The organism is Streptomyces sp. MGP-BFMKR1 (assembly GCF_057766585.1).
This window is the reverse complement of sequence record NZ_CM173408.1, coordinates 5414046-5471716: the sequence shown is the minus strand read 5'-3', so window position 1 is coordinate 5471716 and position 57671 is coordinate 5414046. Positions and strand designations below refer to the sequence as shown.

48 protein-coding genes and 1 pseudogene (2 of these 49 cut by a window edge) are annotated in these 57671 nt (G+C 73.3%); 24 read left to right on the top strand and 25 right to left on the bottom strand.

Going from position 1 to position 57671, the window contains the following annotated elements; genetic code table 11:
* From AC3CHW_RS21610 to AC3CHW_RS21590, 5 genes and pseudogenes are all read right to left on the bottom strand, one after another.
* A protein-coding gene (locus tag AC3CHW_RS21610) for a coiled-coil domain-containing protein (RefSeq protein WP_488467556.1) crosses the window boundary here: on the bottom strand, positions 1-1950 show its 5' portion. The gene continues 420 nt to the left of window position 1, outside the view; 1950 of the gene's 2370 nt are visible here — the first part of the coding sequence; it begins with the start codon at positions 1948-1950; its stop codon lies beyond the left edge, outside the window.
* 966 nt (positions 1951-2916) lie between these two features.
* Positions 2917-4044: pseudogene (locus AC3CHW_RS21605) on the bottom strand (GGDEF domain-containing protein); the annotation flags it as partial.
* Positions 4045-4325: 281 nt separating this feature from the next.
* On the bottom strand, positions 4326-5120 hold the full coding sequence (locus AC3CHW_RS21600; RefSeq protein ID WP_488467555.1) for an enoyl-CoA hydratase/isomerase family protein: 795 nt from the start codon (positions 5118-5120) through the stop codon (positions 4326-4328).
* A gap of 343 nt (positions 5121-5463) precedes the next feature.
* Positions 5464-6720 (bottom strand): adenylate/guanylate cyclase domain-containing protein, encoded by a 1257-nt coding sequence (locus tag AC3CHW_RS21595; RefSeq protein WP_488467554.1) that lies wholly within the window; start codon positions 6718-6720, stop codon positions 5464-5466.
* Positions 6721-7096: 376 nt separating this feature from the next.
* Positions 7097-8086, bottom strand: a complete 990-nt coding sequence (locus tag AC3CHW_RS21590) for a biotin--[acetyl-CoA-carboxylase] ligase (RefSeq protein ID WP_398610248.1) — start codon at positions 8084-8086, stop codon at positions 7097-7099.
* A 224-nt stretch (positions 8087-8310) separates the two neighbouring features.
* Here AC3CHW_RS21590 and AC3CHW_RS21585 point away from each other — a divergent pair, with 224 nt between their 5' ends.
* From AC3CHW_RS21585 to AC3CHW_RS21570, 4 genes are all read left to right on the top strand, one after another.
* A complete protein-coding gene (locus tag AC3CHW_RS21585; RefSeq protein WP_187089377.1) occupies positions 8311-9900 on the top strand; it encodes an acyl-CoA carboxylase subunit beta in 1590 nt (529 codons plus the stop codon).
* A gap of 16 nt (positions 9901-9916) precedes the next feature.
* Positions 9917-10123, top strand: a complete 207-nt coding sequence (locus AC3CHW_RS21580) for an acyl-CoA carboxylase epsilon subunit (RefSeq protein WP_176166119.1) — start codon at positions 9917-9919, stop codon at positions 10121-10123.
* Between the two features lie 97 nt (positions 10124-10220).
* Positions 10221-10352, top strand: coding sequence for a morphogenic membrane protein MmpB (gene mmpB / locus AC3CHW_RS21575; protein WP_261801409.1), 132 nt, complete (start codon positions 10221-10223; stop codon positions 10350-10352).
* 127 nt (positions 10353-10479) lie between these two features.
* Complete coding sequence (locus tag AC3CHW_RS21570; RefSeq protein WP_488467553.1) at positions 10480-11115, top strand: Maf family protein; 636 nt, start codon at positions 10480-10482, stop codon at positions 11113-11115.
* A gap of 94 nt (positions 11116-11209) precedes the next feature.
* Here AC3CHW_RS21570 and AC3CHW_RS21565 read toward each other — a convergent pair whose 3' ends face one another.
* Positions 11210-11668, bottom strand: a complete 459-nt coding sequence (locus AC3CHW_RS21565; protein ID WP_488467552.1) for a hypothetical protein — start codon at positions 11666-11668, stop codon at positions 11210-11212.
* 415 nt (positions 11669-12083) lie between these two features.
* On the opposite strand from AC3CHW_RS21565, the gene AC3CHW_RS21560 reads away from it, so the two are divergent.
* Together AC3CHW_RS21560 and AC3CHW_RS21555 are read left to right on the top strand one after the other, a co-directional pair.
* Positions 12084-13865 (top strand): acetyl/propionyl/methylcrotonyl-CoA carboxylase subunit alpha, encoded by a 1782-nt coding sequence (locus tag AC3CHW_RS21560; RefSeq protein WP_488467551.1) that lies wholly within the window; start codon positions 12084-12086, stop codon positions 13863-13865.
* A 474-nt stretch (positions 13866-14339) separates the two neighbouring features.
* On the top strand, positions 14340-14945 hold the full coding sequence (locus tag AC3CHW_RS21555) for a TetR/AcrR family transcriptional regulator (RefSeq protein WP_488467550.1): 606 nt from the start codon (positions 14340-14342) through the stop codon (positions 14943-14945).
* A 165-nt stretch (positions 14946-15110) separates the two neighbouring features.
* On the opposite strand, the gene AC3CHW_RS21550 is transcribed toward AC3CHW_RS21555, so the two are convergent.
* On the bottom strand, positions 15111-16091 hold the full coding sequence (locus tag AC3CHW_RS21550; protein ID WP_398610361.1) for a DeoR/GlpR family DNA-binding transcription regulator: 981 nt from the start codon (positions 16089-16091) through the stop codon (positions 15111-15113).
* 135 nt (positions 16092-16226) lie between these two features.
* Positions 16227-17666 (bottom strand): NAD(P)H-quinone dehydrogenase, encoded by a 1440-nt coding sequence (locus AC3CHW_RS21545; RefSeq protein WP_176162052.1) that lies wholly within the window; start codon positions 17664-17666, stop codon positions 16227-16229.
* 241 nt (positions 17667-17907) lie between these two features.
* Between AC3CHW_RS21545 and AC3CHW_RS21540 the strand changes: the two genes are divergently transcribed.
* The 3 genes from AC3CHW_RS21540 to AC3CHW_RS21530 all read left to right on the top strand — a co-directional run bounded on the left by AC3CHW_RS21540 (position 17908) and on the right by AC3CHW_RS21530 (position 21388).
* Positions 17908-18345 (top strand): gamma-glutamylcyclotransferase family protein, encoded by a 438-nt coding sequence (locus AC3CHW_RS21540; protein WP_176162053.1) that lies wholly within the window; start codon positions 17908-17910, stop codon positions 18343-18345.
* A 128-nt stretch (positions 18346-18473) separates the two neighbouring features.
* Positions 18474-19319, top strand: a complete 846-nt coding sequence (locus AC3CHW_RS21535) for a purine-nucleoside phosphorylase (protein WP_372454717.1) — start codon at positions 18474-18476, stop codon at positions 19317-19319.
* 299 nt (positions 19320-19618) lie between these two features.
* Entirely contained in the window at positions 19619-21388 is a 1770-nt protein-coding gene (locus AC3CHW_RS21530) for a phospho-sugar mutase (protein WP_488467549.1), read from the top strand.
* A gap of 82 nt (positions 21389-21470) precedes the next feature.
* On the opposite strand, the gene AC3CHW_RS21525 is transcribed toward AC3CHW_RS21530, so the two are convergent.
* Positions 21471-22043: a PH domain-containing protein gene (locus AC3CHW_RS21525; protein WP_187088156.1), complete on the bottom strand. Its 573-nt coding sequence runs from the start codon at positions 22041-22043 to the stop codon at positions 21471-21473.
* A 615-nt stretch (positions 22044-22658) separates the two neighbouring features.
* Here AC3CHW_RS21525 and deoC point away from each other — a divergent pair.
* The 4 genes from deoC to AC3CHW_RS21505 all read left to right on the top strand — a co-directional run bounded on the left by deoC (position 22659) and on the right by AC3CHW_RS21505 (position 26976).
* Entirely contained in the window at positions 22659-23651 is a 993-nt protein-coding gene (gene deoC / locus AC3CHW_RS21520) for a deoxyribose-phosphate aldolase (RefSeq protein ID WP_488467548.1), read from the top strand.
* 5 nt (positions 23652-23656) lie between these two features.
* Positions 23657-25138, top strand: coding sequence for an aldehyde dehydrogenase family protein (locus tag AC3CHW_RS21515; protein WP_488467547.1), 1482 nt, complete (start codon positions 23657-23659; stop codon positions 25136-25138).
* The gene (locus tag AC3CHW_RS21510) at positions 25138-26022 is read left to right on the top strand and encodes an aldehyde dehydrogenase family protein (protein WP_488467546.1); all 885 of its coding nucleotides are present in this window, start codon (positions 25138-25140) and stop codon (positions 26020-26022) included. Before AC3CHW_RS21515 ends, AC3CHW_RS21510 begins: the two co-directional genes overlap by 1 nt.
* Before the next feature lie 327 nt (positions 26023-26349).
* Entirely contained in the window at positions 26350-26976 is a 627-nt protein-coding gene (locus AC3CHW_RS21505) for a uridine kinase family protein (RefSeq protein WP_398610257.1), read from the top strand.
* A 307-nt stretch (positions 26977-27283) separates the two neighbouring features.
* Here the strand turns inward: AC3CHW_RS21505 and AC3CHW_RS21500 are convergent, their stop codons facing one another.
* Positions 27284-28075, bottom strand: a complete 792-nt coding sequence (locus AC3CHW_RS21500) for a SigE family RNA polymerase sigma factor (RefSeq protein ID WP_488467545.1) — start codon at positions 28073-28075, stop codon at positions 27284-27286.
* 203 nt (positions 28076-28278) lie between these two features.
* On the opposite strand from AC3CHW_RS21500, the gene afsQ1 reads away from it, so the two are divergent.
* The 5 genes from afsQ1 to AC3CHW_RS21475 all read left to right on the top strand — a co-directional run bounded on the left by afsQ1 (position 28279) and on the right by AC3CHW_RS21475 (position 32472).
* Positions 28279-28956, top strand: coding sequence for a two-component system response regulator AfsQ1 (afsQ1, locus tag AC3CHW_RS21495; protein WP_176166125.1), 678 nt, complete (start codon positions 28279-28281; stop codon positions 28954-28956).
* Positions 28854-30674 (top strand): ATP-binding protein, encoded by a 1821-nt coding sequence (locus AC3CHW_RS21490; protein WP_488467544.1) that lies wholly within the window; start codon positions 28854-28856, stop codon positions 30672-30674. Before afsQ1 ends, AC3CHW_RS21490 begins: the two co-directional genes overlap by 103 nt.
* On the top strand, positions 30671-31372 hold the full coding sequence (locus AC3CHW_RS21485; RefSeq protein WP_488467543.1) for a hypothetical protein: 702 nt from the start codon (positions 30671-30673) through the stop codon (positions 31370-31372). Before AC3CHW_RS21490 ends, AC3CHW_RS21485 begins: the two co-directional genes overlap by 4 nt.
* A 258-nt stretch (positions 31373-31630) precedes the next feature.
* A complete protein-coding gene (locus AC3CHW_RS21480; protein WP_398610260.1) occupies positions 31631-32179 on the top strand; it encodes a VanZ family protein in 549 nt (182 codons plus the stop codon).
* Positions 32180-32265: 86 nt separating this feature from the next.
* The gene (locus tag AC3CHW_RS21475) at positions 32266-32472 is read left to right on the top strand and encodes a PspC domain-containing protein (RefSeq protein ID WP_187059966.1); all 207 of its coding nucleotides are present in this window, start codon (positions 32266-32268) and stop codon (positions 32470-32472) included.
* Positions 32473-32583: 111 nt separating this feature from the next.
* Here AC3CHW_RS21475 and AC3CHW_RS21470 read toward each other — a convergent pair whose 3' ends face one another.
* Together AC3CHW_RS21470 and AC3CHW_RS21465 are read right to left on the bottom strand one after the other, a co-directional pair.
* Entirely contained in the window at positions 32584-32817 is a 234-nt protein-coding gene (locus AC3CHW_RS21470; protein WP_187059968.1) for a hypothetical protein, read from the bottom strand.
* A gap of 173 nt (positions 32818-32990) precedes the next feature.
* The gene (locus AC3CHW_RS21465) at positions 32991-34121 is read right to left on the bottom strand and encodes an adenosine deaminase (protein ID WP_398610262.1); all 1131 of its coding nucleotides are present in this window, start codon (positions 34119-34121) and stop codon (positions 32991-32993) included.
* 115 nt (positions 34122-34236) lie between these two features.
* Between AC3CHW_RS21465 and AC3CHW_RS21460 the strand changes: the two genes are divergently transcribed.
* Together AC3CHW_RS21460 and AC3CHW_RS21455 are read left to right on the top strand one after the other, a co-directional pair.
* Entirely contained in the window at positions 34237-35010 is a 774-nt protein-coding gene (locus tag AC3CHW_RS21460) for an alpha/beta hydrolase (protein ID WP_398610263.1), read from the top strand.
* A gap of 308 nt (positions 35011-35318) precedes the next feature.
* Positions 35319-35945, top strand: coding sequence for a TlpA family protein disulfide reductase (locus AC3CHW_RS21455; RefSeq protein WP_381158080.1), 627 nt, complete (start codon positions 35319-35321; stop codon positions 35943-35945).
* Positions 35946-36021: 76 nt separating this feature from the next.
* Here the strand turns inward: AC3CHW_RS21455 and AC3CHW_RS21450 are convergent, their stop codons facing one another.
* Positions 36022-36891: a LysR family transcriptional regulator gene (locus AC3CHW_RS21450; protein WP_232544082.1), complete on the bottom strand. Its 870-nt coding sequence runs from the start codon at positions 36889-36891 to the stop codon at positions 36022-36024.
* Positions 36892-37629: 738 nt separating this feature from the next.
* Between AC3CHW_RS21450 and AC3CHW_RS21445 the strand changes: the two genes are divergently transcribed.
* Positions 37630-38802 (top strand): MFS transporter, encoded by a 1173-nt coding sequence (locus AC3CHW_RS21445; RefSeq protein ID WP_217198743.1) that lies wholly within the window; start codon positions 37630-37632, stop codon positions 38800-38802.
* A gap of 158 nt (positions 38803-38960) precedes the next feature.
* On the opposite strand, the gene AC3CHW_RS21440 is transcribed toward AC3CHW_RS21445, so the two are convergent.
* From AC3CHW_RS21440 to AC3CHW_RS21385, 12 genes are all read right to left on the bottom strand, one after another.
* Positions 38961-39560 (bottom strand): Uma2 family endonuclease, encoded by a 600-nt coding sequence (locus AC3CHW_RS21440; protein WP_488467542.1) that lies wholly within the window; start codon positions 39558-39560, stop codon positions 38961-38963.
* Between the two features lie 244 nt (positions 39561-39804).
* Complete coding sequence (locus AC3CHW_RS21435; RefSeq protein ID WP_488467541.1) at positions 39805-41082, bottom strand: thymidine phosphorylase; 1278 nt, start codon at positions 41080-41082, stop codon at positions 39805-39807.
* 153 nt (positions 41083-41235) lie between these two features.
* Positions 41236-41748 carry a cytidine deaminase gene (locus AC3CHW_RS21430; RefSeq protein ID WP_488467540.1) on the bottom strand — a complete coding sequence of 171 codons (513 nt, stop codon included), beginning with the start codon at positions 41746-41748 and terminating at the stop codon, positions 41236-41238.
* On the bottom strand, positions 41745-43052 hold the full coding sequence (locus AC3CHW_RS21425) for an ABC transporter permease (protein WP_387592807.1): 1308 nt from the start codon (positions 43050-43052) through the stop codon (positions 41745-41747). Before AC3CHW_RS21425 ends, AC3CHW_RS21430 begins: the two co-directional genes overlap by 4 nt.
* Complete coding sequence (locus tag AC3CHW_RS21420; RefSeq protein WP_359330374.1) at positions 43049-44167, bottom strand: ABC transporter permease; 1119 nt, start codon at positions 44165-44167, stop codon at positions 43049-43051. Before AC3CHW_RS21420 ends, AC3CHW_RS21425 begins: the two co-directional genes overlap by 4 nt.
* On the bottom strand, positions 44164-45765 hold the full coding sequence (locus AC3CHW_RS21415; protein WP_488471129.1) for an ABC transporter ATP-binding protein: 1602 nt from the start codon (positions 45763-45765) through the stop codon (positions 44164-44166). Before AC3CHW_RS21415 ends, AC3CHW_RS21420 begins: the two co-directional genes overlap by 4 nt.
* Before the next feature lie 136 nt (positions 45766-45901).
* On the bottom strand, positions 45902-46936 hold the full coding sequence (locus tag AC3CHW_RS21410; RefSeq protein ID WP_176162071.1) for a BMP family lipoprotein: 1035 nt from the start codon (positions 46934-46936) through the stop codon (positions 45902-45904).
* A 142-nt stretch (positions 46937-47078) separates the two neighbouring features.
* Positions 47079-48434, bottom strand: a complete 1356-nt coding sequence (locus AC3CHW_RS21405; protein WP_488467539.1) for an amidohydrolase — start codon at positions 48432-48434, stop codon at positions 47079-47081.
* Between the two features lie 189 nt (positions 48435-48623).
* Positions 48624-49946 carry a hypothetical protein gene (locus tag AC3CHW_RS21400; protein ID WP_488471128.1) on the bottom strand — a complete coding sequence of 441 codons (1323 nt, stop codon included), beginning with the start codon at positions 49944-49946 and terminating at the stop codon, positions 48624-48626.
* A gap of 205 nt (positions 49947-50151) precedes the next feature.
* Positions 50152-51075: an N-acetylneuraminate synthase family protein gene (locus AC3CHW_RS21395; RefSeq protein ID WP_176162073.1), complete on the bottom strand. Its 924-nt coding sequence runs from the start codon at positions 51073-51075 to the stop codon at positions 50152-50154.
* The gene (locus AC3CHW_RS21390) at positions 51072-52433 is read right to left on the bottom strand and encodes a cytidylyltransferase domain-containing protein (protein ID WP_488467538.1); all 1362 of its coding nucleotides are present in this window, start codon (positions 52431-52433) and stop codon (positions 51072-51074) included. Before AC3CHW_RS21390 ends, AC3CHW_RS21395 begins: the two co-directional genes overlap by 4 nt.
* Before the next feature lie 224 nt (positions 52434-52657).
* On the bottom strand, positions 52658-53998 hold the full coding sequence (locus AC3CHW_RS21385; RefSeq protein WP_187063534.1) for a DUF6716 putative glycosyltransferase: 1341 nt from the start codon (positions 53996-53998) through the stop codon (positions 52658-52660).
* A 187-nt stretch (positions 53999-54185) separates the two neighbouring features.
* Here AC3CHW_RS21385 and AC3CHW_RS21380 point away from each other — a divergent pair, with 187 nt between their 5' ends.
* The 3 genes in view from AC3CHW_RS21380 to AC3CHW_RS21370 are tightly spaced (each overlapping or abutting the next) and all read left to right on the top strand, a layout consistent with a single transcriptional unit that may run on beyond the window.
* Positions 54186-55163 carry a glycosyltransferase family 2 protein gene (locus tag AC3CHW_RS21380; RefSeq protein ID WP_398610271.1) on the top strand — a complete coding sequence of 326 codons (978 nt, stop codon included), beginning with the start codon at positions 54186-54188 and terminating at the stop codon, positions 55161-55163.
* The gene (locus AC3CHW_RS21375; RefSeq protein WP_187063532.1) at positions 55163-56551 is read left to right on the top strand and encodes a polysialyltransferase family glycosyltransferase; all 1389 of its coding nucleotides are present in this window, start codon (positions 55163-55165) and stop codon (positions 56549-56551) included. Before AC3CHW_RS21380 ends, AC3CHW_RS21375 begins: the two co-directional genes overlap by 1 nt.
* Positions 56548-57671: the 5' portion of an acyltransferase family protein gene (locus AC3CHW_RS21370; protein ID WP_488467537.1), read on the top strand. The gene runs 64 nt beyond the window's last position; the window shows 1124 of its 1188 coding nt (coding positions 1-1124); its start codon is at positions 56548-56550; the stop codon falls past the right edge of the window. Before AC3CHW_RS21375 ends, AC3CHW_RS21370 begins: the two co-directional genes overlap by 4 nt.

Genomic DNA, 57671 nt, shown 5'->3' with positions numbered 1-57671 from the left:
CGTGCGCGCGTCCTCGCCATACCCCGCCGCCTCCAGGGCACGGGCCAGCTCCGCGACATCGCCGGCCGTGGCCCCGTGGGCGTAGTCCCGCAACGCGTCGGGGCCCAGCAGCTCACTGCCGCCGTGACGCATGCTGCGCACCAGGTGCACCGCGTGCCCGGCGAAGTGGCTGCGCAGGCCCTTCCAGAAGGCCCGGCTCGCGTGGCCGCGCGCCCCGCACTCGCCCAGCCGCGCGATCAGTACCGCGAGTTCCTCCGGCGTCTGCACCACGCAGGCTTCGGAGAGGATCGTCCAGGCGCCGCCGTCCAGAACGTCGTCGACCACCGCGACCAGCGAGGCCGCCTCGTCCGCGCCGTGCACGCGCAACGCCTGGGTGAGCACGTCGACCGCGTGTTGCCAGTGCCCGGCGGCGTACAGCGCGCCCACCAGCCTCCCGACCTCCGGCACGCTCCAGTCGCCCACCGCGTGGGAGAGCAACCAGGTGGCCCGCTCCTGGAGACTCACCGTGTGCAGCGCCGTGACCAGCGCGACCAGATGCCCGTGCTCGTGCCGCCGGTGGTTGACGCTGTGCCACAGCAGCCGGTCCGCGCCGGAGCGCGCGAACCGGGAGACCATCACGGCCAGGTCCACGACGTCCCGGGCGGGCCGCGTCTCGGCCGCCACCCGCTCCAGGCAGGCCGCCGCCTCGCGGGACGGGCCCACCGCCAGCAGCTCGCACAGCTCGGCCACCTCCTGGACGGAACGCTCCCGCGCGCACACCTCCAGGGCGGCCTCGACCGTCTGCCGGGCGCCCACCCCGTCGAGCAGGACGACCAGGTCCACCACGTCCGTGACGGGTTTGACGGTGGTGGCGGCCCCCAGGTACACCCGCGCGCTGGCCGCCTGCCCGAACCGGACCAGATGCAGTGCCACGTGCGCGATGTCGGACATCGAGTGGATCTCCAGCGAGGTCTTCATGACGGTCGCCGTGGCGGCCTCCAGACCCTCCCCGCCGAAGTGCCGGATGAAGACGGCGACGTCGGCGGCGGGCCGCACCAGCACCAGCGCGGGCAGCGCCGCCTCCGCCTGCCGGTGGTGCCCCGCCCCGTACAGCGCCTCGATCAGGGTGGCGGCCTCCTCCACCGGCCGCGACTGGCCCGCCGACTTCACCAGCTCGGTGGCCATCGCGGTACGCCCCGGCACGCTCAGGTGGGTCACCAGGTCGACCAGTTGGGGGACCGAGGCCGTACGGTCCGTCGTCTCCAGGATCTCCAGCAGGCCCGGGCGCTCGCCGGCCTCCCCGGCCCGCTTCTCGGCCTCGGCGAGCTGCCCCTCCAACTGGGTGCACTGCTCCTCGGCCTCGCTGACCTCCCGCTTGGCGTCGGCCAGCGCGCCCTGGAGGTCGTCCACCTCGCGCAGCAGCCGATCGCGCTCCTCCCGCAGCTCCTGGTAGGTGCCGCGCCAGGCGATCAGGGCCTGGCCGTACGCGTGGCGGTCCTCCGCGCGCTCCTCCTCCAGCCGGTTGATCTTGCGCTGGAGCGTCGCGAGCCGTCGCTCCCGGTCCCGTAGGACCTCGGTCAGCGCCCTGGCCAGCGCCTTGCCCTGGCTCGCCTCCTCGTCGGCGTCGGCGAGCCGGTCCTGGAGCCGCTGGACCTCGGAGGCGGCCGAGCCGGCCCGCCGCGACCTGCCGTGCAACTCCCGCAGCAACTGCTCGACCTCGGCCGTGACCGGCTTGCCCTCGTCAGCGAGGTCGGCCATCAGGTTCGCGATGAACGACCAGGGCGGGGTCCGGCCACCGTTCAGGTAGCGGGAGACCGTGCCCTTGTCGAGGTGCCGGTGGATCGCATAACGCCGGATGCTGAAGTCCAGGCACGCGAACAACTCGCGCAGCGTCTGGGCCAGCGCCCGCTTGTCCTCGGCCAGTCCGGTGTCCAACGGGGCCAGTGCCCCTGCCGTGCTCTCGCCTGCCACGCCCGCCTCTTGACTTCTCGGTCGCGGGCCCGCCGGAGCGTCCCGCCGCTCGCGTCGGCGGGGAGGACCGCCAACTCCCCCACTATCGCGGCTCGGTGTACGGCTGACGACCGGTTCGACCGTTGCCAGTCACATCGGCGACGCCCGTCGCCACCCCCGGCAACAGGCCCCGGGGCGCCGGGCGTTGCCCCGGCTGGCGACGGGTGCGCGGCGTCGCCGATCCCCCGCGCACCCCCCGTCGCCCCTTGCCGCAACTCCCCGCCGCCGGGCGACAGTGAGGCGCACCGGCCAGGACCGCCCCGAGGAGGAGCCATCACCAGCACCCACCCACCCCACCGCCACGACGGCGAAGAGGCGCCGCCACCCGACCGGCCCTCACGCTGGCGGCGGCTGACCCGCCGCCTCGCGCTCCAGGCCCTGGCCGGCGCGGCGAGCGCGGGCGGCTCGGCGCTCGTCACCCTGCTGATCGTCTGGGCCCAACGCCGCTGACCCCGGGGCGACCACCCACCTGGCCCGGCCGCCCCCGCGTCCGGGCCACCCAGTGGACGTACCGACCAGCCGACGCACGGGGACTCGGCCGGCGGCGTACGAACGACGTCGGCGGGCACCCCGCGCGCCGCAACCCCGATCCCCCCGCCAGCCGGGCCAACCGACGCGCGCGGGAGCTGACCCACGGCGTACGAACGACATCGGCGGGCACCCCGCGCCCCGCACCAGCCGGGCCGAGTCGCATCCGGCCCCGCCGCGCGCCGGCGCCCCGCCGCGCGCCCGCGCCCCCGCTCAGCGCCGCCCGCGGCCCCCCGCCAGGCCACCGCCGGGCACGCCACCGCCGCCGGACAGGCCACCGCCGGGGCCGCCGCCCGGGCCGTTGCCGCCGCCCGGGGAGCCGGGGGCGCCGGACGTGCCGCCCGGGGCGCCGCCGGGCTGCGGGGCGGCCTTGCCACGGGAGGCGCCGTTACCGCGGCCCCGGCCACGGATGCGGCGGCGGTCCGCGGTGGGGGCCGGGGCGTCGGCGAGCCGGACCACCGGGTCCTTGGTACCGCCGTCGCGGCCAGCGACCACCGGGCGGTCCGCGTGAGCCGCCTTCGCGCGGTACTGGGCCGCGTCCGCCAGCCGGAACAGCCGGCGCGCCGAGCGCACCGGGCCGATCGGGTCGCCGGTGGACGCCACGCCGCAGGCCACGCCCTCGCCCAGTTCGAGGGCGCCGGCCCGGCGACACAGTTCGCCGGCGACCGCCACCACCGCGTCCGCCGGCGGGCCGACGGCGAGCAGGCAGAACTCGTCGCCGCCGAGCCGGGCCGCCAGCGTCCCCGGCAGCATCGCGCCGCACACCGAGAGCACCGAGCCGAATCGTTCCAGCAGCCGGTCGCCCGTCTCGTGGCCGAGCGAGTCGTTGACCCGCTTGAGCCCGTTGAGGTCGCACACCACCAGGCTCACCACCGCGCCCTGCCGGGTGTGCGCCTCCAGCGCCTCGTCAAGCCGCATGTCCACCGCGCGCCGGTTGGCCAGCCCGGTCAGCGGGTCCGTGAAGGCCAGCCGGTGCGCCTCCTCAAGCCGCTCGCTCTGGGCGATCCCGGCGGCCGTGACCGAGGCCAGCACGGTGGCGAAGTCGGCGTCGGCCCGGTCGAACGCCGGCCGCCCCGGGGGCCGCGCCACGTACAGCTCGCCCCACGCCCGCCCGCGCAACACGATCGGCGCGACCACGCAACAGCCCCGGCCGCGCCGCCGCAGCGCCGTGACCCGCCCGGACCGCGCCCCGCCACGCCGACCACCGCCCGAGCCGGCCGCACCGGCCGCCGGCTCGCCCGGGGCCACCTCGTCCGACGCCGTCTCCACCCAGGCGCGCGGCTCGCCGCCGTTGATCCACCGCTCGTGCAGGAACTCCGTGATCTCCGGGAAGTCGTGCACCGGGTACGCCTCGTCCACGGGGAACTGCTCCTCGCCCGGCGCCAGCTCCCCGACGTTGACCAGCACCCGCAGCCGACCCAGCTCGCGCTCCCACACGCAGATCGCGGCGAACGACCCCTCCAGCGCGGCCAGGGCGCTCAGCGCGGCGGCGCGCATCGACTCCCGTGCCGTATGCGCGGCTGCCATCGCCTGCGCGAGCCCCACCACGGCAGTCAGCCTCGCATCGCCCCGATCCGTCACGCACGCCTCGCATTCCGTCACTGTCCGCACATGCCCGCACCTCAGCGTAAGAATGTTCGGCAATTTTCGCTTGCGGCAGGTTGAGCTGCGCGGCAGGGGCCCACGTGTGCGGCACCCTCCCGCCCCCGGAGTCTCGGTCACCGCGCAAGGACGGTCAACGCTGCTCGCCCGTAACCTCCCGCATCCATACCAACCGGACCCCCGTCGTGCCGCCCGCGCCCGCCCGCTCACTCACCCGGCCACCGCGGCGTCCGCTTCTCGTTGAACGCCGCGACGCCCTCGGCCCGGTCGCCGGAGAAGGCCACCGACCGCCACGCCGCGTCCTCGACCTCAAGCCCGGCCCGCAGGTCGAGGCCCTGGCCCAGGCGCAGCGCGCGCTTGGCCGCCCGCAGCCCCACCGGCGAGTGGGCGGCGATCCGGCCGGCCAGTTCAAGCGCCGCCGTCCGGGCCTCGCCCGCGTCGACGAGCTGGTCGACGAGGCCGAGCTCGCGCGCCTCGTCGGCGGCGACCCGGCGCGCCGAGAACACCAGCTCGGCGGCGCGCGCCGCACCCACCCGGCGCGGCAACAACTGGGTACCCCCGCCGCCGGGAATCACCCCTACCGACACCTCGGGCAGCGCCACCACGGCCGTCCGGTCGGCCACGATCAGGTCGCACGACAGGGCCAGCTCGAACCCGCCGCCCAGCGCGTAACCGTGCACCGCGGCGATGGCCGGGACCGGCAGCTCCAGGACGCCGGTGTACGCGCCGCGCGCCACCGGCCGCTGCCGGCCCAGGTCGGCGTCGCTGAACGAGTTGCGCTCCTTGAGGTCGGCGCCCACGCAGAACGCCCGCTCGTGCGTCGAGGTCAGCACCACGGCCCGGACGTCCCGGTCCGCGCCGAGCGCGGCGCACGCCGCCGCGATGGAGCGGGCCATCTCCGTCGAGACCGCGTTCATGGCCTGCGGCCGGTCGAGCACCAGCTCGGCCACGAAGCCGTCCCGTCGCACGGCCACCCACTCACCGAACCGCTGCTCCGCCATCACGCCACCCTCCCAGTTAACGATCGTGAACCTGCCACCGGATCATCGCAGCCCCACCCGCACCCCCGCTACCTCCCGCCCCCACCGACCGACCACCGGAAGAGCGCGGGGAGAGCGTGAGGAGTGATCGGGGAGAGCGCGCAGCGGAACGCGGGCGCCGTGCGGGTCGCGTACGGGCCGCTCCGCGACGTCGGCGCACGGCAGGGTCCCGCGTACGGCATCGGCGTACGGCACAGCCCCGCGCGGACGCCCCCGGGGAACGGCGCGGCGCCGGTGCCTGGGTGGCAGCGGCGCCGGGCGCGGGGGCGAGGTCGGGGACGTGGCGGTGCGGGGGCGGGGCGGGTCAGGGGCGGCGGGTGAGGAGCCAGGGTTCGACGACGCCGAGTCCACGGACGGCGCGCTGCCACATGGGCTGGAGCGCGAACCGGTACTTCACGGACTCGCCCTCCTTCTCGGCCGCCGCGGCCTCCGCCTCGGAGCGCGGCGCGTCGCCGGTGCGCGACAGCTCGTCCGCGAGCGCGCCGTCCACGAGCACGGCGTCCTTCGGTGCTATCGATGTCAGGCGGCTCGCGAGGTTGACCGTCGTACCGAACACGTCGCCCATCCGCGTCGTCACCGACCCGAAGGCGAGCCCCACCCGCAGCGCCGGCATCGTCTCGTCGTGCGACATGGTCTCGATGAGCCGCAGCCCGATCTCCGCCGCGACGCCCGCGTCGTCGGCCGCGTACAGCACCTCGTCGCCCAGCGTCTTGATGAGCCGCCCGCCGTGCGCCGCCACCAGGTCGGCCGCCGTGGTCTCGAACGCCTCGACCAGCTCGCCCAGCTCCTCCTCCTCAAGGCGCCGGGTCAGCCGCGTGAACCCGACCAGGTCGGCGAAGCCGACGGCCAGCCGGCGGTTGACCATCTCCGCGTCGTCCTGCGCCTGCACCACCCGCCCGGTGGCCGCCGCCAACTGACGTCGCCACACGTAGACGATGAACTCCTCCAACTCCGGCAGGAGGAGTTCGACCAGCGGGTACGCGATCTCGGTCCGGGTCATCCCCGGTTCCTGCGGCTCGGTGAGCCCCTCCAGGAAGGAGTCGATCTGCCAGTCGGCGAGCCGCGCCGTGGTCTGCCCGGTCGAGCGGGCGACCTGCACCGCCATCGGCTCGCTCAGCAGCCCGGCCTCGACCAGGCCCGCGAGCCGGCGCAGCGCCAGCACGTCCGCCTCGGTGAGCGCCTTCGCCTGGCCGATGTCCGCGAACCCCATGGCCCGCCAGAAGCGGGAGGCCAGCTCCATCGAGACGCCGGCGCTGCGGGCCGCCTGGAAGGGCGTGTACCGCCGCTCGGCGCCCAGGATGAGCTGCTCCAGCCTGAGGGCGATCGGGTCGTCCTCGACGGCGGCGGCCCGCTCGGCCGCCGCGTTCCGGTCGTGCCCGGCGCCGGGGTCGGTCGGGGACGGCGGCGCCCCGTCCTCCCCCGCCCCTTCCTCGTCCGTGGCGGCGTCGGCCGCCGGGTCATCGGGGCGCCCGGCGCCCGAGGTGGCCCGCGCCGCGTCCGGAGCGGTGCGCGGAGGGTGTGGGGGAGCCGGTTCACCGGCACCCGAGTCGTCGACGCTCACCGGCGTACCCCTGTCCGTGGCGTGGTCGCCCTGGGCGAGGAGGCCCCAATCCCTGTCCGGTCCCTGCGCACTGCCCTTCCGTTCTTCCGCTCGCCCGTGACGCCCCGCCCGCCCTCGCGCGGAGCGCCCCGCGCACCACCGCGCGCGAACTCGAACGCCACGCGGATACCGCACGCCTGCCTGTCACCGTTGCCACCGATCGTGCCCGGCGCCACCGGCGGCACGCGTCGCCCGGCGCCCCCGGAACACCGGGCGGCGGCAGCGCCCCAGCCCAGCCGCCTCCGCGACCGTGGCCAGCGGGCACCACCCCCGCTCCCGTCCCACCAGCGGGCCAGCCGGACGGACCAGCACAACGATACGACAGGTGTGCCGTAGCTCACTCTCCCGTCGAAGCCGGACGCAGGTGGACGATGTCCCCGGCGGACACCGCCTCCCGGCCCCCGCCCTCGGTCTCGATGACCAGCCGGCCGTACCCGTCGATGGCCACGGCTTGGCCGACGCACTCCCGCTCGCCCGGCAGCACGGCCCGCACGGACCGGCCGAGCGTGGCGCAGCCGGCCGCGTACGCCTCCTGGAGCCGACAGGCCGTCGGGTCGCCGTCGGCCTCCCGCCACGTCCCGTACCACTCCTCGAACGAACGCAGCACGGCCCGCAACAGCGGGTCGCGGTCCACCTCCTTGGCGCCGGCCAGGGTGAGCGAGCCCGCGCCGGGCACGGGCAGCTCGGCGGCGCGCAGCGAGACGTTGAGCCCGACGCCGACCACGACGCCGGCGCCGTCGGCCGCGTCCGCGCCGGCCACGTGCGCCCCGTGCGCGTCGGTCCGCGAGTCGACGCCCGGCTCGGCCCCGGCGCTGTTCGCGCCGGCGGTGCGCGCCGTGGTGCGCTCGGCGAGGATTCCGCCGAGCTTGCGCTCCTCCCCGTGCACCGTGACCAGCAGGTCGTTGGGCCACTTGAGGGCCGTGTCCACGCCGGCGGTGCGGGACAGGGCGCTGGCCGTGGCGACACCGGCCAGCAGCGGCAGCCAGCCCCACCGCTCGGCCGGCACCGACGGGCCGGGCTGGAGCAGCACGGAGAAGAAGAGGCCGGAGCGCGGCGGCGCGCTCCAGCCTCGGTCGAGCCGGCCGCGGCCGGCCGTCTGCTCCTCGGCGATCAGGATCTGCCCCTCGCCGGCACCGGCCGCGGCGCGGGCGACGAGGTCGGTGTTGGTGGAGCCGGTCCGGGGCAGCACGTCGAGCGCGGTCCACAGGCCGCCGGGGCGCAGCAGCGACCGGCGCAGCGCGGACTCGTTGAGGGGCGGCCGGTCGAGGTCGGACCAGCGCTCACCGCCGGAGAAGCGGGGGGTCTGTGGGGCATCAGATGAGGTCATGCGGCCAGCCTAGAAGCGGAAGGCACCTGATCCGTGGACGTCACACCCGGTCGAAACGGTGCGATCCGCGGTCGCCGCCGCGCTCCGCTGGTGTGGCCAACGACGCACCGCCGGAGCGCGGTCACGCCGATACCCTACGACTCGGTAGCCAAGCCGACCCGCGCGGCACGAGCAGGGAGCGCGGGTGGCCCACACCCCCGAGGACGAGCAGGAGCCGCATCCCGATGTCCGAGCCGGAACACGACATCCACACCACCGCGGGGAAGCTCGCGGACTTCCAGCGCCGCGTGCAGGAGGCCACCCACGCGGGCTCCGCCCGGGCGGTGGAGAAGCAGCACGCCAAGGGCAAGCTCACCGCGCGCGAGCGGATCGACCTGCTGCTGGACGAGGGGTCGTTCGCCGAGCTGGACGAGTTCGCGCGGCACCGCTCGACGAACTTCGGCATCGAGAAGAACCGCCCGTACGGCGACGGCGTGGTCACCGGGTACGGCACCGTGGACGGGCGTCCGGTGTGCGTGTACTCGCAGGACTTCACCATCTTCGGCGGCTCGCTGGGCGAGGTCTACGGCGAGAAGATCGTCAAGGTGATGGACTTCGCGCTCAAGAACGGCTGCCCGGTCATCGGCATCAACGACGGCGGCGGCGCTCGCATCCAGGAGGGCGTGGCGGCGCTCGGACTGTTCGCCGAGATCTTCCGCCGCAACGTGCACGGCTCGGGCGTCATCCCGCAGATCAGCCTGATCGTCGGCCCGTGCGCCGGCGGCGCGGTGTACTCGCCCGCGATCACGGACTTCACCGTGATGGTCGACCAGACCTCGCACATGTTCATCACGGGCCCCGACGTGATCAAGACGGTCACCGGCGAGGACGTGGGCTTCGAGGAGCTGGGCGGCGCCCGTACGCACAACACCACCTCGGGCGTGGCGCACCACATGGCGGGCGACGAGAAGGACGCCATCGAGTACGTCAAGGCGCTCCTGTCCTACCTGCCCTCCAACAACCTCTCCGAGCCGCCCGTCTTCCCGGAGGAGGCCGACCTCGAGGTCACGCCGGAGGACCTGGAGCTCGACACGCTGATCCCGGACTCGGCGAACCAGCCGTACGACATGCACCAGGCCATCGAGCACGTCCTCGACGACGCGGAGTTCCTGGAGACGCAGGCGCTGTTCGCGCCCAACATCATCACCGGCTTCGGCCGCGTCGAGGGCCACCCGGTGGGCATCGTGGCCAACCAGCCGCTCCAGTTCGCGGGGTGCCTGGACATCGACGCGTCCGAGAAGGCCGCCCGCTTCGTGCGCACCTGCGACGCCTTCAACGTGCCGGTGCTCACCTTCGTGGACGTGCCGGGCTTCCTGCCCGGCGTGGACCAGGAGTACAGCGGCATCATCCGGCGCGGCGCCAAGCTGATCTACGCGTACGCGGAGGCCACCGTTCCGCTGATCACGGTCATCACCCGCAAGGCGTTCGGCGGGGCGTACGACGTGATGGGCTCCAAGCACCTGGGCGCGGACCTCAACCTGGCCTGGCCCACGGCGCAGATCGCGGTCATGGGCGCGCAGGGCGCGGTCAACATCCTGCACCGGCGCACCATCGCCGCGGCCGAGACCCCCGAGCGCGCCGAGGAGTTGCGCAGGGAACTGATCGCCGATTACGAGGACGCCCTGCTGAATCCGTATGTCGCGGCCGAACGGGGGTATGTGGACGCTGTGATCATGCCGTCGGAGACCCGTCGCCACATCGTCCGCGGCCTGCGCACACTGCGGAACAAGCGCGAGTCCCTGCCGCCGAAGAAGCACGGCAACATCCCGCTGTAGGAGGGCCGTTGACATGGTGATCAAGGTTGTACGGGGTAACCCGACCCCCGAGGAGCTCGCCGCCGCCCTGGCGGTGGTCCGGGCCCGCGCGGCAGCGCGCGGCGCCGCCGCGTCCGACGGCGAGGCCCCGCAGGAGTGGTCCGACCCGGCCCGCACCGTCCCCGGCCGCCGGCTGCCCCACCCGGGGCCGAAGGCGTGGCGCACCACCTTCTGGCCGGCCTGACCCACCCGTAAACCGCCAGAAAACCAGCACGGCACGGTCCGGCGCCTGAGTACCCGTACTCAGGCGCCGGCCGCTTTTGCGGCGCACGATGTTCCGCATGTTGTGGTCCGACCCGCCCGATGAACCACCCGATGAACTCCGGGTGACGGAGTCCATGGTGCGCCGGGCGGGCACCGTCCTCGCGGTCGCCACGGTCGTCCTGATGCTCATCATCACGCTCAGCGCCTGAACCGACCCGCCCGCCCCCACCCCCCCACTCCCCCGCACTCCCCCCCGCCCCCACCCTCCGTACGACCCTCCCCCACCCACTCCGTGCCCCGCCGTGGCCCTCGCGTCGCCCCTCTTACGATGGGCGCATGAACGCCCACCACGCCGACCGCACCGGCCCCCGACGCCTCATCCTCGCCTCGCAGTCGCCCGCCCGCCTCGGCCTGCTCCGCCAGGCGGGGCTGGCCCCCGAGGTGATCGTCAGCGGCGTGGACGAGGACGCGCTCAGCGCCGACTCGCCCGCGCGCCTGGCGCTGGTGCTCGCCGAGGCCAAGGCGCGCGCGGTGGCCGAGCGCCCGGCGGCGGCCGACGCGCTCGTCGTCGGCTGCGACTCGGTCCTCGAACTGGACGGGCAGGCGCTCGGCAAGCCGGCCGACGCCGAGGAGGCCACCGCGCGCTGGAAGGCGATGCGGGGCCGCTCCGGCGTGCTCCAGACCGGCCACTGCGTCATCGACACCGCGACCGGCGCGCACGCCAGCGCCACGGCCTCCACCACCGTCCGCTTCGGGCACCCGGAGGACGCGGAGATCGCGGCGTACGTGGCCAGCGGCGAACCCCTGTACGTGGCGGGCGCGTTCACGCTCGACGGCCGCTCGGCGCCGTTCATCGACGGGGTCGACGGCGACCCGGGCAACGTGATCGGCCTGTCGCTGCCGCTGCTGCGCCGCCTGCTGGCCGAACTGGGCACCGGCATCACCGACTTGTGGCAGCCGCCGACCCGCTGAGGCCGGCCGCCCGCGCGCCGAAGCCCGCGCCCCGGCGCGCGGGCGCGGACGTGCGCTGGCGTACGGGAGCGAGCGGCGGGCTGGCGCCGCGCGGCTACGCGCTCGTGTACGGCGCGGGGCCGACCGGAGGCGCCTCCTCGGCACCCGGACGCGCGCCGTCGCGCTCCTCGTCGTAGCTGAAGAGGCTGAGCACGATCAGGCCGAGTACGACCATCATGAACGCGAAGGCGGGCCAGCCGACCAGGCCGACCGCGAAGGCGCCCAGCAGACCGTGGGTGACCGCGCAGGTGATGAGCAGGACGCGGGCGAAGCGGCCGGGCGGCAGGTCCCGCACGGCCATCCGCAGCAACGCGACGCCACAGCCGATCAGGTAGAGCCCGATGAGCCCGCCCGCGATCCAGGTGGCGATGGTCATCGCGCCGGGGTCCAGGTCGGCGAGGGACATGTCCTGGTGGTCCACGACCAGCCCCAGGATCCAGTTGAGCAGTGCGATGACGACCGCCTCGACCATCAGCACCACAGCCGCCACAGCGGCCACCGTTCTGCGCGCCACTCACGTCACCTCCTCCGTGCCGCCCGGACAGTTACCCCCGGTACACCGTCCCGGGAACGCTACTAACGAGTAAGGCGCCCGGACAAGGGGTCTGCACCGGCCGCGTAGCCGCCGCGCGCCGTAAGCCCCCGCGCCATCAGGCACGGACGACGAGAAGGCAAAGTTTCCGCCCCTCGTTAGTAGATTCCCCACAAAGAATCCCGGCCCCTCACCGGGGCATCCAGGCGAGACCTTGCCCACACGCGGAAGCGCTCCGGTAGGCGCGAAAGTGGGGCGTACCGTGGTGCATCGGGGGATGTGGTCCCTCTGCGGGGACCTGGTGCGTGCACTCTGTGGTCAAGCTCACTCCCGGAGGCTTCTCGGCGCACAGTGTTGCCTGTACCTAAACTCTGCTTGTTTCAAGGAGGGAGCCATCGTGCGCAAGGTGCTCATCGCCAACCGTGGCGAAATCGCTGTCCGTGTTGCCCGTGCTTGTCGGGATGCCGGGATCGGGAGTGTGGCGGTGTACGCGGACCCGGATCGGGACGCGTTGCATGTGCGGGTTGCTGATGAGGCGTACGCGTTGGGTGGTGACACTCCGGCCACCAGTTACCTGGACATGGGCAAGGTGTTGGCCGCGGCGGCCGAGTCCGGCGCGGACGCGGTCCACCCCGGCTATGGCTTCCTGTCGGAGAACGCGGACTTCGCCCAGGCGGTGCTGGACGCGGGCCTGACGTGGATTGGTCCGCCGCCGCAGGCCATCCGGGACCTGGGGGACAAGGTCGCGGCCCGCCACATCGCCCAACGCGCCGGCGCGCCCCTGGTCGCCGGTACTCCCGACCCGGTCTCCGGCGCGGAGGAGGTGGTGGCCTTCGCTCGCGAACACGGCCTGCCGATCGCGATCAAGGCGGCTTTCGGCGGCGGTGGGCGTGGGTTGAAGGTGGCCCGCTCGCTGGAGGAGGTCGCCGAACTCTACGACTCGGCCGTGCGTGAGGCCGTGGCCGCCTTCGGGCGCGGTGAGTGCTTCGTGGAGCGCTACCTGGATCGTCCGCGGCATGTGGAGACCCAGTGCCTGGCCGATCAGCACGGCAACGTGGTCGTGGTCTCCACCCGTGACTGCTCCCTCCAGCGCCGGCACCAAAAGCTCGTCGAGGAGGCCCCGGCACCGTTCTTGTCCGCGGAGCAGAACGCGGAGTTGTATCGGGCGTCGAAGGCGATCTTGCGTGAGGCCGGGTATGTGGGCGCTGGCACGTGTGAGTTCCTGGTGGGTCAGGACGGCACGATCTCCTTCCTTGAGGTCAACACGCGTCTTCAGGTGGAGCATCCGGTGACCGAGGAGGTCACCGGTCTCGACCTGGTCCGGGAGATGTTCCGGATCGCTGATGGTGAGGAGTTGGGGTATGACGATCCGCCGGTGCGGGGGCATTCCTTCGAGTTTCGTATCAATGGTGAGGACCCGGGGCGTGGGTTCTTGCCGGCGCCGGGGACGGTGACGCGGTTCGCGGGGCCCTCGGGTCCTGGGGTGCGGTTGGACGCGGGGGTGGAGTCGGGGTCGGTGATCGGGCCGGCGTGGGACTCGTTGTTGGCGAAGTTGATCGTCACGGGTGCGTCGCGGCGGCAGGCGTTGGAGCGGGCCGCGCGGGCGTTGGAGGAGTTCGAGGTCGAGGGCATGGCCACCGCGCTGCCCTTCCACCGCGCGGTGGTCGCCGACCCCGCGTTCGCCCCCGAGCGCTCGGGTTCGACGGATGCGTTTACGGTGCATACGCGGTGGATCGAGACGGAGTTCGTCAACGACATCAAGCCCTTCGTCCCCGGCGAGAGCGTTGGTGAGGACGGCGAGGGCGAGAGCGCGGGCCGCGAGACCGTGGTGGTCGAGGTCGGCGGCAAGCGCCTTGAGGTCTCCCTCCCCGCCTCACTCGGCTTCGCCCCCACCACCGCCAACGGCGGCCAGGCCAAGAAGCCCAAGCGCAAGGCGACCAAGAAGTCCGGCTCCGCCGCCTCGGGTGACGCGCTGGCCTCCCCGATGCAGGGCACCATCGTCAAGGTCGCCGTCGAGGAGGGCCAGGTCGTCGAGGAGGGCGAACTGGTCGTCGTCCTGGAGGCGATGAAGATGGAGCAGCCGCTCAACGCCCACCGCGCCGGCACCGTCAAGGACCTCACCGCGGAGGTCGGCGGCTCCGTTTCGGCCGGCGCCGTCATCTGCGAGATCAAGGACTGAGCACGGGCTGATGCGCGCTGTCCCCAGCCGTATCAAGCCATATCGAGCAGCGCGGGGCACCGTCCCCCACCGCACGCGGGCGCGGGCCCCGGCCGGGATCACCCTGGCCGGGGCCCGCGCTGTTTTCCCGCCACACCCCCTGCCCGCGTGCAACACTGCGACATCACCCGAACCAGTGGCACGGCGGGCCCGCGGCCGTCCGGCGACCGTCAGGGCGCGCGCCCGACCAGTGCGATGCTGGAGGCAGGGTCATGCCGGGCGGCGCGCCGCTCCGTGGGAGGCGTGGACGGCGCACACCGGCGCGACGCCGCCGACGGGGAGCCGGCGCCGGGAGCACCACGGGGCCACGGCGCGACAGGGCATGACGGGACGCACGGACGGACGGCATCGGCCGCCGCCACCAGGGCGCGCGGTGCGGTCCACGGGAGGGCCATGATGGCGAGCGGAACGGCGGGGGTCACCGAGGGGCGGCCGATGCGCGCCGACGCGCGGCGCAACTACGAGCGGCTGCTGACCGAGGCGCGTACGGCGTTCACCGAGCGCGGCACCGACGCCTCGCTGGAGGAGATCGCGCGGCGGGCCGGCGTCGGCATCGGCACCCTCTACCGCCACTTCCCCCACCGCACGGCGCTGATGAGCGCGATCTTCGAGGACGAGGTGGAGGCGCTGCTGGCGCGCTCCCGCGAACTCCTGGCCGCGCCCCAGCCGTGCGTCGCCCTCCTGGAGTGGCTGCGGGCCATCGTCACGCACGCCAGCACCTACCGTGGCCTGTCCCGGGCGCTGATGGCCGCGCACAGCGACGACGGCTCGGCCATGTCGCGGTGCAGCATGCCGATGCTCGCGGCCGGCAGCGAACTCCTGGACCGGGCCCAGCAGGCCGGCGCCGTACGGGCGGGGGTGGACATCGCGGACCTGATGCAGTTGACCAACGCCATCGCGCTCGCCGTCGAACAGTCCCCCGACGACCCGGAGCTGGCCGACCGGCTACTGACCCTCACCCTCCAGGGGCTGCGCGCCCGGCCGTCCGAACCGGGCCCGGCGCCACGGGGTGACGCCCCCGAGGCCGGCGGCGCCGCGTAACGCGTCCGCGCCCGCCGCGCCCCGTCCGGGCGGCTGCCCACCCGCCGACGGGCCACCGGGGGTCGCGGGCGCGCACGCACCCTCGGGCCGGCGCGCGGGGTGCGTCGGCCCGAGGGCGCGTGCGTGCGGACCCGGGCGGGGCTCCGCGCCCGGCCCGGGGTGTGCTCAGCGTCGGCGGGGTGCCAGGTCCGCCACCCGGCCGCCGAGTTGTTGGTCGGACAGGGACACCGGACCCCGCAGCCCCGGGCCACCGGGTGCCGTGGGGGGATGCGTACGGCGCGGGCCCGGCAGCGGCATGTCGCGCCGCGCCGGCCGCCCCACGGTGGGGCCGCCGTCGGTGCGACCCGGGCCGGCGCCGGGGCCGGTGCCCTGGCCCTGCCCGGGGGCGGGGGCCGGCTGCCCCACGCCGGCGATGGCGATCTGCACCCCCTGGTCGGCGAGGGCCTGGAGTTCGGCGGCCGAGCGCTCGTCCCGGGTCAGCGGCTCGTTCGTCACCAGCCGCGTGATCACGTCCGTGGGGACGGTCTGGAACATGGTGTCGGTGCCCAGCTTCGAGTGGTCCGCGAGGACGACCACCTCGGCCGCCGCCTGCACCAGCGCCCGGTCCACGCTCGCCGAGAGCATGTTGGACGTGGACAGGCCGCGCTCGGCGGTGAGCCCGCTGCCGGAGAGGAAGGCGCGGGAGACCCGCAGCCCCTGCAGGGACTGCTCGGCGCCGCTGCCCACCAGGGCGTAGTTGGAGCCACGGAGGGTGCCACCGGTCATGACGACCTCGACCCGGTTGGCGTGGGCCAGGGCCTGGGCGACGAGCAGGGAGTTGGTGACCACGGTCAGACCGGGGACGCGGGCGAGCCGGCGGGCCAGCTCCTGCGTCGTCGTCCCCGCGCCGACCACCACGGCCTCGCCCTCTTCGACGAGGCCGGCGGCGAGGTCGGCGATGGCCGTCTTCTCCGCGGTTGCTAGATGGGACTTTTGCGGAAAGCCGGACTCCCTGGTGAAACCACCCGGCAATACCGCACCGCCGTGCCGGCGGTCGAGCAGTCCTTCCGCCTCCAGCGCCCGCACGTCCCGCCGTACGGTCACTTCGGAGGTCTGGACGACACGGGCGAGCTCACGGAGCGAGACGGCTCCGTTCGCGCGCACCATTTCAAGGATCAATTGGCGACGTTCTGCAGCGAACACGAAACTGACAGTAACGCCAACGACCGTCTGCTTTCAGCCGGTTCCGCCAATTAGCAGAAGTTGTTCACTGCTGGGCAGCACAGGTGGTATAGGAGTGCGTTAGAGCTCGTTTTGCGTCTTGCGGGTCTGGAGCTGGCGGGCCACCTCGGCGATCGAACCCGACAGCGAGGGGTAGACCGTGAAGGTGTTCGCGATCTGCGCGACCGTCAGGTTGTTGTCCACCGCGACCGAGATCGGGTGGATCAGCTCGCTCGCGCGCGGGGAGACCACCACACCGCCCACCACGATGCCGGTGCCCGGCCGGCAGAACAGCTTGACGAAGCCGTCCCGGATGCCCTGCATCTTGGCCCGCGCGTTGCGCAGCAGTGGCAGCTTGACCACCCGGGCGTCGATCTTCCCGCTGTCCACATCGGCCTGCGTGTAGCCGACGGTGGCGATCTCCGGGTCGGTGAACACGTTGGCGGACACCGCCTTCAGGTTCAGCGGGGCCACCGGCTCGCCGAGGAAGTGGTACATCGCGATGCGCCCCTGCATGGCCGCCACCGAGGCCAGGGCGAAGATGCCGGTGCAGTCGCCGGCCGCGTACACGCCCGGCGCGCTCGTACGGGAGACCTTGTCGGTCCAGATGTGACCGGACTCCTTCAGCCTGACCCCGGCCTCCTCAAGGCCCATCCGCGCGGTGTTGGGGATGGAGCCGACCGCCATCAGGCAGTGCGTGCCGGAGATGACGCGCCCGTCGGCGAGCGTCACCTCGACCCGGTCGCCCACCCGCTTGGCGGACTGCGCGCGCGAGCGGGCCATCACGTTCATCCCGCGGCGGCGGAAGACGTCTTCCAGGACGGCCGCCGCGTCCGGGTCCTCGCCCGGCAGCACCCGGTCGCGCGAGGAGACGAGGGTGACCTTGGAGCCGAGGGCCTGGTACGCGCCGGCGAACTCGGCACCGGTGACGCCGGAGCCGACCACGATCAGCTCGGCGGGCAGTTCGTCGAGGTCGTAGACCTGGGTCCAGTTCAGGATGCGCTCGCCGTCCGGCAGCGCGTCCGGGATCTCCCGAGGGTGGGCGCCGGTGGCGATCAGGACCGCGTCCGCGGCGAGGGTCTCCTCCGTACCGTCGGCCGCCTGCACGGTCACCGTGCGCGAGCCGTCGGGCGCCTGCGCGGGCTCGATACGCCCGCGACCGCGCATGACCCGGGCACCCGCACGGGTGACGGAGGCGGTGATGTCGTGCGACTGGGCCAGCGCCAGTCGCTTGACCCGGCGGTTGACCTTGCCGAGATCGACGCCGACCACCCGGGCGGCCTGCTCCATCGGCGGCGTGTCGTCGGCGACGATGATGCCCAGCTCCTCGTAGGAGGAGTCGAAGGTCGTCATCACCTCTGCCGTCGCGATCAGCGTCTTCGACGGCACGCAGTCGGTCAGCACCGAAGCGCCGCCGAGGCCGTCGCAGTCCACGACGGTCACGTCCGCTCCGAGCTGCGCCGCGACCAGCGCCGCCTCGTAGCCGCCAGGTCCGCCGCCAATGATCACGATCCGGGTCACTGAAGTTCGCCTCGCGTATTCGTCTCGGTCGGCCCGGGATGCCCGACCGCGCCGCGAAGGCGGCCGGTGTCACCGCCGGCCGGTCCGGGGGTCGCCCCCAGGGGGATGAGTTACGTGCCCCATTGTCCCGCACCCAACAAAACACCCGCCTGTCGGGGCCCTCCGGGCCGGCCGCGCGCTTCCGGGCTGCGCGGACGCCGTCACAGACGTCGCCTTGCGGCTCTCCCGTACCCTCAAGGTCATGTCGCTCTACGCCGCGTACGCCGGCAACCTCGACGCGCGGCTGATGTCCCGCCGCGCCCCGCACTCGCCGCTGCGCGGCACCGGCTGGCTCTCCGGCTGGCGACTCACCTTCGGCGGCGAACAGATGGGCTGGGAGGGGGCGCTGCCGACGCTGGTCGAAGTGCCCGGCTCGCAGGTCTTCGTCGCCCTCTACGACATCGCCCCGATGGACGAGGAGTCGCTGGACGGCTGGGAGGGCGTGGGGCTCGACATCTACCGCCGGGCGCGCATGCGGGTGCACACGCTGGACGGCGAGGAGAGCGCCTGGCTGTACGTGCTCAACGGGTACGAGGGCGGGCTGCCGTCGGCCCGCCATCTGGGGGAGATCGCGGACGCCGCGGAGTCGGCGGGCGCACCGCACGACTACGTGATGGAGCTGCGCAAGCGCCCCTGCTGAGCCGAACGGCGTTCACGCAGGTCACGACGGTTTCGTACGGGCCAGTAAGGACCGAACCAGGCCACTGGCCCGCACATCGTCGCAAACGCATCTACGCGCGTAGGGGATTACCGGTTACCCTCGTGCGCGTGAACGCATCAGCTTCTTCGGACATCCAGGGCGGCCCGCTCCACGCCGGCGGCCAGACCCCCTTCGCCGCCGCCGACGGCGCCGCCGCACGCCTGCGCGAGCTCACCGGCGCCGAGACCCACGACGTCGCGCTCGTCATGGGCTCCGGCTGGGTGCCCGCCACCGACGCGCTCGGCACCGCGGACCACGAGTTCCCGGTCACCGAGCTGCCCGGCTTCCCCGCCCCCGCCGTCGCCGGCCACGCTGGCACGGTCCGCTCGTACCGCATCGGCGACAAGCGCGCGCTGGTCTTCCTCGGCCGTACGCACTACTACGAGAACCGGGACGTGGCCGCCGTGGCGCACGGTGTGCGCACCGCCGTCGCCGCGGGCTGCAAGACCGTCGTGCTCACCAACGGCTGCGGCGGGCTGCGGGTCGGGATGCGCGTCGGCCAGCCGGTGCTGATCAGCGACCACATCAACCTCACGGCGACCTCCCCGATCGTCGGCCCCAACTTCGTCGACCTCACCGACCTGTACTCGCCGCGGCTGCGCGCCCTGTGCCAGCAGGTCGACCCCTCCCTTGAGGAGGGCGTGTACGCCCAGTTCCCCGGGCCGCACTACGAGACGCCCGCCGAGATCGCGATGATCCGCACGATGGGCGCCGACCTGGTGGGCATGTCCACCACGCTGGAGGCCATCGCGGCCCGCGAGGCCGGCGCCGAGGTGCTCGGCATCTCGCTGGTGACCAACCTCGCCGCGGGCATGACCGGCGAGCCCCTCAACCACGAGGAGGTCCTCCAGGCGGGCCGCGACTCGGCCGCCCGGATGGGCAGCCTGCTGAGCCAGGTGCTCGGCAAGCTCTGAGCGGACGTCCAGGGCCCGGCCCGGCCGCGTCGGCCCGGCCGACCCTCCCGCGATCCACTCGGCCCGGCTCCACGCGGGTCGACCCGCCCCGGGGTGGCCCCGCTCGGGGCAGCCCTGGTCGGGACGGCCGCCCGGGGCGGGCCGGCGGGCCTGGCTGGCCCGGACCGTAGCGGCGACCCGTACCGGCCGAGGCCGGCTGTTGCTCGTAGGCTCGCCCGCACGCGCCCTGTGGCGCCGCGAACCGGCGCCCGAGCCGGCATTTCGAAGGACGCGACCCCCACGCGAGAGGCGGAACCACCGTGCAGCACGAACTGATCGCCCGAGCCCGGGACTGGCTGTCGGACGACCCCGACCCGGAGACCCGGCAGGAGCTGACGGACCTCATCGAGGCCGGGGCGGGCGACGAGCTGGCCGCGCGCTTCGCGGGCACGCTCCAGTTCGGCACCGCGGGCCTCCGCGCCGAGCTGGGCGCCGGCCCGATGCGGATGAACCGCGCGGTGGTCATCCGGGCCGCCGCCGGCCTGGCCAGCTACCTCAACCGGCAGCACCCGCGGCCCGCTCAGGACGCCCAGCCGGCCGGTGGCCAGCCCGGGCCGGGGCTGGTCGTCATCGGCTACGACGCCCGGCACCGCAGCGCCGACTTCGCCCGCGACACCGCCGCCGTCATGGTCGGCGCCGGGCTGCGCGCCGTGCTGTTGCCGCGCCCGCTGCCCACGCCCGTACTCGCCTTCGCCATCCGGCACCTGGGCGCGGTCGCCGGCGTGGAGGTCACCGCGAGCCACAACCCGCCCCGCGACAACGGCTACAAGGTCTACCTCGGCGACGGCGTCGCCGGCACCGCCTCCCGTGGCGGCTCGCAGATCGTCCCGCCGGCCGACGCGGAGATCGCCGCCGAGATCGCCGCGGTCGCCAGCGTCCACGCGGTGCCCCGGCCCGACGCCGGCTGGGAGATCGCCGGCGAGGACGTCGTCGAGGCGTACCTGGAGCGCGCCGCCAGCGTGCTGACCGAGGGCTCGCCGCGCGCGGTGCGCGTCGTCTACACGCCGCTGCACGGCGTCGGACGCCAGACCCTGACCGCCGCCTTCGCGCGCGCCGGCTTCCCGGCGCCCACCGTCGTCGCCGAGCAGGCCGAACCCGACCCGGACTTCCCGACCGTCGCGTTCCCCAACCCGGAGGAGCCGGGCGCGATGGACCTCGCGTTCGCCACGGCCCGCGCGGCCGAAGCCGACGCCGCCCCCGACCTCGTCATCGCCAACGACCCCGACGCCGACCGCTGCGCCGTGGCCGTCCCCGCGCCCGAGGAGCCCGCCGGCTGGCGGATGCTGCGCGGCGACGAGGTCGGCGCGCTGCTCGCGGCGCACCTGGTGCGCACGGGCCGGGCCGGCCAGGGCGGCCAGAGCGCGACCGACACCACCTTCGCCACCACCATCGTCTCCTCTTCGCTGCTCTCCCGGATCGCGGCCACCGCCGGCGTGCCGTACGCCGAGACGCTCACCGGCTTCAAGTGGCTGGCCCGCGTCGACGGCGTGCGCTACGCGTACGAGGAGGCGCTCGGCTACTGCGTGGACCCGGCCGGCGTGCGCGACAAGGACGGCATCACCGCCGCGCTGCTCGTGGCCGAGTTGGCGGCGGGGCTCAGGGCGGAGGGCCGGACGCTGGTCGAGCTGCTGGACGAGCTGGCGCTCGCGCACGGCCTGCACGCGACCGACCAGCTCTCGGTGCGGGTCGAGGACCTGTCCGTGATCGCGGCGGCCATGGAACGGCTGCGCGCGCAGCCGCCCACCGCCCTCGCCGGGCTGCCGGTGACCTCGGCCCAGGACCTGTCCCAGGGCTCCGAGGCGCTGCCGCCCACCGACGGGCTGCGCTACCACCTGGCCGGCGGCGCGGGCTCCGGCGTCGAGACGGCCCGGGTCATCGTGCGGCCGAGCGGCACCGAACCCAAGCTCAAGTGCTACCTGGAGGTCGTCCTTCCGGTGGCCGCGCCCGACGCGCTCCCCACGGCCCGCGCCCGCGCGCGGGAGGTGCTGGAAGCCGTCAAGCGCGACCTAGCGGCGGCGGCCGGCATCTGACGCCGGGCCGGCGGTACGCCGTGGGGGCCGGCCCGGGTCGTGTGACTCGGGCCGGCCCCCACGCGTGCGCGGACGGCCGCGCTCAGCCCGTGCTGGCCAGGACGATCAGCAGCACGGCGCCCACCGCCGCCGGTGCCAGCACCTCCCACGCCCAGCGCGCGGTCGGCTGGCCCTGGGCGCCGGGCCGGGTAGCGTGCCGCTCGGCCAGCTCGCGGATGTCGTCGATGGCCTGGTCGGAGGGGGCGCGGCCGGAGTCGGCCAGCGTGTCGCCGCGCCGGACGCCCACCGGTGCGCGCCCGCTCACGTCCTCGGCGGCGGCGCGCGCCTGCTGCCGCGAGGCGCGCTTGCGCTGCCGCAGCGAGACCGGGATGGCCCAGAGCTGGTACTTCCTGCCGCCGGCCAGCACCTCGCTGCTGTACCCGGCGCGGGCCCCCTCGACCGACTGCCAGGGCAGCGTGATCGTACGGAACGGGTTGCGCACCAGGAGCCGGTCCGCGCCCGCGAACACCGCCGGGCGCAGGGTGAACGCCACCACCAGCGGCACCACGAGGAGCAGCCCGGACAGAGAGAGCCACGGCGTGCGTCCCTCGCCACGGACCAGCGCGTCGCCGCCGAGCCAGGCGCCGAGCACGAGCAGCAGCACACCGGTGGCCATGGCGCCGGTGGAGCGGTAGACCCGGTCCTCGTACACCTCCGTGTCCGTGTCCGCGTCCCGCGGCGGAGATGCCGAGCGCCCCGCCGGCCGGGCGCGCTGGCCCGATCGGGTGGCGCCTCGGCCCGCGCCGGCCGCCCCGGACCCGGCGGTGGCGCGGGGCGTCTTGGTCAGCCTGGTCCGCGCGGGCGGGTCGGGCTGCCCGGCCTGCTCGGGCTGCCCGGGCTTCGCGGATTGTTCGGCCTGCTCGGGCTCCGCGCGCTGGTCCGGCTTCCCGGCCCGCTCCGGCTTCTCGGGCCGTTCGGCCTGATCAGCTTGGTCGGCCGGGCCGGCCGGGGCGGTGGCCGCCGCGGGGTCCACGGGGCCTGCGGGGTCCGCCCGGCCGGACCGGTCGGCCGTGCCGGCGGGCCGGTCCGCGCCGGTCGGCTCGGGCGGCTCCGGCTGCGCGGGGGCGGAGGGCTCCGGCCGCGCGGGGGAGGAGGAGGGGTCCGGACTCGTCATGCGCCCGATTGTGCCCGACGCTCCGGAATGCGGACGTTGCGTTACCGCATCGAAAAAGTGCGTCGATTCACGGGGGTGACAGGCCGCTACGCGCGTAGATATGCTCGCCTGGTGACCATGCCCACCACAGTTCCCGCATACGGCGACGAAGCCGCGCGGCGCCTGGCGTCGCTGGCGGACGTGACCGCGAGCGACGGCGCGCTGCGCCGCTTCCTGCACGGCCTGCCGGGGGTCGACGCGGTCGGCCTCGACGCCCGCGCCGCGACGCTCGGCACCCGCTCGATCAAGACGTCGGCGAAGGCGTACGCCATCGACCTGGCGATCTCCATGGTCGACCTGACGACACTCGAAGGCGCCGACACCCCCGGCAAGGTGCGGGCCCTCGGCACCAAGGGCGTGCGCCCCGGCGACGGGGCGCCCCCGGTCGCCGCCATCTGCGTCTACCCGGACATGGTGGCCACCGCGCGCCAGGCCGTGGCCGGCTCCGGGGTCAAGGTCGCCTCGGTGGCCACCGCGTTCCCGGCGGGCCGCGTCGCGCTGCCGGTCAAGCTGGCCGACACCCGGGACGCGGTGGCGGCCGGCGCGGACGAGATCGACATGGTGATCGACCGCGGCGCCTTCCTCTCCGGCCGGTACATGGAGGTCTTCGAGGAGATCAGGGCGGTCAAGGAGGCGTGCGCCCGGCCCGACGGCTCCGGCGACGCCGCCCACCTCAAGGTCATCTTCGAGACCGGCGAGCTCCAGACGTACGACAACGTGCGCCGCGCCTCCTGGCTCGCGATGCTCGCGGGCGCCGACTTCATCAAGACCTCGACGGGCAAGGTGGCGGTCAACGCCACGCCGCCGGTGACGCTGCTGATGCTGGAGGCGGTGCGCGACTTCCACGCGACCACCGGCGTGCAGGTCGGCGTCAAGCCGGCCGGCGGCATCCGGACGACCAAGGACGCCGTCAAGTACCTGGTGATGGTGAACGAGACACTGGGCGAGCGCTGGCTGTCGGCCGACTGGTTCCGCTTCGGCGCCTCCAGCCTGCTGAACGACCTGCTGATGCAGCGCCAGAAGCTGAGTACCGGGCGCTACTCCGGTCCCGACTACGTGACGGTGGACTGAGACAGATGGCTTTCGACTACGCACCCGCACCCGAGTCCCGCGCGGTGGTGGACATCGCGCCGTCCTACGGGCTCTTCATCGACGGCGAGTTCCAGGAGGCGGCGGACGGCAGGGTCTTCAAGACCGTGGCGCCCGCCTCCGAGGAGGTGCTCTCCGAGGTCGCCCACGCCAGCGAGGCGGACGTGGACCGGGCGGTCAGGGCGGCCCGCCGGGCGTTCGGCCCGTGGTCGACACTGCCCGGCACCGAGCGCGCCAAGTACCTCTTCCGCATCGCCCGCGTCATCCAGGAGCGCTCGCGCGAGCTGGCCGTCCTGGAGTCGTTGGACAACGGCAAGCCCATCCGCGAGTCCCGGGACACCGACCTGCCGCTGACCGCCGCGCACTTCTTCTACTACGCGGGCTGGGCCGACAAGTTGGCCCACGCGGGCTTCGGCCCGAACCCGCGACCCCTGGGCGTGGCCGGCCAGATCATCCCGTGGAACTTCCCGCTGATGATGCTGGCCTGGAAGATCGCCCCGGCGCTGGCCACCGGCAACACGGTGGTGCTCAAGCCGGCCGAGACCACCCCGCTGTCCGCGCTGTTCTTCGCCGACGTCTGCCGCCAGGCCGGGCTGCCGCGCGGCGTGGTCAACATCCTCACCGGCGACGGCTCCACCGGCGCCGCGCTGGTGGCCCACCCGGACGTCAACAAGGTCGCGTTCACCGGCTCCACCGAGGTCGGCCGGCAGATCGCCCGCACGGTGGCCGGCACGGACAAGAGGCTGACGCTGGAGCTGGGCGGCAAGGCGGCCAACATCGTCTTCGACGACGCCCCCATCGACCAGGCCGTCGAGGGCGTCGTCAACGGCATTTTCTTCAACCAGGGCCACGTGTGCTGCGCGGGCTCGCGGCTGCTGGTGCAGGAGTCGGTGGCCGACGAACTGCTGGACGCGCTCAAGCGGCGCATGGCCACGCTGCGCGTCGGCGACCCGCTCGACAAGAACACCGACGTCGGCGCCATCAACTCCGCCGAGCAGCTCGCCCGGATCACGGCGCTCGCCGAGGCCGGCGAGGCGGAGGGCGCCGAGCGCTGGGCCCCGGCGTGCGACCTGCCGTCCACGGGCTACTGGTTCGCGCCGACCCTGTTCACGGGCGTGACCCAGGCGCACCGCATCGCCCGCGAGGAGATCTTCGGCCCGGTGCTCACGGTGCTCACCTTCCGCACCCCGGCCGAGGCGGTGGAGAAGGCCAACAACACCCCGTACGGCCTCTCGGCGGGCATCTGGACCGAGAAGGGCAGCCGCAGCCTGTGGATGGCGAGCAAGCTGCGCGCGGGCATCGTGTGGTCCAACACCTTCAACAAGTTCGACCCGACGTCGCCGTTCGGCGGCTACAAGGAGTCGGGCTACGGCCGCGAGGGCGGCCGGCACGGCTTGGAGGCGTACCTCGCCCCGGCGGGCCCGCAGGGCGACCGCGCCGGAACGACGAGCCCGGAGGGCGATCGCTGATGTCCACTGTTGACCGCTTGAGCGTGCTCAAGACCTACAAGCTGTTCGTCGGGGGGAAGTTCCCCCGGTCCGAGAGCGGGCGGGTGTACGAGGTGACCGACGCAAAGGGCGCGTGGCTGGCGAACGCCCCGCTCTCCTCCCGCAAGGACGCCCGGGACGCGGTCGTCGCGGCCCGCAAGGCGTTCGGCCCCTGGTCGGGCGCGACGGCGTACAACCGCGGCCAGATCCTCTACCGGGTCGCCGAGATGCTGGAGGGCCGCCGCGAGCAGTTCGCGGCCGAGGTGGCCGCGGCCGACGGCGTGTCGGCCAAGAAGGCCGCGGCGCGGGTGGACGCGGCGATCGACCGGTGGGTCTGGTACGCGGGCTGGTCCGACAAGGTGGCCCAGGTCGCCGGCGCGGCCAACCCCGTCGCCGGCCCGTACTTCAACCTCTCCACGCCCGAGCCGACCGGCGTCGTCGCGGTGCTCGCGCCGACCGACTCCTCCTTCCTCGGCCTGGTGTCGGTGATCGCCCCGGCGATCGTCACGGGCAACACGGTCGTGGTGGTCGCCAGCGAGCGGGCGCCGCTGCCGGCCCTGTCCCTCGGCGAGGTGCTGGCCACCTCCGACCTGCCCGGCGGCGTGGTCAACATCCTCTCGGGCAAGGCCGCCGAGCTGGGCCCGCCGCTCGCCGCCCACCAGGACGTCAACGCGATCGACCTGGCCGGCGTGGCCGGCGAGTTGGCGGTCGAGCTGGAGCGGGCCGCGGCCGACAACCTCAAGCGCGTCCTTCGTCCACAGCCTGGGGACACGGCCAAGGGCGACTACTGGGCCGCCGACCCCGGCACGGAGCGGATGCTCTCCCTGCTGGAGACCAAAACCGTCTGGCACCCGATGGGCGTCTGAGTCTCAGGCCCTGACGGGCAACGCGCGGGCGGGGCCGGGGCACGAGCCCGGGCCCCGCCCGCGCGCTCGCCGGCCCGCCCGCGCGCTCGCCGCGCCGCCCGCCAGGGCCGCGCCGGCCGCCGTGCCGTGACGACCAGCCCCGCGCGCGGCAACGCGCGCCGTGCGAGAGCCCGTTTGTCACCCGTGCGTGAGGCCGTGTGCACCTACCCGTTTCCTGTCGGAAAGCGTCATCGGTCGGACACGTACCGCGGTCGAAGCGGTCGGCGGGCAACGACTCGCCTGCCCAGGGGGTCCCTCGTTCGGCCCCATGCCGCACACTGGTGTCCCGTGACAGCGCCTCCCTCGTATCCTCGCGTGATCTTGCTGGCCGGCCCGTCGGGCTCGGGGAAGTCCTCCCTGGCCGCCCGCAGCGGGTTGCCCGTGCTCAACCTCGACGACTTCTACAAGGAGGCCACGGACCCGTCCCTGCCAGCGCTCCCCGACGGCGGCGGCGCCGACTGGGACTCCCCGCTGTCCTGGGACGCGGACGCGGCGGTCGCCGCCATCGGCACGCTGTGCCGCACGGGCCGCACCGAGGTGCCGCTGTACGACATCCCCACCAGCTCGCGCACCGGCAGCGCCAGCCTCGCCCTCCACGGCGCACCGCTGTGCGTCGCCGAGGGCATCTTCGCGGCGGAGATCATCGACCGGTGCCGGGAGCTGGGCCTGCTGGCCGACGCGCTGTGCCTGACCGGCCGCCCGCTGACCACCTTCCGCCGGCGGCTGGTGCGCGATCTCCGCGAGGGCCGCAAGCCGGTGCCCTACCTGCTACGCCGCGGGCTGCGCCTGCTGCGCGCCGAGCGCGGCATCATCGCCCGCCAGACCGGCCTCGGCGCGCACCCGTGCGACGCGGCGAGCGCCCTGCGCCGGATCGCCACGGCGGCGACCGCCCCCGCCGCGCGCCTGGCCGCCTGACCGCCCGCCCCCGCGCCGTACGTCGCCCCGCGCCCCCGCCCCGTAACGCGTCGCGCCCGCGCACAGCAGTGCGGGGCGGGACCGGCGCACCCCCCGCGCGCCGGTCCCGCCCCGCTGTTTCCCCCGTGTTCCCCCTGGCGTCCCGCCTTCCCCCCGGAAGGCGGCCCCCCATTTCCCCCGTTCTTCCCCCGTGGCGTTCCGCCTTCCCCCCGGAAGACGGTCCGCCGGTTTCCCCCCGTGGTTCCGCCTCTCCCCCGAAAGACGGCCCCCCATTTCCCCCGTGCTCCCCCCGTGTTTCCCCCTGCCTTCAGGCGACGAGCTCGCCGAAGGACTCCTCTTCGTCCCGCCCGAAGGCGAGCGTTTCGTCGCTGCGCAGTCGGCGCAGCGAACGCCAGATGCTGGACTTCACCGTGCCGACGCTGATGTCCAATATGTCGGCGATCTCGGGGTCGGTGCGGCCCTCGTAGTAGCGCAGGACGAGCATCGTGCGCTGCAACTCGGGCAGCCGCGCCAGCGCCTGCCACAACACGGCGCGCAGCTCGGTGCCGCGCATCGCGTCGTGGTCACCGACGGTCTCGGGCAGTTCCTCGGTCGGGTACTCGTTCAACTTGCGACGACGCCAGGCACTGATGTGCAGGTTCGTCATGGTGCGGCGGAGGTATCCGCCGACCGCTGCCTTGTCACTGATACGGTCCCAGGCCCGATACGTGGAGAACAGCGCGCTCTGCAGCAGGTCCTCCGCCTCGAACCGGTCACCAGTCAGGTGGTAGGCGGTGGCGAAGAGGGAGGCGCGGCGCTCCTGGACGTACGCGGTGAACTCCGCCTCGGCCCGGTTGCTGCTTCCCCCGTGCGCCGTGCCCCCGTTTCCCCCGTTGCCTACGGCGACCGCGGCGCCCCCACGGGCCTCCGTGGCCGCGTCAGCCGCCGCCACGTACATGATGGGCGACCGCTGACGTCCGGTGCCGCGAGCGCACCCCCGCCCGCTCACGGCACCGGACTTGTCTCCCCCAGACTCCGTCTGAGGGTTCCCCCAGCTCCAACCGGCGTGTAGGCGCGTCCGAATACCTGCGCTGGTTGTCGTGCCGTGCAAGGTGTTCATGTCGCGCCCCCCGTCGTGGAGCTTGTCTCGGTCTCTTGCCTACCGGGGTGGTTCCGCCCGGTGACCAAAAGACTGGCAAGCCAGTTTCATCGCGTTGTCCGTCGACTGTCACAGCCGTGTCACAGGCCCCGAAACCCGGGCGAGCCGTCGCGCGCTGCCCCGGAGGTCGAACTCCAGCCCACCTGTAGGCCAGAATGACCAACGTGCCTTTCCTGTTGCTGATCGAGGACGACGACGCCATCCGCACGGCCCTCGAACTCTCCCTGTCCCGCCAGGGCCACCGTGTGGCGACGGCGGCCACGGGAGAGGACGGCCTCAAGCTGCTGCGCGAGCAGCGGCCTGACCTGATCGTGTTGGATGTGATGCTGCCCGGTATTGACGGCTTTGAGGTGTGTCGCCGCATCAGGCGCACCGACCAGTTGCCGATCATCTTGCTGACCGCGCGGAGCGACGACATCGACGTCGTGGTGGGCCTTGAGTCCGGCGCGGACGACTACGTGGTCAAGCCGGTGCAGGGGCGGGTGCTCGACGCCCGCATCCGCGCCGTGCTGCGCCGCGGCGAGCGGGAGGCGAACGACTCGGCGTCGTTCGGCTCACTGGTGATCGACCGCTCCGCGATGACCGTCACCAAGAACGGCGAGGATCTCCAGCTCACCCCCACCGAGCTGCGACTCCTGCTGGAGCTGAGCCGCCGCCCGGGGCAGGCGCTGTCCCGACAGCAGTTGCTGCGCCTGGTCTGGGAGCACGACTACCTCGGTGACTCGCGGCTGGTCGACGCGTGCGTGCAGCGGCTGCGCGCGAAGGTCGAGGACGTGCCCTCGTCGCCGACGCTGATCCGCACGGTGCGTGGGGTCGGATACCGACTGGACACCCCCCAGTGACGGACGGGCCCAGTCGAGTACGGGGCTGGGCTGCGGGGATTCTGCGGTGGATGAGCCTGCGGTTGCGGCTGATGCTCGTGTTCGCCGTGGTCGCCCTGGTCGCCGCCGTCTCGGCGTCCGGCATCGCGTACTGGCTGAACCGTGACGCCGTCCTGAACCGGACGCAGAACGCCGCGCTCGACGACTTCCACAAGTCGCTCGAAGACCACACCGGAGCCCTGCCGCTGGAGCCGGACTGCGACGCCCTGGACGCTGCCGCGCAGCACATGGCGGAGAGCTCGCAGAAGTACGAGGTGCTGCTGATCACCCAGCAGAGCGGCCACACCGGCTGCGCCGCCTTCTCCAACGAGCAGGTCTTCGACTGGGAGATGGTGCCGGAGGCGCTGCGCACGGCGGTCAACAAGAAGCGCCCGGTGGACGGCTCGAACGCCTACCCCTACCACCTGTACTGGCAGCGGATCTCGCTGGACGGGGCGCCGTACCTGGTGGGCGGCGCCAAGGTGATCGGCGGCGGCCCCACGGGCTACATGCTCAAGTCGTTGGAGAACGAGCGGCAGGACCTCAACTCACTGGCCTGGTCGCTCGGGATCGCCACCGGGCTCGCGCTGATCGGCTCCGCGCTGCTGGCGCAGGCCGCCGCGGCGACGGTGCTACGCCCCGTACAACGCCTCGCGGACGCCGCGCGCAAGCTCGGCGAGGGCAAGTTGGACACCCGGCTGCGGGTTTCGGGAACGGACGAACTGGCCGATTTGTCCCGTACGTTCAACCGGACGGCCGAGTCGTTGGAGAAGCGGGTCGACGACCTGAGCGCGCGGGAGGCGTCCAGCCGCCGGTTCGTCGCCGACATGTCGCACGAGCTGCGGACTCCGCTGACGGCGATCACCGCCGTGACGGAGGTCCTTGAGGAGGAGGCGGACTCGCTCGATCCGATGATCGCGCCCGCCGTGCAGCTCGTCGTCAGCGAGACCCGGCGGCTGAACGACCTGGTGGAGAACCTGATGGAGGTGACCCGCTTCGACGCGGGCACCGCCCGCCTCGTCCTGGACGGCGTGGACGTCGCCGACCAGGTGACGGCCTGCATCGACGCGCGGGCCTGGTTGGACGCGGTGGAGCTGGACGCGGAGCGCGGCATCGTCGCCCGCCTCGACCCGCGGCGCCTCGACGTCATCCTGGCCAACCTGATCGGCAACGCGCTCAAGCACGGCGGCTCGCCGGTGCGCGTCTCGGTGCGGCCCGCCGCCGACGAGCTGCTGATCGAGGTACGTGACCACGGCCCGGGCATCCCCGAAGAGGTGTTGCCGCACGTCTTCGACCGCTTCTACAAGGCCAGCGCCTCCCGGCCGCGCTCGGAGGGCAGCGGCCTCGGCCTGTCGATCGCCCTGGAGAACGCGCACATCCACGGCGGCGAGATCACCGCGGCCAACTCCCCCGAGGGTGGCGCGATCTTCACGCTGCGGCTGCCGATGGACGCCTCCGAGGTCGTGGCGGACGCGGGCCGGTCGGACCAGGCCGAGCAGAACAAGAAGGCCGGGAAGGCCGGGAAGGCCGACCGATCCGAGAAGTCCGAGAAGGCGGAGAAGGCCGAGAAGGCCGAGAAGTCGGAGAAGCCGGATCGGGCGGACAGGGGCGGCATGGCCGCCGACAAGGCCGCTGACAAGGCCGAGAAGCGGGACGGCACGAAGGACCGGGACCGGAAAGACAAGAGGAGCGAGCGATGAGCCCCCGGACCGCGGACCCGTACGGCACGGAGCGCCCCGGCCCCACCCTGCCGGCGCCACGCCGGGCGCATGGCACCCGGGCGGCGGCGCTCGGGGTCTTCGGGGCGGTCGCCGCGCTGCTGGTCGCCGGGTGCGGCATCCGCTCCACCTCGGTTCCCGTGGACGCTGGCGCGGCGCCCTCGCGCGCCTCGTGCCAGTTGCCCGGTTCCGCGGCCTCCCCCCGGGCCACCGACGGGGTCGCCGTCACCGTGCAGCTCGTGTGCTCCGCGCAGTTGCTGCCCGTGCGGCGGGTGCTCCGGCTGCCGAAGGGCGACCAGGCGCCGCGCCCCGACGAGTTCGCGCGGGCACTGCTCAACCAGCTCCAGCAGCCGGAGTCGGCCGCCGAGGCGAAGGCGGGCTTCACTAGCGAGGTGGGCCCCTGGGTGCGGGTTTCGGGGCCGGCCAAGGGCGACCCGGCGGGGACGCTGCGGCTGAACCGGGAGCCCGACGAGCTGCCGCCGTACGCGCTGGCGCAGCTCGTGTGCACCTTCGCCGAGACCCCGGCGGTGGGCGGCCGGCGCGCGGTGGTGCTCGGCGGGCCGGCCGCGCCCGAGGGGGAGGACACGCTCGGGGTCGGTGGTCTCAAGCGGTACGAGTGCGGCACCGACCTGCGCACCCGGCCCCAGAGCGCACAGAGCTCGGGCACCCTGGTGGAGTAGGCGGCCGGCTGGGCAGCCCGCCGGAGTGGGCGGCCGACCGACCACCGCAGGAGTGGGCGGCGGCCCGGCGACCCGACGGCCCGGCGGGTACGGGTCGCGTCGGGGCGGTGGGACTGGCCGGGCCGGCGGGGCTGGCTGGGCTGATGAGGCGGGGCGGGCCGCGGCGCAGGTCGGGGCGGGATTCGTCGCGCGGAGCGTGAGGCCCGTCACCGTGGGGTCGGCGGAACCGGGACGGCGGCGCCGCGCGTCCTGACTGGCGTGCAGGGTCATGGTCCCGGCCGCACGGCCGACATCCGCTTCCGCCTCGCGGGCATCCTCCTCCTGGTGGCGCAGCTCGCCTTCATCGCCTGGCTCTCCCTGCGCCCGCTGGCCGCCACCTGGGTCACGGCCAGCAATCTGGAGCCGCTGGCCTCCATCCGTGGAGACCTCGACGTCGGGCTCGCCGAGGCCACCCGGCGCATCGCGCGCGAGCTGCTGCTGTACGCGCCGCTCGGGGTGCTGCTACCGCTGGCTGGGGGCCGCGTCGACGCCCACCGGCTGGCGTCGCTGCTGCGTACGGTGCTGGCCAGCGCGTTGATCTCGTGCGCCATCGAACTCGCCCAGTCCACGGTCGCCGGCCAGGTCGTGGACGTGGACACGGTGCTGCTCAACACGGCGGGCGTCGCACTGGCGCACCTGGCGGTGGTGCCTGCCGTACGGGCCCGGCTCCGCCGCCGGGGGCAGGGCCGGGCGCCGGCCGCCCTCCCTCGGGAGGAGGCGGCCTCGGGGGTGACCCCGACGATCTCCAGGGTCGGCATCGCACCGTAGTGCGACGCCCCGTCGGCCGCGGGCACCTAGCGTGGAGCTATCAACAGTTCCTCGGGTGAGACCGCGGACGACGACAGGGAGTCCCCATGAGCACCGCTCTCGTACGCCCTCAGAACACCAAAATGATCGCCGGCGTGTGCGCCGGACTGGCCCAGCGCTTCGGGACGTCCGCGACCACGATGCGGGTGATCTTCGTGGCCTCGTGTCTGCTGCCGGGCCCGCAGTTCCTGCTCTATCTCGCGCTGTGGATACTGCTGCCGGCCGACAACAAGAACCGGGCCGGCGCCTGGTGAGCCACCGGCCCGGGCCGATGCGCCGGGCGCCGGAGCGCGGCGGGCACACGCGGCGGTGGGCCGCCCGCCCGTTGCCGGACGTGCGGCCCACCGTGGCCTGCGCGCGAAGCGTCAGCCCCCGAGCGGCAGCCCGCCGAGCAGGCTCTGCACCGGGTTCGGAGCGGTCTTGGCGTCGGGCTTCGCGAGCTTCTCCGTCTTCTTCGGCAGCGTCTTCACCGCTTCCTTGGCCGGGCCCGTGACCGGCCCGAGCCCGGACGGGGCGGCCGAAGCGGTTCCCGCGGCGGTGGCGGCGAAGGCGATACCCACGGCGGTGACGCCAAGGGTCTTGATCGTTCCCTGCTTCATCAGAAATCTTCCTTGGTACGGGGTTCTTGAGCGGCACTGCAACGTAGCCAGCCGCTCCGATGCCCCGCAAACACCGGAGATGGGCGGGGATGTCGGGAGTGCCGGTGCGTGCCCGCACCGCCACGGCCCTCGCCGCGGCACCCCACCGCACCAGGAAAACCGCTGGTCAGCGCCTATCCGACGGCGGTCTGACGGAACAACCACTCGGCCTTCAGCTCGGCGTATCCGGGCTTGATCACGTCGTTGATCATCGCCAGACGTTCATCGAAAGGGATGAACGCGGACTTCATCGCATTGACGGTGAACCACTGCATGTCGTCCAGCGTGTAGCCGAAGGTCGACACGAGGTGCTCGAACTCGCGGCTCATGCTGGTGCCGCTCATGAGCCGGTTGTCGGTGTTGACCGTGGCCCGGAAGTGCAGCTTGCGCAGCAGCCCGATGGGGTGCTCGACGTAGGAACTCGCGGCGCCGGTCTGCAGGTTGGAGGTGGGGCACAGCTCCAGCGGGATGCGCTTGTCGCGCACGTAGCTGGCGAGCCGGCCGAGCTTGATGCCGCCGTCCTCGGACACGTGGATGTCGTCGATGATCCGCACCCCGTGGCCGAGCCGGTCGGCGCCGCACCACTGGAGCGCCTGCCAGATCGACGGCAGGCCGAACGCCTCGCCCGCGTGGATGGTGAAGTGGTTGTTCTCGCGCTTGAGGTACTCGAACGCGTCCAGGTGCCGGGTGGGCGGGAAGCCCGCCTCGGCGCCCGCGATGTCGAAGCCGACGACGCCCAGGTCGCGGTAGCGGTTGGCCAGTTCGGCGATCTCCAGGGAGCGGGCGGCGTGCCGCATCGCGGTGAGGAGCGCGCCCACGCGGATGCGGTGGCCGGCCGCGCGCGCCCGGCGCTCGCCCTCACGGAAGCCCTCGTTGACCGCCTCGACCACCTGCTCCAGCGTCAGCCCCTGCTCCAGGTGCTGCTCGGGGGCGTAGCGCACCTCGGCGTAGACGACGCCGTCGGCGGCGAGGTCCTCGGCGCACTCGGCCGCTACCCGGCGCAGCGCCTGCGCGGTCTGGAGGACGGCACAGGTGTGCGCGAAGGTCTCCAGGTAGCGTTCGAGCGAACCGGAATCGGCCGCCGCGCGGAACCAGGTGCCGAGCGCGGTGGGGTCGGTCTCGGGCAGCCCCTCGTAGCCGCTCTCCCGGGCCAGTTCGACGATGGTGGCCGGGCGCAGCCCGCCGTCGAGGTGGTCGTGCAGCAGCACCTTGGGGGCACGCCGGATCTGCTCCGGGTTGGGTTGCTGGGTGTTCTCGCTCGTCATCTGCGCACCATAGCCCCTACGCGCGTAGATCGCCTGGGGTAACCGGCTGGATAGATACGGAACAGTGACCAGTCTGCGTAGTGGAGTACACCCTTGCTTCTGCCATCGTTCTGACATGGCTCAGCAAGCGTTGCCGGAACGACCGGATCGAAGCGCCCGGCTGGGGCGGCCCGTGGGGGTGGCGGCGGAGGGGAAGGCCGTGGGTGGGGTGGCGCTGCTGCTGCCCGACGGCGCGCCAACCGGAACCCGACGGCCGTCCGCGCTGTCGGCCGCGGCGATGTGGCCGCTCGCGCGCGGGCTGGCGAAGGCGGGCCGGCCGGAGGGGCTGACGGCACACGTCGTCCGCTATCGATGTCGCGGCTGGAACGGGTCGGCCGCGGACCCCGTGGCGGACGCCGAGTGGGCCGCGGACGAGGTGGTGCGGCGCTACGGGGACGTGCCGATCTGCCTGGTCGGAATGGGCATGGGGGCGCGGGCCGCGCTGCTCGCGGCGGGGCACTCGGCCGTGGGCTCGGTCCTCGCCATCGCCCCCTGGCTACCGAACCCGGAGGCCACGCTGAGCCCGGACCCGGTCAAGCACCTGGCGGGCAGACAGGTGCTCGTCGTGCACGGCAGCAACGACGAGCACACCGACCCCGAACTCTCCTACCGGCTGGTCGAGCGGGCCAAGAAGATCAACAGCACGGTGTGCCGCTTCGAGGTGCACACCGACGGCCACCGCCTCCACCAGCATCGGCAGGAGGTGTACGCGCTCGCCGCCGACTTCGCGCTGGGCTCCCTCTTCGACCAGGACTACGCGCGTCCACTGGCGGACGCGCTGGCCGCCCCGCCCCCGCTCGGCCTGCGGATGCCGCTCGCGGCGGGCTTCGGCTCGTCGCTGCGGCGGTAGCGCGGGCCGGGAGCGGGGCCGGACAGTAGGGGGCGGAGAGCGAGGGGCGAGGGGCGGAGAACGGGGGCGGAGAGCTGAGCGCGCGGGCTCGCACGGGGCGGGGCCCGGAGGAGGCGGGGGCGGCGGGTCTCGCTGGGCGGAGCGGGCGGGTCCACGGGGCGGAACCAGGGCGGCGACGGCTCGGCGGTGGTTCGGCGGCGGTTCGGCGGTGGTCTGGCAGTGGCTCGGCGGCAGTTCGGCGGAGGTTCGGCGGCGTAGGGGGTGGGGCGCACGGGGGTGGGTGCGGGGCGCATGGAAGACTTGTCGGCATGCCTCACCGCCGGCCGGTTTCCCGCACCCGTGTCCGCAGCCGTCGCCCCGCGTTCGCCCGCGCGGCCGGCCTGATGTCCGGCGCGCTCGTCGCCACCGTGGCGCTCACCGGGTGTGGCAGCGGTAGCTCGTCAGGCAAGGCCACCTTCACCCGCAACGGGTCCAGCACCATCGAGACCGTGGCCAAGGCCGACCGTACGGCCGCGCCCGACATCTCCGGGGCCGCGCTGGACGGCGAACGCGTGCGGCTCGCCGACTACCGGGGCAAGGTGGTCGCGATCAACCTGTGGGCCTCCTGGTGCCCGCCGTGTCGCGCCGAGACCCCGAGCCTGGTCAAGGTCGCCGCCGAGACCAAGGGCGACGTGGCGTTCATCGGTCTGAACAGCGACCACGAGAAGGCCCAGGGCCTCAAGTTCGAGAAGGAACTCGGGGTGCGCTACCCGAGCTGGCACGACCCGGCGGGCAAGCTGGCGCTGCACTTCCCGAAGGGCAGCTTCAACCCGCAGGGCATTCCGTCCACCCTCTTCATCGACCGCGACGGCAAGATCGCCGCCCGCGCGCTCAGCCCGGTCGGCGAGGACGACCTGCGCGAGGCCCTCAAGCCGCTGCTGGCCGAGAAGTCCTAGCCGCCGCGCGACGCGGGGCGCCGGCCGGGGCAGCCGTCGGCGGCGCAGCCGTCGGCCGGGCCGGCGTCGGCGACCGTCAGCGGGGCAGGAGCTGGCCACGGCGGCTCAGCAGGAAGCGTTTGAAGGCCGTCACCGGTGGCGTGTCCGGGTGCCCGTCGAGCCAGGCCACGCCGATCTCGCGGACCGCGCGCGGCGCCGTGACCGTCAGCTCCACCACGCCGGGCCGCGGCACCGCGGGCGGCGGTAGCAGCGCCACGCCGAGGCCGGCCGCCACCAGGCCACGGAGCGTCTCGGCCTCCTCCCCCTCGAAGGCGACCTTCGGCGTGAACCCGGCCTCGGCGCACACCGCGTCGGTGATCCGGCGCAGCCCGTAGCCCGGTTCCAGGGTGACGAAGAGCTCGCCGGACGCCTCGGCGAGGCGGACCCGCTTGCGGTGCGCGAGCCGGTGGTCGTCGGGGACGACCAGGCGTAGCTTCTGCTCGTCGAGGCGGCGCGCGACCAGGTCCGGGGCGTCGGGGACGGGCGAGGTCAGGCACAGGTCGAGGTCGCCGGCGCGGAGCCGTTCGAGCATCGCCTCGCCGTAGTTCTGGACGAGTTGGAAGCGCACCCGCGGGTGGTCGGCGCGGAACGCGCGCAGCAGCCCGGGCACGGTCTCGGAGCCCAGCGTGTGCAGGAAGCCGAAGGCGACCTTGCCCGCAGCCGGGTCGGCGTCGGCACGCACCGACTCCGCGGCCCGCTCCACCTCGGCCAGCGCCCGCTGGGTGGAGGCCAGGAAGGTATGGCCGGCCGGCGTGAGCGAGACGGTGCGGCCATGCCGGGCGAACAGGGCGACGCCCAGATCCGCTTCGAGCCGCACCATGGCCCGGCTCAGCGTGGACTGCGGCACGCCGAGTTGCTGCGCGGCACGGGTGACGTGCTCGTACCGCGCCACGGCCGCGAACTGCACGAGCCGCGGCGCGAGGGCCGCCGCCCACGAGGCGGCGTGGGTGCCGGGCGCGGCCGGCGCCGACGGGGACGGGGTCGGGCGCGCGGGCGGGGTCGAGGGCGGGCCAGCGACCGGGGGCGGGGCCGGGGTCGAGGGCGGGGTCGGGCTCCGGGTGGGGGTCACGGTCGACGGCCGCGTGACGGTGGGTGTGTCCGACGTGACTTTTTCCTTTCCCTGGCGTGACACGGAACGGACTGACCTGCGCTCATGCACCATGGGATCGATTATGGCGATGTTGTGCATTGGACGCATGAGAGCGCTCTGCTTACGGTCGTGGACATGCCTCCTGCTGATACCGGGGCGTCCACCGAACTCCGTGTGGGCGCCTCTACCGCGCCGTTCCCCCGTACCACCACGACCGCCGCCGCGCCGCCCGCCACGGCCGCGCCCGAGCGGCAGGCCGCGCCGGCCTCCGAGCCCGCCGCCGACTCCGGTCGCCTCGCGCGCCGTTGCCGCGCCGCCGCCTCCCGCGCGCGCCGGCGTCCGAACCCCTCGGGCCCCCGCCCCTGTCGCCCCGCGCCCGGCAAGGCCGCCCACGAGAGCGGCCCGAACTCCGGGCCCGCCACGGCGCGCACGCCGGAACAGAGCCCCGCGGCCGGTCGGCCCGCGCCCCGCGCGCACGGTGCGGCCGGCGGTGCGGGCGAGGGGGCCGACTCCGACGGCGGCAAGCTGCGCCCTGGCGGACCCGGTTACCGACGCATGAGCTTCGGGCTGCTGGCCGCCGGCATCTCCACCTTCGCGCTGCTCTACTCGACGCAGGCGCTGCTGCCCGCCATCTCCGGTGACCTGGGCGTCTCGCCGGGCCAGGCGAGTTGGACCGTGTCCGCCGCGACCGGAGCCCTCGCGCTCGCCGTGCTGCCGCTGAGCGCGCTCTCCGAGCGGTTCGGTCGGCGCACCCTGATGACCGTCTCGCTGAGCGTCGCCGCGGTCGTCGCCCTGCTGACGCCGTTCGCGCCCAACCTGGGCTGGCTGGTCGCGCTGCGCGCCGTCCAGGGCGCCGCGCTGGCCGGGGTGCCCGCGTCCGCGATGGCGTACCTGGCCGAGGAGGTGCGGGGCAAGGCACTGGTCGGGGCGATCGGCCTGTTCGTCGCGGGCAACAGCATCGGCGGCATGTCCGGCCGCATCCTCACCGGCTGGGTCGCCCAGGCGTGGGGCTGGCGGGCGGCGCTGGCCGCGGTGGGGCTGCTGGCGGCGGTGTGCGCCGTGGTCTTCCGGCTCCTCGTACCGCGGGCCCGGCACTTCACGTCGCGCCCGGTCGGGCCGCGCGCCCTGGCCCGCACCATCGGGGGCCACCTGGCCGACCCGCTGTTGCGCCGGCTGTACGCGATCGGGGCGCTGTTCATGACCGTGTTCGGCGCGGTCTACACCGTCATCGGCTACCGGCTGATCGAGGAGCCGTTCAACCTGCCGCAGGGCGTGGTCGGGTCGATCTTCCTGGTCTACCTGGTCGGCACCCTCTCCTCGGCGGCGGCGGGCCAACTCGTCGCCCGGCTCGGCCGGCGCAGCGCGCTCTACCTCGCGGTGGGCACCACGGCGCTCGGCCTGCTGCTGACGCTGACCTCCACGCTGCTCGCGGTGCTGCTCGGGCTGGTGTTGATCACGGCGGGCTTCTTCGCCGGGCACGCCGTGGCCTCCTCCTCGGTCAGCCGCACCGCCACGACGGGCCGCGCGCAGGCGTCCGCGCTCTACCAGTCGGCGTACTACCTGGGCAGCAGCGCGGGCGGCACGCTCGGCGCCATCGCCTTCCACGCGGCGGGCTGGGAGGGCACCGTCGTGCTCGGCCTCGCGGCGATGGTCGGGGCGGCGAGCATCACGCTCTACGCGACCCGCAAGGCGCTGGCCCAGCGGCGGGCGCTGGCGGCGGCGCGGTAACCAGCGGCACCAGGCCGCCCACCGCGTCGCCGGCCCGCCCGCCGGGCGGCCGTCCCCACGCGTGACCACGGTCTCGGACGCGACCACGGTCCCGGGCGTGGCCACGATCCCGGGCGTGGCCACGATCCCGGGCGTGGCCACGGTCTCGGGCGCGGCCATCACGTCGCCCGAGCGGTGAAGGCGCCGGTTTCGAGGGTCGTCTCGAAGGGCTCGGGGAGGTGGAGGTCCGCCCCGAACCCGACCGTGCCGAGCACCCGATACGCCTCCCCCTCCGGGACCCCGTACAGCGTGACGGATGGGCCGCGCGGGGCCCATCCGTCCACGAGCACGTACAGCGGGACACCGGCCAGCGCGTAGCCGGCGGCCTTGGTGGTGCGGTCGCGGTGGGCGCTGGCCCGCGACGTGATCTCGACCGTCATCCGGGCCGCGGCGGCGGGGGCGTACGCGGACTCGCCGTGCGGCACACCCCGCTTGGGCACCACCGCCAGGTCGGGGACGAAGACGCCCGCGCACGCGGGCACGGCCAGGCCCAGCCGCTGGTAGATCCCCCAGTCCGGCGGGATCGCCGCGTACAACTGCCGCTGGATCTGGTCCAGGACGATGTGGTGGCGGCGGTCGGGCGGGGGCGAGAGGGTGACGGCCCCCTCGATGAGCTCGGCCCGCCATCCCTCGGGGACGTCGGACTCCGCCCATCGGCGGGCGAGATCGGCCCACCCGCCGGCCCCGGCCGGCACCTGCTCGGTACGTCGCGCGCTCATGACGCCCCTCCCCCGGGCACCGCCCCCTGCGGCACCCGTGCGGTCACGTCATCCATCCCAGCACGATCCGCGGCCCCCGAGCCGGTTCGCCTTCCCGCACCACTCGAACGTGTGAGCGCATTCCGAACCCGCGCGCCCCCGGAGCGATCCGCCCACGCCCTGCCCGAGCCAGCGCACCTATGCCCCCGCGCCCTGCCTACGCCAACGCACCCGCGCACCACCCGCCCGGGGCGGCGGCTGCGCGCTATCCGATGCGGTCCAGCACCACCGGCTGCGGCTCGAACCGCGTGTCGGCCGGGGCGATCAGGACGCCGCCGTTGAGGGCCTCAAGGGCGTAGCCGAACTTCTCCGGGGTGTCGGTGTGCAGGGTCAGCAGCGGCTGACCCGCGGTGATCCGGTCGCCCGGCTTGGCGTGCAGTTCGACGCCGGCGCCCGCCTGGACCGGGTCGTCACGGCGGGCGCGGCCGGCGCCGAGCCGCCAGGCGGCGACCCCGACGGCGTAGGCGTCCAGGGTGGTGAGCACGCCGTCGACGGAGGCGTTGACCACGTGCTGTTCGCGCGCGACGGGCAACTCCGCGTCCGGGTCGCCGCCCTGGGCGAGGATCATCCGGCGCCAGTGGTCCATGGCCGAGCCGTCGGCGAGCGCCCGCGCCGGGTCGGCGTCGGGCAGTCCGGCCGCCGTCAGCATCTCGCGGGCCAGCGCCACGGTCAGCTCGACCACGTCGGCCGGGCCGCCGCCGGCCAGCACCTCGACCGACTCGCGCACTTCGAGGGCGTTGCCGGCGGTCAGCCCGAGCGGTGTGGACATGTCGGTCAGCAGCGCGACCGTGCGCACGCCGTGGTCCGTGCCGAGGCCGACCATGGTGGAGGCCAGCTCGCGGGCCGCCTCGATGTCCTTCATGAAGGCGCCGGAGCCGACCTTGACGTCCAGGACCAGCGAACCCGTGCCCTCGGCGATCTTCTTGGACATGATCGAGGACGCGATGAGGGGGATGGACTCGACGGTTCCGGTGACGTCGCGCAGCGCGTACAGCTTCTTGTCGGCGGGGGCCAGGCCGTCGCCGGCCGCGCAGATGACGGAGCCGACGTCGGCCAGTACGCCGAGCATCTCGTCGTTGCTGAGCGCGGCCCGCCAGCCGGGGATGGACTCCAGCTTGTCCAGGGTGCCGCCGGTGTGGCCGAGGCCGCGCCCCGAGAGCTGGGGGACGGCGGCGCCGCAGGCGGCGACGAGCGGGGCGAGCGGCAGCGTGATCTTGTCGCCGACGCCGCCGGTCGAGTGCTTGTCGGTGGTCACCCGGGGCAGCGACGAGAAGTCCATCCGCTCGCCCGAGGCGATCATGGCGGCGGTCCAGCGGGCGATCTCGGCCCGGTCCATGCCGTTCAGGTAGATCGCCATGGCCAGCGCGGACATCTGCTCGTGGGCGACCTCGCCGCGGGTGTACGCGTCGATGATCCAGTCGATCTGGGCGTCGGTGAGACGGCCGCCGTCGCGCTTGGCACGGATGACGGAGATGGCGTCCATGGGCGTGCGGGCCTTTCTGGGCGGGGGTGGCGCGGGGGCGCGCGGGGTGCGCGCGCCCCGGCCGCCGCGCGGTCGGGGGCAGGCGACCGCCCCGGGCCGTCGGTAACGAGGCAGGTGGCACGGCCACTGGCCCGTACAACGTCCGGGGCGGTCCTATCGTTCGAGGTCGGCGTCGCGTTCGGGATCGGCCCCGGATTCGGGGTCGGCGCCGGGTGCGGGGGAAGCGCCGGGCGCGGGGGCGGCGGCGCGTTCGAGGTCGGCGGCGCCGAAGGCGTCCGGGAGGAGTTCGGCCAGCGGGCGGATGCCGCGGGCGGTGTCCACCCGCAGCCGTGGGCCGCCGTGTTCCCACAGCAACTGTCGGCAACGACCGCACGGCATGAGGACCCGGCCCTCGCGGTCGCAGCAGGTGAACGCGGTCAGCCGGCCGCCGCCGCTCGCGAACAACGCGGAGACCAGGCCGCACTCGGCGCACAGCGCGACCCCGTAGGCGGCGTTCTCGACGTTGCAGCCGCTGACGGTGCGGCCGTCGTCCACCAGGGCCGCGGCCCCGACCGGGAAGCCGGAGTAGGGGGCGTAGGCCCGGGACATGGCCTCCCGGGCCCGCTGCCGCAGCTCCCGCCAGGCGCTCTCGGGGAGCGGGGCGAGGGTGTCGCGGGCGTCGGTCATCCGCCCTGGCCCCTTCGGTAGGGCTTGTTGTTGGCCTTGGGCATGCGGAGCCGTTGCGCCGCCAGGGCCATCACCAGCAGGGTGACGATGTACGGCGTGGCGCCGACGAGTTCGTTCGGTACGGAGTCGGTCATCGCGTACCAGACGATCAGCAGCGCGGCGGCCAGGCCGCTCAGCCCCGCCGCGATGTAGTGCTGACGGGTCAGTCGCCATACGGCGAGTGCCAGCAGGCCGAGCGCGACGAGCAGTATCAGGGCGTGCACGGTGGTGCCGCCGCTGCGCAGTTGCAGCGCGTCGGAGTAGCCGAACAGGCCCGCGCCCATGGCCAGGCCGCCGGGGCGCCAGTTGCCGAAGAGCATGGCCGCCAGGCCGATGTAGCCCCGGCCGCCGGTCTGGCCCTCGTTGTAGATGTGCGAGCGGACCAGAGCGAGGAAGACGCCGCCGAGGCCGGCCAGCGCGCCGGAGGTGACGACCGCCGCGTACTTGTAGAAGTAGACGTTGACGCCGAGCGACTCGGCGGCGGTCGGGTTCTCGCCACAGGAACGCAGCCGTAGCCCGAACGAGGTCTTCCACAACACGAGGAAGGTGCCGGCGAACAGGGCGATGGCCAGCACGGTCAGCGCCGAGATGTCGGTGACCAGGCCGCCGAGGATGCCGGCCACGTCGGAGACCAGGAACCAGTGGTGTTTCTCCAGGTCGGCCAGCCAGTCGGCCAGCCCCGGCACGGTGAACTGCTGGATGTCGTCGACCTGCGGCGACTGCTTGGGGCTGCCGCCCTCGTCGGCCAGCGGCTCGAACCAGCGCTTGGCCAGGTACGAGGTGGCGCCCAGGGCCAGGATGTTGATGGCCACGCCGGAGATGATGTGGTCCACGCCGAAGGTGACCGTGGCCACCGCGTGCACCAGGCCGCCGATCGCGCCGCCGAGCACGCCGGCCAGCACGCCGGTCCACGGGCCCCACTGGTAGCCGGCCCAGGCGCCGAAGAACGTGCCGAGGATCATCATGCCCTCGAGCCCGATGTTGACCACGCCGGCCCGCTCGGCCCACAGCCCGCCGAGGCCGGCGAGGCCGATGGGCACGGCCATCGACAGGCCGGCGGCGATCTGGCCGGACGAGGTGATGTTGTTGAACGCGGGCGTCTGGCCCGAGGCGACCTGGTCGATGATCTCGCGGACCACCGACAGCGTGATCAGGGCGCCCGCGATGATCAGCAGCACCTTGGCGAAGGACAGCCGTCCGCCGGCGGCCCGGGAGGCGCCCGGCGGGCCCTTCGGGGTCTTGGTGAGAGTCGGGGCGCCGCTCACTGGGCCACCTCCCGCTTGGTCAGATTGACGGCCTGCTGGGCGAGTTCGGCGCCCACCCGCTGCTGCTGGCGCTTGATGCCGTAGCGGCGCACCAGTTCGTACGCGATGACGACGCACAACACGATCACGCCCTGCATCACGCCGACGATCTCCTTGTCGTACCCCTCGAACTCCAGCCGGTTCGCGCCGCGCTCCAGGAAGCCCCACAAGAGGGCGCCCAGCGCGATGCCGACCGGGTGGTTGCGGCCGAGGAGGGCCACGGCGATGCCGGTGAAGCCGACGCCGAGCGGGAAGTCGGCGGTGAACTGGTGCGTGTCGTTGAGCACGGTCGGCATGCCGACCAGGCCCGCCATCGCGCCGGAGAGCACCATGCTGGTGACGATCATGCGCTTGACGCCCACGCCGCTGGCCTGCGCGGCGGGCTCGGAGCGGCCCACCGAGCGCAGGTCGAAGCCGAACCGGGTGCGGCCGAGGACGAACCAGAACGCGAGCCCGGCGAGCACGGCCACCACGAGGAAGCCCCAGATGGGGTCGAGGTCGCCGCCGGCCGGGATGGTGAAGAAGTGGCTGGACTCGGGGAGCGGCTCGGTCGAGACGATGTTGGTGTCGGGGTCGAGCACGCCGAGCCGGCCGTCCACGAGCAGGTAGCTGATCAGGGCGGTGGCCAGCGAGTTCAGCATGATGGTGCTGATCACCTCGCTGACGCCTCGGTAGACCTTGAGCAGTCCGGCGATCGAGGCCCACATGGCGCCGACCAGCATCGCCACCAGGATGATCAGCGGGATCTGCACCAGGCCCGGCAGGTTCATCGCGCCGCCGGCGGCTGCCGCGATGAAGGCGGAGAGCCGGTACTGGCCGTCCACGCCGATGTTGAACAGGTTCATCCGGAAGCCGATGGCGACGGCGAGGCCGGCGAGGTAGTACGTGGTGGCCTTGTTGAGGATGTAGACCTGGCTGTCGGCCTTGCTGCCGTACTCGAACATCACGCCGAAGGCGTTGAACGGCTCCTTGCCCGTGGCGAGCAGCACCAGGGCGGTCACCGTGAACGCGGCGACCAGGGCGAGGGCGGGCGCGGCGATAGCCAGCAGCACCCGTTCCTTGTCGAACTTCTTCATCGGCCCTCTCCCGGCCCGTCGGTGGGGTGCTCCAGGTGGCCGCTGGCCGCACCGGTCATCGCCGAACCCAGCTCCTCGGGGGTGATCGAGGCGGGGTCGGCGTCGGCCACCAGTCGGCCTCGGTACATCACCCGCAGCGTGTCGGACAGGCCGATCAGCTCGTCCAGGTCGGCCGAGATCAGCAGCACCGCGAGGCCCTCGCCGCGGGCGGCGCGGATCTGGTCCCAGATCTGGGCCTGCGCGCCGACGTCCACGCCGCGCGTGGGGTGGGCGGCGATGAGCAGCTTGGGCAGGTGGCTCATCTCCCGGCCGACGATGAGCTTCTGCTGGTTGCCGCCGGACAGCGAGGCGGCCGTCACCTCGATGCCGGGGGTGCGCACGTCGTACTCGGCGACGATGCGCTCGGTATCGCGCCGCGCGGCCTTCGGGTCGAGCAGCCAGCCACGGCTGTTGGGCGCCTCGGTGACGTGCCCGAGGATGCGGTTCTCCCACAGCGGGGCCTCAAGCAGCAGCGCGTGCCGGTGCCGGTCCTCGGGGATGTAGCCGATGCCGCCCTCGCGCCGGGCGCGGGTGGGGGCGTGCGAGATGTCCCGCCCGTCCAGCGTGATGGTGCCGCCGTCGGGGTCGCGCATGCCCATGATGGCCTCGACGAGTTCGGCCTGCCCGTTGCCCTCGACGCCGGCGATGCCGAGGACCTCGCCCTTGTGGATGGTGAGGTCGATGCCGTCGAGTACGGGGCGGCTCACGCCGTCCGCGTCGACGGCGCTCAGCCGCAGGTCGGCGACGCGCAGCAACTCCACGTCGGTGACGGTCGACTCGCAGGTCTGCGGCGAGGGCAGCTCGCTGCCGACCATCAGCTCCGCGAGTTGCTTGGCGGTGGTCTGGCTCGGCTCCACGGAGGCGACGGTGGTGCCGCGCCGGATGACGGTGATGTCGTCGGCGACCGAGAGCACCTCGCCCAGCTTGTGCGAGATGAAGATGACGGTCAGGCCCTCGGCGGTCAGCTCGCGCAGGTTGTCGAAGAGCGCGTCGACCTCCTGCGGCACCAGCACCGCGGTCGGCTCGTCCAGGATGAGGACGCGGGCGCCGCGGTAGAGCACCTTGAGGATCTCCACCCGCTGCCGGTCGGCGACACCGAGGTCCTCCACCAGCGCGTCGGGCCGCACGCCGAGCCCGTACGCCTCGGAGATCTCGCGCACCCTGGCGCGCGCCCTGGCCCCGATGCCGTGCAGCTTCTCGGCGCCGAGGACGATGTTCTCCAGGACGGTCAGGTAGTCGGCGAGCATGAAGTGCTGGTGCACCATGCCCACGCGGCGCGCGATGGCGTCGGCCGGGGAGTGCAGTTCGACCTGTTCGCCGTGGAGGGCGATGGTGCCCTCGTCGGGCCGCTGCATCCCGTAGAGGATCTTCATCAGGGTCGACTTGCCCGCGCCGTTCTCGCCGACGAGGGCGTGCACGGTGCCGCGGCGGACCGAGATGTCGATGTCGTGGTTGGCGACGACGCCGGGGAACCGCTTGGTGATTCCGCGGAGTTCTACGGCGAAGGGGTGTTCCTCGCCGGCGGGTGACTCGCCCGTGGGGGCGCTGGCGGCTTTGATGGCGACTCCAGAGGGTGGGGTGGTGGCGGCCCCGCGGGGAGCGGGAGGCCGCGCCCCAGGGGAAGGGCCCGGAGAAAGCAGCGGCTACGCGGCTTCCTCCAGGCCCGGTGCAACGGCCTCACGGCCTGTGTGCGGGTCAGCCCGCGTAGGTGGACTTCACCTTGATGTCGCCCGCGATGATCTTCTTCTTGGCCTCTTCGATCTTCGGCTTGATGTCGTCGAGGAAGCCGCCGGAGTACGAGAGGGAGACGCCACCCTGCTTGAGGTCGTACGTCTGAACGCCCGTCATCGCCTTCTTGTCCTTCAGGACGCTGACGATGAAGTCGTAGACGGAGCCGTCCACGTTCTTCACCACCGAGGTGAGGATGGAGTTCTTGTAGTCGGCCAGGCCCTTTTCGTAGTACTGGTCGCCGTCGACGCCGATCGACCAGGTGCCCTTCTTCTTGGCGGTGGCCTCGATGGCACCGGAGCCCGAACCGCCCGCCGCCGAGTAGATGACGTCGATGTTCTTGTCGAGCATGCCCTCGGCCATGTCCTTACCGCGGTCGGGCAGGCCGAAGCCGTCGGTGCTGCCCGGGGTGACCCACTGGACGTCCACCGTCGCCTTCGGGTTGGTCTCCTTGACGCCCTGCACGTACCCCGCGGCGAACTTCTTGATCAGCGCGCTGTTGGTGCCGCCGATGAAGCCGACCTTGCCGGTCTTGCTCTTCAGCGCGGCGGCGACGCCGGCCAGGTAGGAGCCCTCCTGCTCGGCGGAGACCAGGCTGGCCACGTTCTTGGCCTCGACGACCGAGTCGACGATGGCGAAGTCGGTGTCCTTGTACTTCTTGGCCGCCTTGGCGAGCGAGGGGGTGTAGGCGTAGCCGACGCCGATGACCGGGTTGTAGCCGGCCTCGGCGAGGTCGGCGAGCTTCTGGTAGCGGTCGGCCTCGGTGTCGGTGTTCTTGGCGGTCATCTCCTTGCCGCCCACCTTGAGGTCCTTCTTCGCCTTGTCGAAGCCCTTGGCCGCGGAGTCGTTGAAGGAGTGGTCGCCCCGGCCGCCGACGTCATACGCCAGGCCGATGCCCTTGTCCTTGTCCCCTTCTTCCGAACTGCTGCCACACGCGGTGGCGGAGAAGGCGAGAGCCGCGGTAGCGATGCCCGCGACGGCGATCTTGGATGCCCGGCGCACGAGGGTCCCCTTCACTCGAAGCGCCACCTGTGGCGCTGATTTCCGCCGCATCGTAACGCGCGTAGAACCGCAGAAAAGGGGAGTCAGTAAGCCGTTATCGGATCGTCGCGAACCTGCCGCGACGATCCCGTCTACGGCGGCCCTACGGAAGGTTGCGATCGAGCAAAGCGGCGGCCGTGAAGAGTTCCACTCCCACCTCGATGGCCTCCTCGTCCACGTCGAAGTCCCCGGCGTGCAGGTCGCGGCGGGTGGTGTCGCCGACGCGGCGCACCCCGAGCCTGGCCATCGCGCCCGGAACGTGCTCCAGGTACCAGGAGAAGTCCTCGCCGCCCAGGCTCTGCTCGGTGTCCTCGACGGAGTCCGCGCCGCGCCGGGCCGACATCGCGCGCCGCAGCAGCTCGGTCACGTCCGGTACGTTGACGACCGGCGGCACCCCACGGATGTAGTTGATCTCGAACTTCGCCCGGTGCAACGTGGCGACCTCCTCGATCGCGGCGTGCACCAGGTCGGGCGCCGAGCGCCAGCCCGGCAGGTCGAGGCAGCGCACCGTGCCGGACAACTCGGCGTGCTGCGGGATGACGTTGGAGGCGTGGCCCGAGGCGATACGGCCCCAGGTCAGCGCGAGCCCGGAGCGGGTGTCCACGCGGCGGCTGAGCACCGCGGGCACCTCGGTGGCGACCTTGGCCGCGGCGGTGACCATGTCGGTGGTCAGGTGCGGCCGGGCGGTGTGCCCGCCCGCGCCGTCGAGGGCGATCTCCACCCGGTCGCAGGCCGAGGTGATGGGCCCGACGCGCAGCCCGAGCCGCCCGACGTCCACCCGCGGGTCGCAGTGCACGGCGATGATCCGGCCCACCCCGTCCAGCACGCCGTCCTCGATGATGTCGGCGGCCCCGCCGGGCAGTACCTCCTCGGCCGGCTGGAAGATCAGCCGCACCGGGTGCGCCAGCCTGCCCTCGCGGGCCAGCTCGGCCAGGACGAGGCCGGCGCCGAGCACCACGGTGGTGTGCACGTCGTGCCCGCAGGCGTGCGCCCGGTCGGGCACGGTCGAGCGGTACGCGACGTTCTTGGTGTCCGGGATCGGCAGCGCGTCGATGTCGGCGCGCAGCGCGAGGAAGGGCCGGCCGTCGTCCCGCCGGGCGCCCGCGCCGTCGCCCGGGTATCCGCCGCCGTACGCCGAGCGCGCGTCCCCCTCGCCCCGCTCGGACCCGCCGCCGTCGATGAGCCGCGCCGGGTCGATGTCGCACACGAGGCCGGTGCCGGTGGACAGGACGCGCGGCGCGAGGCCGGCCTGCTCCAGTCTGGCCTTGATGGCCGCGGTGGTCCGGAACTCGCGGTTCCCCAGCTCGGGGTGCATGTGCAGGTCCCGGCGGAACGCGGTCAGTTCGGCGCGCAGCGCGGCGGGCAGCCGACCGGGCAGCTCGGCCTCTGCGGTGACACCGGGCAGCTCGGCTTCGACGGTGGCTTCGGGCTCTAGGTCGCGGGGCGTTACGTGGTTCACGCGTGCAGCGTAAGACGCCACGCGGGGCAACTGCGCGGCGATCAACAAAAGTTCAGCCCGTTAGGGGAAGAAAAATCGGGCCGCTGGTCGCATGAGTGGCGACCCGATGGGGTATGAACGCTGTTTGTGCTCGCCCATCGAACGGCGGTCCGCTCACCCAGGGTGAGCGGACCGGAGACTGCGGCGAGGCTACGGCTGGCTCGGCGAAGCCGGCGCGTACGGGAGTCTGTGCACGTCACGGGCGGTGCCCGTGACGCCGGACAGGAACCCCTGGGCGCGCGGCGAGGCGTGCGAGGTCAACCAGGCCGGATCGACGTCACACACGGCGACCTTGATGCCGGTGCCCGCGAGCGCCAGCGGCAGCGTGTGCACGACCGTCGAGGGAAAACTCAAGATCATCCGCCCTATGGGACCGCGCCGGGCGATCAGCTCCAGCGGGAGGTCGGGCCGCACGATCTCCAGGCCCACCTCGACGCTGATCCGGTGCAGCTTGCCGGTGGCCTCCTTGCGGTGCGCGAAGTAGCGCGTGGCCCCGTGCTCACGGGTCAGCGCCGTGACCGCCTCCACGTACCGCTCCAGGTCCACCACGCCGGTTTCCACCAGCGAGGTGCCCACCAGGTCGGTGCCGCCCGTCAGCTTGGGCGGGCCGAACCGGGCCCGGGTCCAGGCGAACGTGTTGGAGGTGACCGTGACGCCGGGCGGCGGGTCCACCGGCATCGAGCTGAACACCTCGACCCGGCGGTGCTGACCCGGCGTCAGCCGGCGCCGCGCGCCCGCCGAGACCGGCGCGAACACCAGGTCGCGCGCGCCGCGGCTGCCGCGCCGGTGCCAGCGCTCGAGGCGTTCCCCGCGCGCCAGTTGGGAGATGAACTCCATGGTGGCCGTGCCGTCGTCCACGACGATCAGGTCGCGGGCCTTGGCCATGGTCAACAGGAGTTGCACGTAGCGCGAGAACGGGTCGCCGATGACGATGCGCCGCGCGGCGCGCACCAGCGAGGCCAGGCCGCTGATGGTGCGGAACGGCGCGGACGCGCCGCCCCGCGCCTCCTCCCAGCGCACCCGCACGCCCTCTTCCCTGGCCAGCTCCGCCATCCGACGGAGCTGGCCACGGGTCATCGGGTCGTGCGGCGACAGCACGATGACGGTCAGGTCCCCCGGTGCCCCAACACCGGTGTCCCCTCCGGCCCTGGCGCCCGCCGGGGCGCCGGAGCCGTCCGCATCGCCGGCCGCCACGCGCGGCGCGTCGGCGCTCTCAGACGCGCGGAGCGCGTCAGTACTTCCCGACGCGCGGAGCGCGTCAGTGCCCTCAGACGCGCGGAGCGCGTCGGCACTTCCCGACGCGCGGAGCGCGTCAGTGCTCTCAGACGCGCGGAGCGCGTCAGTACTTCCCGACGCGCGGAGCGCGTCAGCGTAAGCCCACTCCAGAACATTCAACAATTGCACCGGGCTCTCCACGAAGGCGAGCGTGCTGCCCGGGGCGGCGTCCTGGGGGGACGCGCCGCGCCCGGGCAGCGCCCGGACGCGGCGTTCGGAACCGGCCCCACCCGCGGTGAGGGTCGGTTCCGGAACAGGGCCGAGCGGCCCTGTGGTTGAGCTCACGAGGTCTACCTCACGCTCTCGGCGGCCTCGCCTCGCGACGAGGCCGCACTGCCGACGGGAGTTGCCGGGTGCCTGGCCCGGAAGGCGGCGCGGCGTGCCCACGGCCCGTGGACACGGGTCACACGGCGGCGGGCTCGCGCTCCTCGGACTCGGCGATGACGCCGGTGACGCGGCGCAGCTTCTTCATCGGGCCCAGCTCGCTCTCGTACACCTTCTTGACGCCGTCACCGAGGGACTCCTCGATGGTGCGGATGTCGCGGACCAGGCGCTGCAGGCCCTGCGGCTCCACGGAGGCGGCCTGGTCCGAGCCCCACATGGCGCGGTCGAGGGTGATGTGACGCTCCACGAAGGTGGCGCCGAGCGCGACCGCGGCGAGCGTGGTCTGCAGGCCCGTCTCGTGGCCCGAGTAGCCGATCGGCACGTTGGGGTACTCGGCCTGCAGGGTGTTGATGACCCGCAGGTTCAGCTCCTCGGCCTTGGCCGGGTAGGTGGAGGTGGCGTGGCAGAGCAGGATGTTGTCGCTGCCCAGCACCTCGACCGCGTGCCGGATCTGCTTCGGCGTGGACATGCCCGTCGAGAGGATGATCGTGCGGCCGGTGGCGCGCAGCGCGCGCAGCAGCTCGTCATCGGTCAGCGAGGCGGAGGCCACCTTGTGCGCCGGGAGGTCGAACTTCTCCAGGAAGGCGACGGCCTCGGTGTCCCACGGGGAGGCGAACCAGTCGATGCCGCGCTTCTTGCAGTGCTCGTCGATCTTGCGGTACTCGTCCTCGCCGAACTCGACGCGGTGCCGGTAGTCGATGTACGTCATCCGGCCCCAGGGGGTGTCGCGCTCGATGTCCCACTGGTCGCGCGGGGTGCAGATCTCCGGGGTGCGCTTCTGGAACTTGACCGCGTCACAGCCGGCGTCGGCGGCGACGTCGATCAGCTTGAACGCGTTCTCCAGGTCACCGTTGTGGTTGATGCCGATCTCACCGGTGACGTAGACCGGCTGGCCGGGCCCCGCGGTCTTGGCGCCGAGGGTGCGGAGGCGGGTGGAGCTCATGAAGACAGTTCCTTTCCAAGAATCCACGAGGCGATCTCGCGGATCGCACCGTCTCCTCCGGGGGTGGAGGTGACCGCGCGTGCGGCGCCACGTACGACGTCGTGCGCACCGGCGACCGCCACGGGCCAGCCGACGAGGCCGAAGCACGGGAGGTCGTTGACGTCGTTGCCGACATAGAGCACGCGCTCGGGCGCGATGCCCTGCTCCTCGCACCACTGCTTCAGTGCGAGGTCCTTGCGGTCGATGCCGTGGAGTACGGGAACCCGCAGCTTGCGGGCCCGCGCGGCGACGACCGGGTTCTGCTCCGTGGACAGGATCAGCAGCGGGATGCCGGCTCGGCGCATCGCCGCGATACCGAGCCCGTCGCCGCGGTGTACGGCGACGAGTTCGCGTCCTTCGGAGTCGATCAGCACCCTGTCGTCCGTCTGGGTGCCGTCGAAGTCGATGACCACCGCGTCGACGTCGTCGCGGGTGGGCAGGTGGGTGGGGAGGTAGTCGCCGCGGGCCTTCGGCCCCGGCCCGTCCAGGAGCGGGGCCAGCGCGCGGGCGCGCTCCAGGTCGTGCGGGTCGTCGATCTCCAGGACCCGGGCGGCGTCGGTCCGTACCAGCGCGGTGTGGCCGAAGAAGCGGTGCTTGTGGACGCGGAAGCCGTCGGCGCGCATGCCGTAGGCGGCGCCGGTCTCCAGCAGGTCCTGCGGCCGGTCCTGGCGGCGCGGGCGGAACGACTTGTCGTGGTTGACGCCGAAGCCGCCGCTGGCCTCGCCGGCCACCGCGCCCCGCGCGCCGTCGGCCGGCGCGGCCTGCGCTTCGGCCTCGCCGGCCTCGTCCGCGTCGCGCCAGACGAAGCCGTGGAAGGGGGCGACGGTCAGCGCGGTGTCGGCGCCGCCGTCGAGGATGGCGCCCACGACGCCGTCGATGTCCTCGCGGGTGATGAACGGGCTGGTGCACTGCACGAGCAGCACCACCTGCGTGCTGCCGGGCCCGTCGTGCCCGGCCTCGTGCGCGTCCATGGCGTGCAGTACGGCCGCCTCGCTGGTGGCGGTGTCGCCGGCGATGGCGGTGGGGCGCTGGATGACGTCGGCGCCGGCGCCGCGCGCGGCGGCGGCGATGCCCGGGTCGTCGGTGGAGACGACAACGTCGGTGACCAGCCGGCTGGCGCGGCACTCGCGTACGGCGCGGGCCACCAGCGGCACGCCGCCGACGGCGGCGAGGTTCTTGGCGGGCACGCCTTTGGAGCCGCCGCGCGCGGGAATCACCGCGAGCACCCGGCCGCCCCCGGCCCGTTCGCCGTCGCGGCCCTCGGCCGTCGTGCTTGTGCCCGGCGCGCTGGCGCGTCCTGCGGGCTCCGAGGTGGACATGGCGGCTCCTGACTCGTGGCGCTGCGCGCCTGGTGGTTCGTGGCGCGGTGCGCCGGGGTGGGTGGGGGGCGCCCCCGGTGTGACCTGCCGGTCCCGCGGCGGCCTGGTCGGGTGGGCGTCGGTGGTGGGGTGGCCTTGTTCGGTCGCGGGCGGTTCGGTCGCGGGCGCCGGGCCCGCGGTCGGCTCCTGGGGCCCCGCGGTGGTGCGCTCGCCGGGCGCGGGCGTCACAGCTCCCCCATGCGGCGGATGACGGGGGCGACCCGCTGCACGCCGTGCCGGTAGGCGCCGCGCGCGGCCTCGCGCATCGTGTTGCGGACGACCCGCTTGAGCCCGGAGGCGTCCTGCGGCTCGACGCTGACGCCGGGCCGCGGGCTGCCGTCGGCCTGGAAGCCGTAGCGGCCCAGGATGCGTGGCAGGTAGCCGGGCGCGGTGACGGCCGTGTAGTACGGGGTGACCGGCGGCAGCGGCGGGCCGGTGAGCAGGTCCTCCAGCCGGTTGCGCACCGCGTCGAAGGCGTGCTCGTACGCGCCGTCGGCCGCGGCCACGCCCTGCCGCTCGACCCACTCCGGGTCGGCCTTGGGCCGGTAGCCCGTGTCGAGCTGGTCCCAGGAGGCCAGGCAGCCCGAGCCGAGGAAGTGGTGGTTGCCCAGGCCCTCGCGGATGCCGAGGTCGGTGAGGATGGCGGTGGGGATGTTCCGGTGCAGCGATTCGAGGGCGGCCGTGGAGCTCACCGTCACCAGCAGGTCGGCGCTGTCCAGGACCTCGCCCATGTGCCCGTAGACGAGCCGGAAGTTGCTGGGCAGCGTGCCCGCGTGCCGGTCGGCCAGCTTCTGGTAGGGCAGCTCCTCGATGTGCGTGGTGTGCTCGCCCGGCTTGCTGCGCAGCTTGACCAAGACCTCGCGGTCGGGGTGCTTGCGGGCGTGCTCGACGGCGCGGCGCAGCAGGTAGGCGCGGTCAGCGCGGTTGTCGGGCACGGACGGCTGGACGGCGAAGACGACGGTGCCGCCGGTGTAGGGGCGCCGGGTGCGCGCGGTCTCGTCGTACGGGTCGCCGCCGAGGAAGGGCAGCGCGCACTCGACGACCACGTCGGGGTCGGCGCCGACGCCGCGGTAGACCTCGCGGAAGCGCTCGGCGTCGTAGCGGCTGTTGGCCAGCACGATGTCGGCGCCGTTGCGCAGCAGCAGGCCGTCGGCGAGCTTCTCGTAGACGACGCCCACGTAGCCGGTGATGAGGACCGGGCGGTGGCCGGCGTCGCGCAGGGCGTGCCCGAGGGCGTGCAGCATGGCCTGGACGCCGCCGCCGACGCAGGAGAGCACCACGGCGTCGTAGCGCTCGCGCTCTATCGCGTGGAGGAACTCGATGCCCGTGACCTCACGCATGGCGTCCGCGTGCACTCCGACCTCGGAGAGCTGACGGGCGGTGGGGGTCGCGCGTCCTCGCAGCAGGTATCCGTCGAGACGGTGGTCCGGTGCGACGCGGTGTGCGGTGAGCGCGCCCCACTTCCACCGAGTGTCGGAATCTGCGAGAACGGCCACGCGAGGCTGGGAATTGGTACGGGTGGGCACGTCGCTGACGCTAGGAAGGGTTTGCGAGTCACGGCCCAACACAGACGCAACAAACGGTTAACAGCATGTCGACTGTTGGCGAACCCGGCCGTGAGAGCAGCGGGTTAACCATTCCGCCTTCCTTCGTTCACCTTCTCGTAGGCCATAGGTCAAGACGAATGCCGGGCGGACACCTACCGTCACCCGAGTGGTTAAGCTCTCCGTCATCGTGCCGTTCTACAACGTGCAGACCTACGCACCAGACACACTGAGAAGTCTGCGCGCCAACGCGCGGGAGGACTTCGAATTCATTCTCGTCGACGACTGTTCCAAGGACGGGACCCCCGAACTGTTGGAGCGCGCCGAGCGCGACCTGCCCGGGGCGGTCCTCGTACGGCACGAACAGAACGGCGGGCTCGCCACCGCGCGCAACACGGGTCTGGACGCGGCGCGCGGCGAGTACCTGACCTTCCTCGACGGGGACGACTGGCTCGCCCCCGGGTACTACGAACAACTCCTGGCCGCCATGGAGGAGTTGGGTTGCGACTTCGTGCGCACCGACCACGTGCAGGTGACCAACCGGGCGCGCTCCATCCACCGGGTGCCGGTCGGCCTGCGCAACACGGTGCTCAATCCGCGCGACGTGATCCTGCCGTCCGACCGCTCCACCTCCGTCGACTACGCCTTCGCCTGGGCCGGCATGTACCACCGCCGGCTGCTCGACGACGGGCTGCTGCATTTCCGGGACGGGCTGCGGACCGCCGAGGACCGGCCGTGGATCTGGAAACTGCACCGCGAGGCCAAGTCGTTCGCGGTCCTGGGCATGCTCGGGGTGTTCTACCGGCGCGGGGTCGCCTCGTCGCTGACGCAGATCGGCGACGTCCGGCAGCTCGATTTCATTCGCGCGTTCGACCAGGTGATCGAGGAAACGTCGCGCGATCGGGAAGCCGCGCGTTTTCTTCCGAAGGCCGTGCGCACTTATTGTGCGATCATTTCCCATCACCTTGGTGGCATCGAAAGGTTTGAACCGGCCGTGGCACGTAAGTTGCGCATCATGAGCGCGGCGGCGATGAAGCGGATGCCGCAGCAGGTGCTGAACGAGGCGCTGGACGCGATGGACTACGATCGCGCCGCCCGGCTGCGCAAGCTGCGCCGCCGCCCCGTCGGCCCGGAGGTCGCGGTCTGATGAACGCTCGTAACCGCACCCAGATCTTCTTCGCGTCCACGCTGTACGGCGCCGCCACGCTGGCCGCCGCCATCGACGCGGACTGCTTCGCGGAGGCCGACCGCCGACTGCTGCTGATCAGCAACAACGCGGCCATCCCGGAGACCACCCCGAGCCTGGACGAGATGCCCGGCTTCGAGGTGCTGCGCCCCCGGTTCGACGGCGTGCTGTCCTGGAACGAGACGATCAGCCCGTTCCACCCCGGCGGCTGGTCCCCGCGCGCGGACGACGCGCCGCTGTGGGAACGACACCTGCGGCTGCTGTGGGGCCTGGGCGACGACGACATCGAGATCATCCTCGAATCGATCCAGGTCAACCCGGCCCTTGCGGTGGCCAGGCTGTTCCCCAACGCCCCGCTCGACGTCTACGCGGACGGCCTGATGAGCTACGGGCCGACCCGCAACAAGCTCTCCCCGCTGGTCGGCACGCGGGTGCGCAGGCTGCTCCACCTGGACCTGGTCCCGGGGCTCAAGCCGCTGCTGCTGACCGAGTTCGGCGTCCCGTCGGAGGTCGTGCCCACCGACCACTTCACCAAGGTGCTCGCCGAGATCGCCGGGGTCTCCCCCGAGGTCACCGTCCCGGACGCGGTCCCCGGCACCAAGGGTCCGGCGCTGCTGCTCGGCCAGTACCTGTCGGCGCTCGACATCCTCACTCCGCAGGAGGAGGAGGAACTGCACGTCCGGATGTTGCGCGGCGTGGTCAGGCTCGGCCACCGCGAGGTGGTCTTCAAGCCGCACCCGACCGCGCCGGCCCGCTGGTCGCGCCTCCTCGAGACGGAGGCGAGCACGCTCGGCGCCGAGCTGACCGTGGTGGACTCGCCGGTGCTGGCCGAGGTCCTCTACCAGCGCACCCGGCCGTCGCTGGTCGTCGGCTGCTTCTCCACCGCGCTGATCACCGCGAGCGCCCTGTACGGCCTGCCCGTCGCCCGCACCGGCACCGAGGTCCTGCTGGAGCGGCTGACGCCGTACCAGAACAGCAACCGCATGCCGGTGACGATCGTGGACGCGCTGCTGCCCAACCTGGACGACCACGCCGCAGTCCAGGCGTGGCAGGCGCCGCCCGGCGACCGCGCGGGCAAGGAGCTGACCGGCCTGGTCACCGCCGTCGGCTTCGCCATGCAGGCGAAGATCTACCCGGACCTGCGGCCGGCCGCCGAGCGCTACCTCTCCGCCAAGCTCAACGCCCACACCTGGCGGTACTTCAAGCGCCGCCGCCTGACCGCGCTCGGCCTGCCCGGCGCGGTCCCCTCCCACCTCTCGTTCCTGCCGCGCAACCCCACGGTGCGCAAGGTGGCCCGCAGGGCCCGCGCCGTGCAGCGCCAGATCAAGAAAAGGGCAGCCTTCGGATGACGGCTCCGAGTACCGCACCGGGGCCGCTCCCCGATGCCGTGACCGCCACGCCCCCGGCCGACAGGTCGGGGGTGCCCGACGCTCCGGTCACCGCCCTGGAGGGCAAGCCTCCGGGGCAGCGTCCGCCGTCGCGGCTCCGCGCACTGGACGGGCTGCGGCTGGTCGCGGCACTCATGGTCGCCTGCTACCACTACGGCGGGCGCGACGGCGAGATCGCCAAGGCGTGGGGCTCGTCCCCCTCCCACCAGTTCCCCACCGCGTCCGAGTGGTTCGCCTACGGCTGCCTCGGCGTGCAGATCTTCTTCGTCATCAGCGGCTTCGTGATCTGCATGAGTGGTTGGGGCCGTCCGCTCAAGGACTTCTTCGCCTCCCGCGTCTCGCGGCTCTTCCCCGCCTACTGGGCGGCGATCATCCTGGTCACGGCCGTCTTCGCGCTTCCGGCCGTGGCGTTCGCGACCGTCTCGCCCAGCGACACGCTGGTCAACTTCACGATGCTCCAGCAGCCGCTCGGCGCCGACCGGGTGCTCGGCGTGTGCTGGACCCTCTGGGCGGAGCTGCGGTTCTACGCGCTGTTCGCCCTGTTCGTGGTGCTCCCCGGGGCGAGCCGGCACCGGGTCGTGCTGTTCTGCGCGGTGTGGACGCTGGCCGCGGCCATGGCCGACGCCGCCGACCAGCCGCTCCTGGACATCGTGCTGATGCCGGAGTACGCGCCGTACTTCATCGGCGGCATCGGCCTCTATCTGGTGCATCGTTTCGGCAATGACGCCCTGGCCTGGGGCATCGTCGGAGTCAGCTTCCTGATAGGACAGCGGTACGCGGTGGACGAGCTCTGGCACCCCCAGAACCCGGACTTCTTCTCGTACCGCCACACCTCGGTCATCATCGGCATCGTCGCGCTGGGCTACCTGGCGGTCGCCCTCGTCGCCCTCGGCAAGCTGAACTGGGCCAACTGGCGCTGGCTCACCGTCGCCGGCGCCCTGACCTACCCCTTCTACCTGGTCCACGAACATCTGGGCTGGGTCGCCGTGGAGACGCTCCACCAGGACCTCGACATCCCCTCGCACGCGACGTTCGCGCTCACCATCGCGATCATGCTGGCCCTGGCCTGGCTGCTGCACAA

Excerpts from the sequence above, each read along its gene's own strand:
- AC3CHW_RS21375 (WP_187063532.1), top strand. The coding sequence starts at position 55,163 with ATGAACGCTCGTAACCGCACCCAGATCTTCTTCGCGTCCACGCTGTAC.
- AC3CHW_RS21455 (WP_381158080.1), top strand. The coding sequence starts at position 35,319 with ATGCCTCACCGCCGGCCGGTTTCCCGCACCCGTGTCCGCAGCCGTCGC.
- AC3CHW_RS21445 (WP_217198743.1), top strand. The coding sequence starts at position 37,630 with ATGAGCTTCGGGCTGCTGGCCGCCGGCATCTCCACCTTCGCGCTGCTC.
- AC3CHW_RS21515 (WP_488467547.1), top strand. The coding sequence starts at position 23,657 with ATGGCTTTCGACTACGCACCCGCACCCGAGTCCCGCGCGGTGGTGGAC.
- AC3CHW_RS21525 (WP_187088156.1), bottom strand. The coding sequence starts at position 22,043 with ATGGCCACCGGTGTGCTGCTGCTCGTGCTCGGCGCCTGGCTCGGCGGC.
- AC3CHW_RS21590 (WP_398610248.1), bottom strand. The coding sequence starts at position 8,086 with ATGACCTCATCTGATGCCCCACAGACCCCCCGCTTCTCCGGCGGTGAG.
- mmpB (WP_261801409.1), top strand. The coding sequence starts at position 10,221 with ATGTTGTGGTCCGACCCGCCCGATGAACCACCCGATGAACTCCGGGTG.
- AC3CHW_RS21550 (WP_398610361.1), bottom strand. The coding sequence starts at position 16,091 with ATGGTGCGCGCGAACGGAGCCGTCTCGCTCCGTGAGCTCGCCCGTGTC.
- AC3CHW_RS21470 (WP_187059968.1), bottom strand. The coding sequence starts at position 32,817 with ATGAAGCAGGGAACGATCAAGACCCTTGGCGTCACCGCCGTGGGTATC.
- AC3CHW_RS21475 (WP_187059966.1), top strand. The coding sequence starts at position 32,266 with ATGAGCACCGCTCTCGTACGCCCTCAGAACACCAAAATGATCGCCGGC.
- AC3CHW_RS21540 (WP_176162053.1), top strand. The coding sequence starts at position 17,908 with ATGTCGCTCTACGCCGCGTACGCCGGCAACCTCGACGCGCGGCTGATG.
- AC3CHW_RS21430 (WP_488467540.1), bottom strand. The coding sequence starts at position 41,748 with ATGACCGACGCCCGCGACACCCTCGCCCCGCTCCCCGAGAGCGCCTGG.
- AC3CHW_RS21600 (WP_488467555.1), bottom strand. The coding sequence starts at position 5,120 with ATGGCGGAGCAGCGGTTCGGTGAGTGGGTGGCCGTGCGACGGGACGGC.
- deoC (WP_488467548.1), top strand. The coding sequence starts at position 22,659 with ATGCCCACCACAGTTCCCGCATACGGCGACGAAGCCGCGCGGCGCCTG.
- AC3CHW_RS21465 (WP_398610262.1), bottom strand. The coding sequence starts at position 34,121 with ATGACGAGCGAGAACACCCAGCAACCCAACCCGGAGCAGATCCGGCGT.
- AC3CHW_RS21500 (WP_488467545.1), bottom strand. The coding sequence starts at position 28,075 with ATGAACACCTTGCACGGCACGACAACCAGCGCAGGTATTCGGACGCGC.
- AC3CHW_RS21390 (WP_488467538.1), bottom strand. The coding sequence starts at position 52,433 with ATGTCCACCTCGGAGCCCGCAGGACGCGCCAGCGCGCCGGGCACAAGC.
- AC3CHW_RS21460 (WP_398610263.1), top strand. The coding sequence starts at position 34,237 with ATGGCTCAGCAAGCGTTGCCGGAACGACCGGATCGAAGCGCCCGGCTG.
- AC3CHW_RS21485 (WP_488467543.1), top strand. The coding sequence starts at position 30,671 with ATGAGCCCCCGGACCGCGGACCCGTACGGCACGGAGCGCCCCGGCCCC.
- AC3CHW_RS21510 (WP_488467546.1), top strand. The coding sequence starts at position 25,138 with ATGTCCACTGTTGACCGCTTGAGCGTGCTCAAGACCTACAAGCTGTTC.
- AC3CHW_RS21395 (WP_176162073.1), bottom strand. The coding sequence starts at position 51,075 with ATGAGCTCCACCCGCCTCCGCACCCTCGGCGCCAAGACCGCGGGGCCC.
- AC3CHW_RS21555 (WP_488467550.1), top strand. The coding sequence starts at position 14,340 with ATGCGCGCCGACGCGCGGCGCAACTACGAGCGGCTGCTGACCGAGGCG.
- AC3CHW_RS21420 (WP_359330374.1), bottom strand. The coding sequence starts at position 44,167 with ATGAAGAAGTTCGACAAGGAACGGGTGCTGCTGGCTATCGCCGCGCCC.
- AC3CHW_RS21585 (WP_187089377.1), top strand. The coding sequence starts at position 8,311 with ATGTCCGAGCCGGAACACGACATCCACACCACCGCGGGGAAGCTCGCG.
- AC3CHW_RS21435 (WP_488467541.1), bottom strand. The coding sequence starts at position 41,082 with ATGGACGCCATCTCCGTCATCCGTGCCAAGCGCGACGGCGGCCGTCTC.
- AC3CHW_RS21570 (WP_488467553.1), top strand. The coding sequence starts at position 10,480 with ATGAACGCCCACCACGCCGACCGCACCGGCCCCCGACGCCTCATCCTC.
- AC3CHW_RS21440 (WP_488467542.1), bottom strand. The coding sequence starts at position 39,560 with ATGAGCGCGCGACGTACCGAGCAGGTGCCGGCCGGGGCCGGCGGGTGG.